46 protein-coding genes, 1 tRNA gene, 1 pseudogene and 1 riboswitch (1 of these 49 cut by a window edge) are annotated in these 52,596 nt (G+C 70.7%); of the genes and pseudogenes, 17 read left to right on the plus strand and 31 right to left on the minus strand.

Going from position 1 to position 52,596, the window contains the following annotated elements; all coding sequences use genetic code 11:
* Together ABZ027_RS16075 and ABZ027_RS16080 are read left to right on the plus strand one after the other, a co-directional pair.
* Positions 1-7: pseudogene (locus ABZ027_RS16075) on the plus strand (SDR family NAD(P)-dependent oxidoreductase); its annotated part reaches 496 nt to the left of the window's first position; the annotation flags it as partial.
* Between the two features lie 30 nt (positions 8-37).
* Entirely contained in the window at positions 38-349 is a 312-nt protein-coding gene (locus tag ABZ027_RS16080; RefSeq protein WP_356768782.1) for a hypothetical protein, read from the plus strand.
* Positions 350-386: 37 nt separating this feature from the next.
* On the opposite strand, the gene ABZ027_RS16085 is transcribed toward ABZ027_RS16080, so the two are convergent.
* Together ABZ027_RS16085 and ABZ027_RS16090 are read right to left on the minus strand one after the other, a co-directional pair.
* The gene (locus tag ABZ027_RS16085; protein ID WP_356768569.1) at positions 387-1,148 is read right to left on the minus strand and encodes an SDR family oxidoreductase; all 762 of its coding nucleotides are present in this window, start codon (positions 1,146-1,148) and stop codon (positions 387-389) included.
* Positions 1,149-1,312: 164 nt separating this feature from the next.
* Positions 1,313-1,666 (minus strand): helix-turn-helix domain-containing protein, encoded by a 354-nt coding sequence (locus ABZ027_RS16090; protein ID WP_356768764.1) that lies wholly within the window; start codon positions 1,664-1,666, stop codon positions 1,313-1,315.
* Between the two features lie 359 nt (positions 1,667-2,025).
* On the opposite strand from ABZ027_RS16090, the gene ABZ027_RS16095 reads away from it, so the two are divergent.
* From ABZ027_RS16095 to ABZ027_RS16105, 3 genes are all read left to right on the plus strand, one after another.
* Entirely contained in the window at positions 2,026-2,241 is a 216-nt protein-coding gene (locus ABZ027_RS16095) for a hypothetical protein (protein WP_356768571.1), read from the plus strand.
* A 100-nt stretch (positions 2,242-2,341) separates the two neighbouring features.
* Complete coding sequence (locus tag ABZ027_RS16100) at positions 2,342-3,607, plus strand: glycosyltransferase family 4 protein (protein ID WP_356768573.1); 1,266 nt, start codon at positions 2,342-2,344, stop codon at positions 3,605-3,607.
* Positions 3,604-4,458 (plus strand): hypothetical protein, encoded by an 855-nt coding sequence (locus ABZ027_RS16105; RefSeq protein ID WP_356768575.1) that lies wholly within the window; start codon positions 3,604-3,606, stop codon positions 4,456-4,458. Before ABZ027_RS16100 ends, ABZ027_RS16105 begins: the two co-directional genes overlap by 4 nt.
* Before the next feature lie 22 nt (positions 4,459-4,480).
* Here ABZ027_RS16105 and ABZ027_RS16110 read toward each other — a convergent pair whose 3' ends face one another.
* Complete coding sequence (locus ABZ027_RS16110) at positions 4,481-6,382, minus strand: ABC transporter ATP-binding protein (RefSeq protein WP_356768766.1); 1,902 nt, start codon at positions 6,380-6,382, stop codon at positions 4,481-4,483.
* A 288-nt stretch (positions 6,383-6,670) separates the two neighbouring features.
* On the opposite strand from ABZ027_RS16110, the gene ABZ027_RS16115 reads away from it, so the two are divergent.
* Both ABZ027_RS16115 and ABZ027_RS16120 read left to right on the plus strand, forming a co-directional pair.
* Positions 6,671-7,597 (plus strand): lysylphosphatidylglycerol synthase transmembrane domain-containing protein, encoded by a 927-nt coding sequence (locus ABZ027_RS16115; RefSeq protein WP_356768768.1) that lies wholly within the window; start codon positions 6,671-6,673, stop codon positions 7,595-7,597.
* Between the two features lie 289 nt (positions 7,598-7,886).
* On the plus strand, positions 7,887-8,987 hold the full coding sequence (locus ABZ027_RS16120; RefSeq protein WP_356768577.1) for a mechanosensitive ion channel family protein: 1,101 nt from the start codon (positions 7,887-7,889) through the stop codon (positions 8,985-8,987).
* Between the two features lie 70 nt (positions 8,988-9,057).
* Here the strand turns inward: ABZ027_RS16120 and ABZ027_RS16125 are convergent, their stop codons facing one another.
* From ABZ027_RS16125 to ABZ027_RS16140, 4 genes are all read right to left on the minus strand, one after another.
* Positions 9,058-10,596 (minus strand): M1 family metallopeptidase, encoded by a 1,539-nt coding sequence (locus ABZ027_RS16125; protein ID WP_356768579.1) that lies wholly within the window; start codon positions 10,594-10,596, stop codon positions 9,058-9,060.
* Between the two features lie 257 nt (positions 10,597-10,853).
* Positions 10,854-11,351, minus strand: coding sequence for an SRPBCC family protein (locus ABZ027_RS16130; RefSeq protein ID WP_356768581.1), 498 nt, complete (start codon positions 11,349-11,351; stop codon positions 10,854-10,856).
* A 49-nt stretch (positions 11,352-11,400) separates the two neighbouring features.
* A complete protein-coding gene (locus tag ABZ027_RS16135) occupies positions 11,401-13,476 on the minus strand; it encodes an ATP-binding protein (protein ID WP_356768770.1) in 2,076 nt (691 codons plus the stop codon).
* Positions 13,477-13,903: 427 nt separating this feature from the next.
* Positions 13,904-14,404: a cupin domain-containing protein gene (locus ABZ027_RS16140; RefSeq protein ID WP_356768583.1), complete on the minus strand. Its 501-nt coding sequence runs from the start codon at positions 14,402-14,404 to the stop codon at positions 13,904-13,906.
* 249 nt (positions 14,405-14,653) lie between these two features.
* On the opposite strand from ABZ027_RS16140, the gene ABZ027_RS16145 reads away from it, so the two are divergent.
* Positions 14,654-15,619: a helix-turn-helix domain-containing protein gene (locus ABZ027_RS16145; protein WP_356768585.1), complete on the plus strand. Its 966-nt coding sequence runs from the start codon at positions 14,654-14,656 to the stop codon at positions 15,617-15,619.
* 112 nt (positions 15,620-15,731) lie between these two features.
* On the opposite strand, the gene ABZ027_RS16150 is transcribed toward ABZ027_RS16145, so the two are convergent.
* Positions 15,732-16,235: a MarR family transcriptional regulator gene (locus tag ABZ027_RS16150; protein WP_356768587.1), complete on the minus strand. Its 504-nt coding sequence runs from the start codon at positions 16,233-16,235 to the stop codon at positions 15,732-15,734.
* A 283-nt stretch (positions 16,236-16,518) separates the two neighbouring features.
* Here ABZ027_RS16150 and ABZ027_RS16155 point away from each other — a divergent pair, with 283 nt between their 5' ends.
* The 5 genes from ABZ027_RS16155 (at position 16,519) to ABZ027_RS16175 (ending at position 21,737) form a co-directional block, all read left to right on the plus strand.
* Positions 16,519-16,704, plus strand: coding sequence for a hypothetical protein (locus ABZ027_RS16155; protein ID WP_356768589.1), 186 nt, complete (start codon positions 16,519-16,521; stop codon positions 16,702-16,704).
* Positions 16,701-17,276, plus strand: a complete 576-nt coding sequence (locus ABZ027_RS16160) for an NAD(P)H-dependent oxidoreductase (protein WP_356768591.1) — start codon at positions 16,701-16,703, stop codon at positions 17,274-17,276. The genes ABZ027_RS16155 and ABZ027_RS16160 overlap by 4 nt, the downstream gene beginning before the upstream one ends.
* A gap of 97 nt (positions 17,277-17,373) precedes the next feature.
* Positions 17,374-18,318 (plus strand): NADP-dependent oxidoreductase, encoded by a 945-nt coding sequence (locus ABZ027_RS16165; RefSeq protein ID WP_356768593.1) that lies wholly within the window; start codon positions 17,374-17,376, stop codon positions 18,316-18,318.
* Positions 18,319-18,499: 181 nt separating this feature from the next.
* Positions 18,500-20,719 (plus strand): NADP-dependent isocitrate dehydrogenase, encoded by a 2,220-nt coding sequence (locus ABZ027_RS16170; protein ID WP_356768595.1) that lies wholly within the window; start codon positions 18,500-18,502, stop codon positions 20,717-20,719.
* A gap of 220 nt (positions 20,720-20,939) precedes the next feature.
* Positions 20,940-21,737, plus strand: coding sequence for an N-formylglutamate amidohydrolase (locus ABZ027_RS16175; RefSeq protein WP_356768597.1), 798 nt, complete (start codon positions 20,940-20,942; stop codon positions 21,735-21,737).
* Between the two features lie 7 nt (positions 21,738-21,744).
* Here ABZ027_RS16175 and ABZ027_RS16180 read toward each other — a convergent pair whose 3' ends face one another.
* The 11 genes from ABZ027_RS16180 to ABZ027_RS16230 form a co-directional block, all read right to left on the minus strand.
* Complete coding sequence (locus ABZ027_RS16180) at positions 21,745-23,118, minus strand: NtaA/DmoA family FMN-dependent monooxygenase (protein ID WP_356768599.1); 1,374 nt, start codon at positions 23,116-23,118, stop codon at positions 21,745-21,747.
* 23 nt (positions 23,119-23,141) lie between these two features.
* On the minus strand, positions 23,142-24,344 hold the full coding sequence (locus ABZ027_RS16185; RefSeq protein WP_356768601.1) for an LLM class flavin-dependent oxidoreductase: 1,203 nt from the start codon (positions 24,342-24,344) through the stop codon (positions 23,142-23,144).
* 115 nt (positions 24,345-24,459) lie between these two features.
* Positions 24,460-24,555, minus strand: a complete 96-nt coding sequence (locus tag ABZ027_RS16190; protein ID WP_356768603.1) for a putative leader peptide — start codon at positions 24,553-24,555, stop codon at positions 24,460-24,462.
* A gap of 46 nt (positions 24,556-24,601) precedes the next feature.
* Entirely contained in the window at positions 24,602-25,363 is a 762-nt protein-coding gene (locus ABZ027_RS16195; RefSeq protein WP_356768605.1) for a GNAT family N-acetyltransferase, read from the minus strand.
* A gap of 57 nt (positions 25,364-25,420) precedes the next feature.
* Positions 25,421-26,443, minus strand: coding sequence for an ABC transporter substrate-binding protein (locus tag ABZ027_RS16200; protein WP_356768607.1), 1,023 nt, complete (start codon positions 26,441-26,443; stop codon positions 25,421-25,423).
* A 107-nt stretch (positions 26,444-26,550) separates the two neighbouring features.
* Positions 26,551-27,336 carry an amino acid ABC transporter ATP-binding protein gene (locus tag ABZ027_RS16205; RefSeq protein WP_356768609.1) on the minus strand — a complete coding sequence of 262 codons (786 nt, stop codon included), beginning with the start codon at positions 27,334-27,336 and terminating at the stop codon, positions 26,551-26,553.
* A complete protein-coding gene (locus ABZ027_RS16210) occupies positions 27,333-28,316 on the minus strand; it encodes an amino acid ABC transporter permease (protein ID WP_356768611.1) in 984 nt (327 codons plus the stop codon). Before ABZ027_RS16210 ends, ABZ027_RS16205 begins: the two co-directional genes overlap by 4 nt.
* A gap of 356 nt (positions 28,317-28,672) precedes the next feature.
* A riboswitch (SAM riboswitch) is annotated at positions 28,673-28,780 on the minus strand.
* Between the two features lie 67 nt (positions 28,781-28,847).
* Positions 28,848-29,717, minus strand: a complete 870-nt coding sequence (locus ABZ027_RS16215; protein ID WP_356768613.1) for a glutathione S-transferase C-terminal domain-containing protein — start codon at positions 29,715-29,717, stop codon at positions 28,848-28,850.
* Positions 29,718-29,851: 134 nt separating this feature from the next.
* On the minus strand, positions 29,852-29,974 hold the full coding sequence (locus tag ABZ027_RS16220; protein WP_356768615.1) for a putative leader peptide: 123 nt from the start codon (positions 29,972-29,974) through the stop codon (positions 29,852-29,854).
* A 100-nt stretch (positions 29,975-30,074) separates the two neighbouring features.
* Positions 30,075-30,986, minus strand: a complete 912-nt coding sequence (locus ABZ027_RS16225; RefSeq protein WP_356768617.1) for a YceI family protein — start codon at positions 30,984-30,986, stop codon at positions 30,075-30,077.
* Positions 30,987-31,067: 81 nt separating this feature from the next.
* Positions 31,068-32,825 carry an FAD-dependent monooxygenase gene (locus ABZ027_RS16230; RefSeq protein WP_356768619.1) on the minus strand — a complete coding sequence of 586 codons (1,758 nt, stop codon included), beginning with the start codon at positions 32,823-32,825 and terminating at the stop codon, positions 31,068-31,070.
* A gap of 222 nt (positions 32,826-33,047) precedes the next feature.
* On the opposite strand from ABZ027_RS16230, the gene ABZ027_RS16235 reads away from it, so the two are divergent.
* Positions 33,048-34,745, plus strand: coding sequence for a helix-turn-helix domain-containing protein (locus ABZ027_RS16235; RefSeq protein ID WP_356768772.1), 1,698 nt, complete (start codon positions 33,048-33,050; stop codon positions 34,743-34,745).
* Between the two features lie 34 nt (positions 34,746-34,779).
* Here ABZ027_RS16235 and ABZ027_RS16240 read toward each other — a convergent pair whose 3' ends face one another.
* Positions 34,780-36,603, minus strand: a complete 1,824-nt coding sequence (locus tag ABZ027_RS16240; RefSeq protein WP_356768621.1) for an ABC transporter ATP-binding protein — start codon at positions 36,601-36,603, stop codon at positions 34,780-34,782.
* 257 nt (positions 36,604-36,860) lie between these two features.
* Between ABZ027_RS16240 and icmF the strand changes: the two genes are divergently transcribed.
* Both icmF and ABZ027_RS16250 read left to right on the plus strand, forming a co-directional pair.
* Positions 36,861-40,085 carry a fused isobutyryl-CoA mutase/GTPase IcmF gene (gene icmF, locus ABZ027_RS16245; RefSeq protein ID WP_356768622.1) on the plus strand — a complete coding sequence of 1,075 codons (3,225 nt, stop codon included), beginning with the start codon at positions 36,861-36,863 and terminating at the stop codon, positions 40,083-40,085.
* Between the two features lie 20 nt (positions 40,086-40,105).
* The gene (locus ABZ027_RS16250) at positions 40,106-40,966 is read left to right on the plus strand and encodes a 3-hydroxybutyryl-CoA dehydrogenase (RefSeq protein ID WP_356768624.1); all 861 of its coding nucleotides are present in this window, start codon (positions 40,106-40,108) and stop codon (positions 40,964-40,966) included.
* Positions 40,967-41,242: 276 nt separating this feature from the next.
* Here ABZ027_RS16250 and ABZ027_RS16255 read toward each other — a convergent pair whose 3' ends face one another.
* The 4 genes from ABZ027_RS16255 to ABZ027_RS16270 form a co-directional block, all read right to left on the minus strand.
* On the minus strand, positions 41,243-42,019 hold the full coding sequence (locus ABZ027_RS16255; protein ID WP_356768774.1) for a CPBP family intramembrane glutamic endopeptidase: 777 nt from the start codon (positions 42,017-42,019) through the stop codon (positions 41,243-41,245).
* A gap of 110 nt (positions 42,020-42,129) precedes the next feature.
* Positions 42,130-42,780 (minus strand): hypothetical protein, encoded by a 651-nt coding sequence (locus ABZ027_RS16260; RefSeq protein WP_356768626.1) that lies wholly within the window; start codon positions 42,778-42,780, stop codon positions 42,130-42,132.
* A 622-nt stretch (positions 42,781-43,402) separates the two neighbouring features.
* Positions 43,403-43,476, minus strand: a tRNA-Pro gene (locus ABZ027_RS16265).
* 59 nt (positions 43,477-43,535) lie between these two features.
* On the minus strand, positions 43,536-44,987 hold the full coding sequence (locus tag ABZ027_RS16270) for an MFS transporter (RefSeq protein WP_356768628.1): 1,452 nt from the start codon (positions 44,985-44,987) through the stop codon (positions 43,536-43,538).
* Positions 44,988-45,307: 320 nt separating this feature from the next.
* Here ABZ027_RS16270 and ABZ027_RS16275 point away from each other — a divergent pair, with 320 nt between their 5' ends.
* Positions 45,308-45,886 carry a helix-turn-helix domain-containing protein gene (locus tag ABZ027_RS16275; protein ID WP_356768630.1) on the plus strand — a complete coding sequence of 193 codons (579 nt, stop codon included), beginning with the start codon at positions 45,308-45,310 and terminating at the stop codon, positions 45,884-45,886.
* 62 nt (positions 45,887-45,948) lie between these two features.
* Here the strand turns inward: ABZ027_RS16275 and ABZ027_RS16280 are convergent, their stop codons facing one another.
* The 7 genes from ABZ027_RS16280 to ABZ027_RS16310 form a co-directional block, all read right to left on the minus strand.
* Complete coding sequence (locus ABZ027_RS16280; protein ID WP_356768632.1) at positions 45,949-47,277, minus strand: aromatic acid/H+ symport family MFS transporter; 1,329 nt, start codon at positions 47,275-47,277, stop codon at positions 45,949-45,951.
* 122 nt (positions 47,278-47,399) lie between these two features.
* Positions 47,400-48,350: a catechol 2,3-dioxygenase gene (locus tag ABZ027_RS16285; protein ID WP_356768634.1), complete on the minus strand. Its 951-nt coding sequence runs from the start codon at positions 48,348-48,350 to the stop codon at positions 47,400-47,402.
* Positions 48,347-49,423, minus strand: coding sequence for a 4-oxalomesaconate tautomerase (locus ABZ027_RS16290; protein WP_356768776.1), 1,077 nt, complete (start codon positions 49,421-49,423; stop codon positions 48,347-48,349). The genes ABZ027_RS16285 and ABZ027_RS16290 overlap by 4 nt, the downstream gene beginning before the upstream one ends.
* Before the next feature lie 32 nt (positions 49,424-49,455).
* Positions 49,456-50,160 carry a 4-carboxy-4-hydroxy-2-oxoadipate aldolase/oxaloacetate decarboxylase gene (locus ABZ027_RS16295; protein ID WP_356768636.1) on the minus strand — a complete coding sequence of 235 codons (705 nt, stop codon included), beginning with the start codon at positions 50,158-50,160 and terminating at the stop codon, positions 49,456-49,458.
* Positions 50,161-50,260: 100 nt separating this feature from the next.
* Positions 50,261-51,013, minus strand: a complete 753-nt coding sequence (locus ABZ027_RS16300) for a PIG-L deacetylase family protein (RefSeq protein ID WP_356768638.1) — start codon at positions 51,011-51,013, stop codon at positions 50,261-50,263.
* 169 nt (positions 51,014-51,182) lie between these two features.
* A complete protein-coding gene (locus ABZ027_RS16305) occupies positions 51,183-51,833 on the minus strand; it encodes a GntR family transcriptional regulator (RefSeq protein ID WP_356768640.1) in 651 nt (216 codons plus the stop codon).
* A gap of 133 nt (positions 51,834-51,966) precedes the next feature.
* Positions 51,967-52,596, minus strand: a 630-nt coding sequence (locus ABZ027_RS16310) for a substrate-binding domain-containing protein (protein WP_356768642.1), incomplete at its 5' end; no start/stop codon positions are given.

Genomic DNA, 52,596 nt, shown 5'->3' on the forward strand with positions numbered 1-52,596 from the left:
GGCCGAGGTGTCCCCGCTGGGCATCAACGTGACGATCGTGGAGCCGGGAGCCTTCCGCACCTACTGGTCCGGCCCCTCCATGCGCCAGTCGGCCACGCAGATCGACGACTACGCGGACACCGCCGGCGCCCGCCGCAAGAGCACCCTGGACACCTACGGGCACCAGCCCGGCGACCCCGAACGCGCCGCCGCGGCCATCATCGAAGCGGTGCGGTCCGAGAATCCCCCGCTGCGACTGCTCCTGGGCAGGGTCGCCCTGGACGTCGCCATGTCCCGGCTCGACACCCTCAGGACCCACTTCAGCGCATGGCGCGAGGTCACTCTCAGCGCCGACTACCCGACGGCCTGACGTCGGGCTTCTCCTCCGATCGCCGGCCGCCGGGCCGCTACGGGCGCTGCCGCGCGGGCCGGATGACCAGCTCGTTGACGTCGACGTCGGCGGGCTGGCTGATCGCATAGGAGATCGCGCGGGCGATGGCATCGGGCGGGATGGCGGCCGCACGGTAGGCCTTCATCGCCGCCGCGGCTCCGGGGTCGGTGATGGTGTCGGCGAGTTCGGACTCGACGACGCCGGGCGAGACGGTGGTCACCCGGATGAACGGCTCCGCCTCCTGCCGCAGCCCTTCGGTGATCGCCCAGGCCGCGTACTTCGTGGCGCAGTACACGGCGGCCGTGGGAACCACGGAGTAGGCGCCGACGGACGCGATGGTGACGAAGTGTCCGCTCTGTTGGCGCTGGAAGTGCGGCATGGCCGCGGCGATGCCGTGCAGCAGTCCCTTGATGTTGACATCGACCATCCGGTCCCACTCGTCCACCAGCAGGGCGTCGAGCCGCGACAGCGGCATGACGCCGGCGTTGCCGACCATCACATCGATGTGCCCCCGCGCGGTGACGGTCTCGTCGACGAACCTGGCCATGTCGTCCCGGTCGGTGACATCGAGACGGCGTACGTCGATGCTGCCGCCGTCGGCTCGGAGGCTCTCCGCCAGGTCGGCCAGCCGATCCTCTCGACGCGCACCGGCGACGACATGGTGGCCCTCCGCGGCAAGCCGCCTGGTGATGCCTTCGCCTATGCCGCTGGTGGCACCCGTGACGAGTACGACCTTCCGGCCGCCCTGCTCGGTGATGTCCGAGGTTGTCCCAGTCATCGCATCCTCCTCGCTCGGTCGGGGCGAAAACCCCGGCACGGTTCGTTCACCCGTGAACTTGCCGTGCTTTCGACTGCTGGAGAAGGCTGGGATCTTCCTAGGAGCGCCGCACCCTCCACGCCGGCCGACGAAGGTGGATGCGGTGGTGCCGGCCGAGGTGGGGATCACCCCTTCGCCGCGTCGTACTCCTCACGCGCCCTCTGGATCGCCGCCATCCGTCGATCCGTCCACTGCGCGAGGCCGCGGACCTGTTCGGCCGCCTCCCGGCCGAGGTCCGTGAGGGAGTAGTCCACGTGGGGCGGGATCACCGGCTTGGCGTCGCGGTGGACCATGCCGTCGCGTTCCAGGGTCTGCAGGGTCTGGGTCAGCATTTTCTCGCTGACCCTGCCGATCACCCGGCGCAGTTCACCGAAGCGGCAGGAGCGGTCCAGCAGCGCGATCAGCACCAGGGTGCCCCAGCGGCTGGTGACGTGTTCCAGGGCCACGCGCTGCGGACACATCGTGTCGCCGCCGGCCATCCGCACACGGTCCACGAATGTCGCCTCACTTACGTCCACATCCGTACCCTACTTCAGGAGCGGCACTTCCGAAAAGATAGTGCCCCTCCGGTGGAGCTGCCCGCCTCCGCACAGACGCCCCGCCTCCTCCCTCGGAGTCGGCCGCGGACCCTGTTCGGTTCCCGCCTCCCCGGGTGAAAGCGAAGCAGTGGAAGCGACCGAAGGAGCACCGGCGCACACTCGCCGCCCGGCGCGCTTCGCGCGCACACCGGCACCGCGCGTCCGCCTCGCCGCCGCCGGGTATCCCCCGGACAGACCTCGCGACCGTCGGCCCCGGACGCCGGCGCGACGCGACCCCATGCCCACGGAGGTGGAGCACCATGACCGACACCGGCGCACTGCGACCCGTCGCCACGTTCTGCGGAGAGTGCGACTGCGGCTGTCCCCAGCTCTTCGTCGACCCGAACGCCCCGGCCGAGCAGCGGATCATCCTGACCGACGACTTCGGCCAGCGCGTGCAGATGAGCTTCGACCAGTTCTCCCACCTGGTCGACGACGCCAAGGCGGGCAAGTTGGACGGTATCGCGCTGCCCTGACACGACGGGCCGGCGACTGTGACGCAGTCGTCGGGTCCGTGGGCGCTACGAAGTGGTAACGACACGCAACCGTGCGCCAGTTCGTATGGTCCAGTCCCCTATGAAGATCTCTTTCCTGCTCCACAACGCCTACGGAATCGGAGGCACGATCACCACCACCTTCAACCTGGCCCAGGCACTCGCCGAGCGCCACGACGTGGAGATCGTCTCCGTGCTGCGGCACCGCGAGCACCCGAGCTTCACCCTGGACCCGAGGGTCTCGCTGCGGCCGCTGGTGGACCTCAGGCAGGAGAAGGAGCACCCGTCACATCTGCGACCGGCGAAGGTTTTCCCCCGCTCCGAGTACCGGCACGGGCAGTACAGCGAGTTGACCGACCAGCGGATCGGGGAGTGTCTCGCCTCGATGGACGCCGACGTGGTGATAGGGACCCGGCCGGGGCTCAACGTGCATCTCGCGCTCCAGGCCCCGCGCCACGTCGCCCGCGTCGGGCAGGAACACCTCACCCTGGACAACCATTCGCCCCGGCTGCGGGGCGCGTTACGCAGCGCCTACCGTCGGCTGGACACGCTCACCACGGTGACCGAGGCGGACGCCGCCGCCTACCGCCGCAAGATGAGACTGCCCGGGGTACGGGTGGAGGCCCTCGCGAACAGCGTGCCGGATCCCGGGCTGTCGGCCGCGGACGGCACCGCGAAGGTCGTCGTCGCGGCCGGCCGGCTGGTCCCGGTGAAGCGGTACGACCTACTCATCGAGGCCTTCGCCATGGTCGTCGCGGAACGCCCGGACTGGCAGCTGCGCATCTACGGCAAGGGTGAGCAGCACGACCGGCTGCGGGAGCTCATCACCAGGCTCGGGCTGTACAACAACGTCTTCCTGATGGGTGCGGTGGCGCCCATGGAGGCCGAGTGGGTCAAGGGCTCGATCGGAGCGGCCGCCTCCAACTTCGAGCCGTTCGGGATGACGATCGTCGAAGCCATGCGCTGCGGTCTGCCGGTGGTGAGCACCGACTGCCCCTACGGACCCGGTGAGATCATCAAGGACGGCGTCGACGGCCGGCTGGTGCCGGTCGGGGACCGTGACGCGATGGGCGCGGCCCTGCTGGAACTCGTCCGTGACGACGAGCGACGCCGCCGCATGGGCCGTGCGGCACTGGAGAACGCACAACGGTTCGCTCCCGGCCCGGTGGTCGAGCAGGCCGAGCGTCTGTTGGCCGAGGCGGTCGCCGCGAGACGGGCCGGACGACCGGTCGCCCAGGAACGCACTCCCGTGCGCCGGGTCCTGGTCAGCAAGGGATTCGCCGCCCGCGACACCGCGATCACCGCCGCGGGCAGCGCGCTGCGCGTCGTACGAAGGGGGCAGCGATGAGCAGGGGCGCAGGAGAGACGGAAGGGACAGCGGTGGGCACGGAACCCGAGGCGCGGCCACGCGTCGGCTGTGCGGTCGACGCTGACGGCAGGATCACGTTCGACGTGCCGGCGCGGCCGGCGGAGGCCGGCCAGGTACTGCTGCGGCTGCGTCCGAAGAAGGGACAGCCGGAGAAGATCCTCCACGTCCTCGACCTGGAGCCGGCCGGCGACGGCCGCCGACGTGCCGTCCTGGACACCTGGCCCGTCCTCGCGGAAGGCCGGTGGGACGTCTACCTCCTCCAGGACCCCGACTCCCGGCGGCTGCGGCTGCTCCCGGGACCGCGCGACTTGCGGGTCCTCGTCGACGGTCACCTCCGTGACCGGCAGTCACCTCTCGCCGTCCGGATCCCGTACGTGACCAAGGACGGCCATCTGGCGATACGCGCCTGGCGACGCACGGCCCACGCGGAGGCCGCCGATATCGAGGTCACGGGCCGGTCGATGACCGTCGACGCCCGCCTGCACGGCGCCTCGCTCGGGGAGGGTGCCGTGGTGCGCCTGCGTCGGCGGGGCGGCGACGGTGCCGTGCGCACCCTGGAACCACGGGCCGGGGACGACGACCGGAGCTTCTCCTTCACCGTCGACTACGAGGAGTTGGCCACCGGGACGGACGGCGGGAGCGGCATCTGGGACGCCTTCGTGCTGCCCGCGCCGGAAGCGTCGCCCATCCGGATGGCCAGACTCCTCGACGATGTGGCCGACCGCAAGGAGGTCTTCGTCTACCCGACGGTGGCAGTCGCAGGGGCCCTCGTGCACCCCTACTACACCGTCGACAACGACCTCTCCGTGAAGGTCACGAAGGCCGGCTGAGGCCTGGGCGGCGTGCCCGTGACTACGCCGCCGCCCCGTCCTTGGACGCGATCTGCGTCACGTCGCCCGGCTTCTGCGCGAACTGCGTGTGGTACAGCTGCGCGTACCGTCCGTCCAGGGTCAGCAGGTCCTCGTGGGTACCGCGTTCCACGATCCGTCCGGCCTCGACCACCAGGATGAGGTCCGCGCTGCGGATCGTGGACAGCCGGTGGGCGATCACGACGGCCGTCCTGCCCTCCAGCGCCTCGGTGAGTGCCTCCTGCACGGCCGCCTCTGAGGTGTTGTCCAGGTGGGCGGTGGCCTCGTCGAGGATGACGACGCGCTGGCGGGCCAGCAGCAGCCGGGCGATGGTCATCCGCTGGCGTTCGCCGCCGGAGAGCCGGTAACCGCGTTCGCCGACCACGGTGTCGAGGCCGTCGGGCAGGGAGTGTACGAGGTCGTCCAGGCGGGCGCGGCGCAGGGCGTCCCACAGCTCCTCCTCGGTCGCCGTGGGGCGGGCGAGCAGCAGGTTGGCGCCCACGGTGTCGTGGAAGAGATGCCCGTCCTGGGTGACCATGCCGAGGGTCTCCCGAAGGGACCGCGCGCTCAGATCACGGACGTCGACCTCACCGACCCGGACAGCGCCCTCGTCGACGTCGTACAGCCGCGGCAGCAACTGGGCGACGGTCGACTTGCCGGCGCCGGACGAGCCGACGAGGGCGACGGTCTGTCCGGGTTCGGCGCGGAAGGAGATGCCGTGCAGGACCTCGTCGCCGCCCCGGGTGTCGAGGGCGGCCACCTCCTCCAGGGAGGCGAGGGAGACCTTGTCGGCTGACGGGTAGCCGAAGCGGACCTGGTCGAACTCGACGGCCACCGGACCGTCGGGGACCTCGCGGGCGTCCGGTTTGTCCTCGATCAGCGGCTTCAGGTCGAGCACCTCGAAGACCCTCTCGAAGCTGACGAGGGCACTCATCACCTCGACGCGGGCGCCGGCCAGCGCGGTGAGCGGGGCGTACAGGCGGGTCAGGAGCAGGGCGAGGGCCACCACGGCGCCCGGGTCGAGGGTGCCGCGCAGGGCGAACCAGCCGCCGAGGCCGTAGACGAGGGCCAGCGCCAGGGCCGACACCAGGGTGAGGGCGGTGATGAACACGGACTGGGCCATGGCCGTCCGTACGCCGATGTCCCGGACCTGGCGGGCGCGGACCGCGAACTCCTCGGACTCCTGTTCCGGACGGCCGAAGAGCTTGACCAGGGTGGCGCCGGGTGCGGAGAAACGCTCGGTCATGCGGGTGCCCATCGCCGCGTTCAGCGCCGCGGCCTCCCGCTGCATCCGGGCCATCCGGCTGCCCATCCGCCGGGCCGGGATCACGAACACCGGCAGCAGCACCAGCGCCAGCAGGGTGATCTGCCAGGAGAGCGTGAGCATGACGGCGAGGGTGAGGACCAGCGTGACCAGGTTGCTGACCACTCCGGACAGGGTGTTGCTGAAGGCGCGTTGGGCGCCGATGACGTCATTGTTGAGACGGGAGACGAGCGCACCCGTACGAGTGCGTGTGAAGAACGCGACCGGCATGCGCTGCACATGATCGAACACAGCGGTGCGCAGATCGAGGATGAGTCCCTCTCCGAGCGACGCCGACAGGCGTCTGCCGAGGATGCCGAGCGCCGCCTCCGCGACCGCGATCAGCGCGATGAGCAGGGCCAGGCGGACGACGGTGCCCTCGTCGTCGCCCGAGACGATCGCGTTCACGACCTTCCCGGCGAGGACCGGGGTGGCGACGGCGAGCAGCGCGGTCACCACCCCGAGCGCGACGAACCGCGCGATGCGGGGGCGGTGCGGGCGGGCGAACGCGCCGATGCGGCGCAGTGTCGCGCGGGCCAGGGGTCGTCGTTCCTGCTCGGCGTTCATGACACTGTGCAGTTGTGTCCAGGCCGTGGTCTCCATGCTCATAGGAAGGACCGTAGAGCCTCAAGCTTGCTTGAGGTCAAGGGAACCCCGCTGTCCGTCCCTGCGAAGGATCCGATGACCGTACGTAAGCCCATGTCCCCGCTTCCGCAACCCGCAGTTGGCGCAGGGTGGGAAACCTCTCCGACTGTGACAGCGGTACACCTCCCCGACATCCCCGACCGCCCCGACTTCTTGCCTGTCTGCGACGTCACCGACGTCTCCGAACTCGCTGACCTCTCCGAGCGCTCCGGCATCCCCGAGGGACGACTCCCCCGTCGCGTCCCGATCCGCCGGCTGCGCCAGATCCTGTGTCTGCTTCCGCTCCTGCTCGTCACCGTCGTCGCGGTCCAGCACCGGTCGGTGCTCGCCGAGGGCTTCGGTCATCTGCGGCACGCCCAGTGGCCGTGGCTGGTGGCGGCGATCGGGGCGACGTGTCTGACCTGGGTCGCAGCCGCCGTGACCCGGCAGGGTGCCGTCGTCGAGGCGTTGCCGAAGCGGCGGCTGCTGGCCACCCAGTTCGCCGCGGGCGCGGCCAACCATCTGCTGCCGACCGGGCTGGGCGCGAGCGCCGTCAACCTGCGGTTCATGACGGTGTGCGGGCTTCCGCTCGCCCGCTCGTCCGCCGCGCTGGCGCTGTACATGCTGGCTGAGGCGGTCGGCCGGCTGACCCTTCTGGCCGCGCTGCTCGTCGCCTTCCCCGACGCGCTGCGGCTGGGCCCCCTCCTCCCTGACGGGGCGGTCGGCCCGCTGCTGCTGGTGGTCGGCGCGGCCCTGCTGGTCGCCGCGGTTGTGCTGGCCTGTGTACGACGACTGCGTACGGCCGCGTGCTCCTTCCTGCGCACGGCTTTCGGCGAGGCGCGCTCGGTGCACACCCGGCCCGCGCGGGCGCTGGCCCTGTGGGGCGGCTCGCTCGCGTTCCCCGCGTTGCAGGCGTCCGTGCTGACAGCGGTGGGGCAGGCGCTGGGGCTGCCGGTGCCGCCCGCGCACATGGCGGTGGCCTACCTGGCGGCGACGGTGGCGGTCGCGCTGGTGCCCACACCGGGCGGCATCGGCTCGGTGGAGGCGGCCCTGGTCGTGGCGCTGGTGGCGGCGGGCGGCCCGGCCGCGGTCGCCACGGCCGTGGTCCTGGCCTTCCGGATCATCACCGTCTGGCTCCCGCTGGTGCCGGGGGCGTTGACGCTGGGCGCCCTGGTACGGCTGAAGGTGATCTGACCGGAGTCCGCGGCGGACCGACGCGGTCGGGGCCGGGGTCGGGGTCGGGCAGGTCCGGGCCCGGCGACGGGCGTGCGAGGGAAAATCGTCTGAAATCACTCCGTCCGGCCACCGTCCGGGTACGAACTCCTGTGCCGGATACGGCAGGATGAGCGGTCGCGCGGGCCACGGGGGGCCAGTTGGCCCGCACGATCGCACATCGGAATCGAGCAGGTGGCAACGTGACGCAACTTCACATCCGGCCGTCGGTGAAGGTCTTCGCCGCAGTCCTCCGTACCGGAGGTGACCGGTGAAGCGAGCCCTCACCGTGGACGACCTGGTCATCGCGGGAATCGCCGTGGCCGCGGGTCTGCTGGCGGCGTTCCTGCTGCGGATGCTGCTGCGCTGGCTCGGCAAGCACGCCGACCGCACCCGCTGGGGCGGCGACGACGTCATCGTGGACGCGCTGCGCACGGTGGTGCCGTGGGCGGCGGTCGCGGGCGGTGCGGCGTCCGCGGCGGCGGCCCTGCCGCTGATCTCCGCGGTCCAGCACACCGTCAACCAGATCCTGACCGTGCTGCTGATCTTCGTCGTCACGGTGGCGTCGGCCCGGGTCGTCGCCGGATTGGTGCGGACGGTGACGCAGTCCCGCTCCGGGGTCGCCGGGTCGGCCACGATCTTCGTGAACATCACCCGGGTGCTGGTGCTGGCGATCGGCTTCCTGGTGGTGCTGCAGACGCTGGGCATCTCCATCGCGCCGATGCTCACCGCCCTGGGGGTCGGCGGTCTGGCGGTCGCCCTGGCCCTCCAGGACACCCTGGCGAACCTCTTCGCCGGTATCCACATCCTCGCCTCCAAGACCGTCCAGCCCGGCGACTACATCAAGCTGAGCAGCGGCGAGGAGGGATACGTCGAGGACATCAACTGGCGTCAGACGACGGTCCGCGCGCTCTCCAACAACCTGGTCGTGATCCCCAACGGGGAGCTCGCGAAGACCAACATGACCAACTTCATGCGTCCCGAGCAGCAGTTGACCATCCTGGTCCAGGTGGGCGTCGCCTACGACAGTGACCTCGAGCAGGTCGAGCGGGTCACCTGCGAGGTCGTCACCGAGGTGATGACCGAGATCACCGGCGCCCTCCCCGATCACGAGCCGGTGGTCCGCTTCCACACCTTCGGCGACTCCAGGATCGGGTTCACGGTGATCCTGGGCGTCGGCGAGTTCAGCGACCAGTTCCGGATCAAGCACGAGTTCATCAAGCGGCTGCACCGGCGCTACCGCGAGGAGGGCATCCGGATTCCGGCGCCCGCACGGACGGTCGCTCTGCAACAGGGCACGGTGGTCATCCCGCAGCAGCGCGGCGTCACGGAGACCGAGCCGGGCGAAGTCGCCTCCACCCGGCTCGACTGAGCCGCTGCCCGGGCCGGGCCTCGCCCCGCCTGGGCCCTCACCCGCCTGGGCCGTCGCCCCGCCCGGGCCTTTACAGGGTGGCCGAGTTGTCGTGGTAGTGCCCGTTCGTCCGGGTGTTCGGCGCGACGAGCGACGCGGTCGCCGGAGTGACCGTCCAGTCCGGGTGGCCGGGCATCCGCGGGGTCTTCGTGCCGTACAGCCAGTCCCGCAGGAATCCGGACAGGTCCTGGCCGGAGACCTCGGAGGCGACGGTGATGTAGTTCTCCGTGGACGCCGCGGAGTTGCGGTACCGGTCCAGGAAGGCGCGCTCGACGGAGCCGAAGGCGGCCTCGCCGATCAACTGCCGCAGCGCGTACAGGACCAGGACGCCCCCGAGGTAGCGCTGGCTGTCGAAGAGGTTCGTCGCGTTGGGTGAGGCGACCGGACCGGAGGTTTTTCGCCACTGGTCACCACGCGCGTAGGTGTCCTTCATCCGGGCTTCCATGGTGGTCAGCCCGAGAGAGTCGGTCCAGCCGCGCTCGTAGCGGTAGAGCAGCCCGTAGAAGTCGGCGTGACCCTCGTTCAGCCAGAGGTCGGCCCAGGTGGCGGGGCTGACGCTGTTGCCGAAGTAGGAGTGGACCAGCTCGTGCATCATGTGCGAGCCGATCTTCGACTCGTCCTGGAGCAGGAAGTTCGGCTTGTAGAGGGTGAGGGTCTGGGTCTCCAGACCCGTGAAGTCGAAGGCGTTCGCGGCGTCGGAGTTGCAGGGCAGCAGCCCGTACGTCTCGAAGGGGAACGCGCCGAGCCGCTGCTCTATCCAGCTGATCTGCCCCGCGGTGAGGGAGAGCGCCGGTTCCAGGGAACTGGCGCGGGCGGTCGGCACAACGTCCCTGAGGGGCAGTCCGCCGGGGCCCTGACGGTCCTTGACGACGTAGTCGCCGACCGTGATCTGCACCAGTTCGGTGGCCATCGGCTCACGCGACCGGTAGGTGTACGCGGTCCTGCCGTCGGTGAGGGTCTCGGTGCGGACGAGGAAGCCGCTCGCGACCCCGCGCAGGCCGCTGGGCACGGTGACGCGGACGGTGAAGGCCGCCTTGTCCTGCGGGTGGTCGTTGCACGGGAAGACGGTGTGCGCCGAGTCCGGCTGGGGGCAGACCGCGAAACCGTCCGGTGTGGGGACCCAGGCGGTGTGCGCGAGGGACCTGCGCGGGTCGGCGGTGTACGCCACCACGACGGTGGCCGTGCACTTGTCTTGCAGGCTGCGCACGGGCGTGACCCGCAGTTTCTCTCCGACCTGCTCGAAGTCGGCCCCGTGGCCCGCGACGCGGACGGACGTGATGTCCAGGCCGAGGGCGTCCAGGGAGAAGCGGCTCAGGGCCTGCGTGGTGCGGATCTCCAGCGTCGCCGTGGCGGTGACGAGCTTGGTCGTCGCGTCGTACGCGAAGTCGAGGGTGTAGGCCGAGACGCGGTACCCGTCGTTGCCGAGGCTCGGGAAGACGGGGTCGCCGAGGGTCTCGGCGCCCGGGGAGGCGGCCGCCGGGGCGGCGTGGGCGGAAGACCCCACGGTCAGCGCCGTGGCGACGCCTATCAGGGCGGTGGCCGGTGCCGTCACTCTGGTGCGATATCTCATGGTCCGCTTTCGCTGGGACGGCCGGGTGGTCGGGTCCGGCCGTCGGTCAAAGGGCGATCACAGTGCATGACCACGAGTTCAGACGTCTCGGTTGCCTCAGAGGGCGATTTATCCGGCATCGCTGTGCTTTGTATAGATGTTCGTGCCGGACCTGGTGGGGGCGATGGGGTTCATGGGCCGCAAGAGAAGCACCGTCGGCCAGGCCCTCATCGAGACCTCGTCGAGCACGCAGCGACCCTCGGCATCGACATGGGCGCTTACTCCTCCATGACGCCATTGGGCGTTTCCTGCACCACGGTCACCATCCTGGTGAGTGCAGCGCGCATGTAGCGGATCCAGAGCTGCTTGAACGGCCCTGCGACGATCCAGCGGCGGCCTGGCAGCGGCCGGAAGTCGTACGTCCAGCGGATCGACGTGCCGGTGCCGTCGGGCAGGAACGACCACTCGCCGCGCACCCCGGAGACCAGCTTGGCCAACACGTTGGTGAAGCCACTCAGTTCATAGGCGAACCCGTGCCCCTCCGCGATCTCGGTGAGCCGCTCGTCGGCCTTGGAACCGTCGGTGAACCAGGTCTGGCGCGACGTCCCCGGTCGGTTCCAGGTGCCGGTCTGGTCGCGCACTTCCGCGACGCCGGGGAACGGTCCCCACGGCTTGAACACCTGGGCGAGGTCGATCGGCACGATGACCTGGTAGGTGTGGGCGGGGCTGGACGTTGTACGGGCGAAGACGGTGATCGGGACACTCGTTTTGGTCATGCCACGAGCATCGCGGCCGGCGCCTGCCCGAGGCAGACACCTGTGCTGTTCAACCGTGCCCAGCGCTGCCCACGGTGCACTCCTTCGGCACCTGGGGCGACGGGGTCGGTGTGGAGGTCGTGGCCGGTTGTCGCAGCAGTTGTTCGGTGAGGCGTTCCTTGGCCAGGGCGAGATGGCGCCGGTAGGTGCCGTAGGGCACTCCGAGCCGCCGGGCGGCAGCCCTGTGGGTACGCGCGGCCGTGATGTAGGTGGCGGTGAGAGCCTCGTGAGCCTTGACGCCCGCAGGATCGGTCTGCAGTGCGTCGAGCGCGGTGATGATGGCGCCGCGCAGGTCGGCGATCGGATCGGATGAGCCCGGCGGCACGAGATGGGAGTGCAGCAGGACGCTCGTCGCGAATTCGCGAGGGGCGTGCCAGGTACGCAGCGCCTCCAGAGCTCCTTCCTCGAACGCGACGCGCGACAGTTGGTCGACCGGGCCACTCGTGGCGGCGGTTGTGGGCCATGTCGCAACGGGCGTGACCGTGGTGCGAGCCCGGTGCTGCACCCACTGTTCCACTGTCTGCAGTCGCCAGTCCCGGCCGAAGACGTGCTGTCGCCGCTCGCCGAGGTCCACGGCCGCGACCTCCGGCATGCCGGCCTCGGCGAGGTAGCGTCCCCACCGGCCGGCGTCTTCGAAGACGGTGAAGGTCACGGCGCGTCCGTGGGCGCGCATCTCCTCGCCGATGGTGCGCCGGCTGATGAGCTCCATCAGGGGCGAGGGCCGCTGTCGCCCGCCGGGTTGCACCGCGAAGCGGCGGATGCCCAGGTGCTCGCCCGGTCTCAGGGGAGCGGCCGCCTCCACAAGGTCCCAGACTGCTGCGATCACCGGGTCCTCGGCACGGTCCTCGGGCAGGGGGGCGTCCAGTCGCAGGATGGCCATGAACGACACGGGTGCGGAGGAGCCCGCATAGCGGTGGACGCGGAAGGCCTCCGGCTGGCGGCGCACCCAGTGCGCGACAGCGGCCGCCGATGCCGGGCCTTCGGCTTCCTCGGCCATGCGCAGCACACCGGGCACGTCCTCGGGCCGCAGCGGGGTGTCTTCGATGTGCGGGTGCATTCGGTAGTTGTAGAGATTGTCCGGTCCGCCCTGGTGACGGAAGAGGAACATCCACTCCGCGACCCGTAAGGGCGCGTCGTCCTCGGTGGCGCCGCGTACGGCCCGCAGGCCCGCCAGCGAGATGTGGACGCGGATGTCGTCGTAGCGCTCGGGGTCCCGCCAGCGCAGGTCGGCCTCGAGGGTCGCTCGCACCGCGTCGTGCGGGTGCAGCCCCTCGGGGCCGGCCTCGATGTAGGGCAGCTGGCGCAGCCAGGAGAACACTGTGTCGGTGTCCTCGTCGCCCAGCACCGTGCGCAGCAGAGACTCGCGAGTGACGTAGGCCTGCGCGACGACCTCGAGGGCGCGCCGGTGGACGGCGCTGGGCAGGTCGCCCACCAGCCTCTCGACCAGGGTCGTCAGCACGTCGCCGGTCGGCTCCCACAGTGCGCCGAGTGCGGACGGGGGCAGGGAGGCGGCCAGCGAGAGAGCGAGCGGGCTGCCTCCCGCGAAGGCGACGAAGGCGCCCCGCTGCTCGGCGGGAACACCGCGGGCGGCGAGCAGAGCGTCGGACTGCGCGACGTCCAGCGGCCGCACGGCCAGCGCGGTGAACAGCTGCGCCCACCCAGGGTCCAGCGACCACTCGGCGTCGGGGGCGACCCTGCCGGCCACCACCACGATCGCATGGTCGGCGAGCCGCGGCAGGAAGCTCTCACGCAGCCACGCCTCAAGGGGCTGACACTGCTCGAAGGTGTCGATGAGCAGCACCGCACCGGGTTCGGCGCAGGCCAGGGCCGCGGCCTCCTCCAGCCGGCGCGGGTCGGCGTCGAGGAACCGTCCGTCCACGTGTACCACGCGGCGGCCGATGAGCTCGGCCTGCCGAGCGGCGTAGCGCACCAGCGAGGACTTGCCGATGCCTCCGGGACCGTGCAGGTACACCACGAGCGGAGCGTCCGGCGCCCCGGACAGCATCCGGTCGAGCACCGCCCGCTCCGGTTCCCTGCCCACCAGCGCACCGGCTCGTGCCGAGGCCAGCCGGTCCGCCAGTCCCACCGCTTGCAATCTGCGCTCCTCGGAAATAGCAGTAACAGTCAGCCTGTCAGCGGTCGCACCGCCGGACCGCCCACGCGATCACACCACTCAGCCCGGCCGCATCCGTGACCGGAGCAGGCCCGGGACCGGCCGGGCCCCCGGTCACGTCGGAGGCAGGCCGTCCCCGCGCGCCGCCCCTGTGGGCTAGGGCGTGTTGCGAAAGTCCCGCCTGCCTGGCGACGCCGGGCACGCTCCCCCACTGCCTTAAGGGCGTGGGAGGTGCCCCCACTCGCCGCACCGGGCGAAAGCCCGAGTACGTCCAGTACGAGGGCTTCCGCCCGGCACGCCGAGAGCACGCTCCCCCACTCTCGGCTGCGCTCGAGCGGGGGCCCCCATGACGCCGCCAGGCCCGCCCTCCGGGCGGACGACGGGACTTTCGCAACACGCCCTAGAGGAACTCGCTCCGGTAGGTCGAGGCCAGCTCGGCCGCCCGGCGGCGCCGCTCCATGAGCTCGTCCTCCGTCAGCTGCGGCGGCGGCGCGTCCTTGCCCGCGACGACATCGCCGATGCGCAGGAAGTACTCGTCCTGGCCTGCCGGGGTGCACATGCACAGCATGCGAGCCGGCGCACCCGAGATGTTGCGGAAGTTGTGCGGCGCGTTGGCCGGAACGTTGACCGTGGACCCGGCCCCCACGGTGTACTTCTCGCCGCGGAAGGTGAACTCGATCTCGCCCTCGAGGATCGTGAACATCTCCTCGAAGTCGTGCCGGTGCGGGGGCGGGCCGCCGCCGTCGGGCACACGCATGTCGATCAGGCAGTACCGGCCGTCGGTCTGCTCGCCGGTGACCAGCATGGCGTACGTGTTGCCCACCAGTGAGACGTATGTGGTGCCGGGGTCGTCCGGGTTGGCCACGGTCAGGGACCGGGACGGATCGTCATCGGGAATCATCGCGGTTGTCTCCTCGAAGGTCGGTCAGGTGGGGATCAGTGGTCGGCGGGACCACGACTTCGTCACCGGGGCAGTGGCCCCGCGGCGACGCCGGCCCGCACGGCGGCAGCCCGGTCGGCGGCACTCGCGGCCGGAAGATCGTCAACGGTCGGGGCGTAGCCAAGAGTAGGAACGGGTGTGCGAAGAAAGCGTGTACTTTTGCGACACGAGATGGGATCCCGGCGACAACTCCATCCGCGCGGAGGGCAGATGAGCGGCAGACCGAGCGCCAAGGTGGGCGCGTTCACCATCGACGTCGACTCCACCGGTATGGGGCGGGGAACGTGGAAGTTGTTCGTCGACACCTGGAACGCCCGCATGGGCGACCTGTATCCCCTGCCGGAGTTCAGCGCTTCCACGGTCGACGGCTTCGAGGGAATCATGCGCTCGGTGACCCTGCAGGAGACGGTCGTCAACGAACTCTGGGGCTCCTCATCCGTGCGCACCCAGGCGGTCGGTACGCATGAGCACGACCACATCAGGCTGTACGTCGGGCTGCGAGGTGTGACGACCCTGCGGGACCCGCACGACCAGGGCGGTGACGCCCACGTCTCGGCCGGCACCTATTTCATGCACCACGTCGTGACGGAGAACCACTTCCACACCACGCCCGAGATCGGCAGGCGTATCTTCATCTTCCCCGGTGACGCTCTGCGGTCACTGGTAGCCGGGAAACCACGCACCGGCCGGGCCACCTCGCCCGCGGCGCAGATCCTCATGGCACACACCACCATGGTCCAACGGACCGTGAGCGACCTCGGCCCGGCGGGCGTGCACGCGGCCCGCAACGCCCTGCTCGAACTGGCCAAGGGGCTGGTCCTGGACCACTTCGACGACCGCGAGCCCACCTTCACCCCGGCGCTGGCGCAAGCGGCCAAGGATCTGGCCGATGTCCGGCTCACCGACGCCGAGTTATCGCCGGCCGCGATCGCCGCGCACCTGCACGTCTCCGTCCGCACCCTGCAGCGGGCCTTCGCGAGTCTGGACGAGTCGTTCAGCGCCTACATCCGCCGCCGACGCCTGGAGGAAGCCGCCGCGGCACTCACCGCCTCCGGGTCGCGGCTCACCGTGTCCGAGGCCGCCGCGCGCTGGCACTTCACCGACAGCAGCCACTTCATCCGCGCTTTCAAGAAGCAGTACCGAGCGACACCGGCGCAGTTCGCACAACGGGCCTGACGACTCGGTCTGTCTCCGCCCGCGTTCCCGTTCACCGCGACTGCGGGCTGCCCGGCGTCCTGCCGTGTCCCGATCCGCTGCGGTCGCCGGGGCTCCGACGCCTGTCGAGTCCTTATGCTCCGCCTTTGCGGCGGCGAGACGCGGCCGAGCGGGGCGGCGTCGAGCGCATGTGCTCGCGCACCGGCGCCAGCAGGTCGGCGAGAGCCTTGACGTCATCGCGCGACAGCGGCTCGAACAGGAGGCCATTGACCACCTCGACGTGACCCGGCAGCACCTTCGCGAGCAGCACACGTCCGGCCTCGGTGAGGGTGACGGTGACGCTCCGCTCGTCGTCCAGTGAGGGAGCGCGGACGACCAGGCCTTCCTTCTCGAGCAGACCTACCTGGTACGTCAGGCCGCTGCGGCTGTAGACGACGCCGTCGGCCAGGTCGGTCATGCGGTGGCTGCCCGTCGGCGAGTCTCCGAGGCGGGCCAGCAGTTGGAACTGCACATAGCTGAGATCACCGGTCTCGCGCAGCTGCTGTTCGACCGCGTGCCTCAGCAGGCTGGTCACCTCGACGAGGTCGAAGTAGGCGCCGAGTTGCACGGGGTCGAGCGACGGCGATGAATCAGGCATGACGGCAGTCTACTGCTTCGAATTCGAAGAGAGTGGCTGCCGCCGTGCCGGCCGCCACGGGCGGAGCCGGAACTGAACTCCTCCGCGAACACCGGTGCCATCCCAGGTGAAGTGAGCCGGACGCGAGGGTCTCAAGGGCCCGATGTCGTGACCCCGCGAGCGCATGGCGTGGGCAGTGTTGGGCCCCACTGAGCACTCCAGAACATGGAGATCGGGCAATGCTGCGGCGCAGGGTTACGAGCAGGAGGACGGCGCCGCCGCCCACGGATCCCGAGGACCGGCCATGAGCATCCCCCACCTCGCGCAACGTGAGGACCAGCAGCAGCTCGAGTGGATCGGAGGGAGTGTCTTCAGCGTCCTGCTCGACGCCGAGGCGACCGGTGGGCATCTGACCGTCGGCTGCCTCGACGTCAGCACAAGCGAGGCGCCCGGCCGCAGGGAGAAGGCCATGAACGCGATGCCGGGATGAGCGCCGCCGCGTGGACTCCGGTGTCCTTGGCCGTCGTGAGCGCCGGTGTCGGCCATCCGCGTCCGACTCGCCGGCTCGCGGACTGGGTCGCGGAGGCGGTGTGCCGGTCGCTGGCGGCCGGCGGTGCGCGCGCCGAGGTGGAGGCGGTGGAGCTGCACCGGCTGGTGGCCGATCTCGCCCAGCACTCCGCCCAGGGCCGGGTCAGTCTCGACCTGCGGGAGGCGATCGCGGCGGTCGGGGCGGCCGACGGGCTGGTGGTGGCGACCCCGGTGCTCGCCGCGTCTCCGAGCGAGGTGTTCGACTCGTTCCTCGCCGCCCTCGGGCACGGAGTCCTCTCTCGCATGCCGGTGCTGCTGGCGCTCGACAGCAGTTCCGACCGGCAGCCACCCGACATCACACAGGTGATGCGCAGGCGCCTGACCGACATGCACGCCGACCCCGTGCCCACGCTCGTCGTCGCAGGCCCCGCCGACTGGCAGGCCACGGCCCACAGCGACGCGGCGCGGCTGCGCGCCTGCATCGACCGAGCCGCCGCGGAACTCGCCGCGGCGATGCGCGCGCACCGGCAGTAACCAGTACCACTTGCTTCGAATTCGAAGTAGAGGTACCGTCCTCAACAGTTACTTCGAATTCGAAGCAACTTGGATCACAATGAAGGTGAGAACAGTCATGAAGGCAGTGCGTTTCCACGAGTACGGCAACCCCGACGTCCTGGGCTACGAGGACGTGGAGCAGCCCGTCCCGGGGGCCGGTGAGGTCCGCATACGCGTCGCCGCCACGTCCTTCAACCCCGTCGACGCCAACATCCGCGCCGGCTTCATGCGCGGCCCCATCCCGGTGGACCTGCCCCACACTCCGGGCATCGACGTCGCCGGCACCGTCGACGCGCTGGGCGAGGGCGTGGACGGCATCGCGGTCGGCGACGACGTCATCGGCTTCCTGCCGATGGACGGGGCCGGAGCCGCCGCGGAGTACGTCCTCGCACCGGCCGAGGTCCTGACGCCCGCGCCCAAGAACGTCCCGCTGGCCGATTCCGCCGCGCTGCCACTGGTGGGCCTGACCGCGTACCAGGCGCTGTTCGAGCACGGCAAGCTGACGGCCGGGCAACGCGTGCTGATCAACGGCGCCGGCGGAGCGGTCGGCGGCTACGCCGTGCAGCTGGCCAAGAACGCCGGTGCCCACGTCATCGCCACGGCCGGCCCGCGCAGCAGCGAAGCGGTCCGATCAGCCGGTGCGGACGAGGTCATCGACCACACCACCACCGTGGTGACGGCGGCGCTGACCGAGCCGGTCGACGTGGTACTCAACCTCGCCCCGGTCGACCCCGCCGAGCTGGCCGCGCTGGTCACCCTGGTCCGTCCGGGCGGCGTCGTGGTGAACACAACGGTCTGGATGCCCGCCCCCAGCGACGAGGAGCGCGGCGTGCGCGGCGTCGACCTGTTCGTCCGCAGCGACACCGACCAGCTGGCGCAGCTGGTGGCGCTGATCGACGGCGGCGAGCTCCGCGTCGCCGTCGCCGAACGCGTGCCGCTGGCCGAGCTGCCGACGCTGCACACGCGGGCCGCCGAGGGCGCGGTGCACGGCAAGGTCATCGTCGTCCCGTCCATGGTCTGACGCCGCTCCTCCACCGAGAGGAAAGGGCCATGACATTAAAGAGGATGCACGGCGTCCCCGGAAGGCCGCGTCCAGTTCACAGGAGTGTGTCCGGAAGTACCCGAGGACCCCTGTCGATACCGGGTCGGCCACGAGATATCTTGATGTCGAGCAATGTTGCAGACGTGGAGCGGAGCACCCGGTGACTGACTCGACCATCATCTATACGCACACTGACGAGGCCCCGGCCCTGGCGACGTATTCCTTCCTGCCGGTGGTCCAGACGTACGCCTCGCAGGCGGGTGTCGCCGTGGAGACGCGGGACATCTCGCTGGCCGGGCGCATCATCGCGTTGTTCCCGGAGTACCTCACCGAGGACCAGCGGATCCCGGACGCGCTGGCGGAGCTCGGCGAGCTCGCCAAGACGCCCGAGGCGAACATCATCAAGCTGCCGAACATCTCGGCGTCGATCCCGCAGCTGAAGGCCGCGGTCGCCGAGCTCCAGGCGCAGGGCTACGCGCTGCCGAACTACCCGGACGACCCGAAGACCGACGAGGAGCGGGACATCCAGTCCCGCTACGACAAGGTCAAGGGCTCCGCGGTCAACCCGGTCCTGCGGGAGGGCAACTCCGACCGCCGTGCCCCCGCGTCGGTCAAGAACTACGCCAAGAGCCACCCGCACCGCATGGGCGCCTGGACCTCCGAGTCGAAGACGAACGTGGCGACGATGGGTGTCGACGACTTCCGCTCCACCGAGAAGTCGGTCGTGATCTCCGAGGCGGGCACGCTGCGGATCGAGCTGGTGGGCGACGACGGCTCCACCACCGTGCTGCGCGAGTCGGTACCGGTCACCGCGGGCGAGGTCGTCGACGCCTCGGTCATGCACGTCGCGCCGCTGCGTGAGTTCCTGACCGCGCAGATCGCCCGCGCCAAGGCGGAGGGTGTGCTGTTCTCCGTGCACCTCAAGGCCACGATGATGAAGGTCTCCGACCCGATCGTCTTCGGTCACGTGGTGCGCGCCTTCTTCCCGAAGACCTTCGCGAAGTACGGCGAGACGCTCGCCGCGGCCGGCCTCACCCCGAACGACGGTCTGGGCGGTATCCACAAGGGCCTGGAGTCTCTGCCCGAGGGCGCCGAGATCAAGGCCTCCTTCGACGCCGAGCTCGCCGAGGGCCCCGCGCTGGCGATGGTCGACTCCGACAAGGGCATCACCAACCTGCACGTGCCCTCCGACGTGATCGTCGACGCCTCGATGCCGGCCATGATCCGCACCTCCGGCCACATGTGGGGCCCGGACGGCCAGGAGGCCGACACCCTCGCGGTGCTGCCGGACTCCTCGTACGCCGGTGTCTACCAGGCCGTGATCGACGACTGCCGCGCCAACGGCGCCTACGACCCGTCGACGATGGGTTCGGTCCCGAACGTCGGCCTGATGGCGCAGAAGGCCGAGGAGTACGGCAGCCACGACAAGACCTTCGAGGTCGCCACCACCGGCACGGTCCGCCTCGTCGACCAGGCCGGCGACGTGGTGATCGAGCAGACGGTCTCCGCCGGTGACATCTTCCGCGCCTGCCAGACCAAGGACGCCCCGATCCGGGACTGGGTGAAGCTGGCCGTCACCCGTGCCCGCGCCACCGGCAGCCCCGCCGTGTTCTGGCTGGACGAGACGCGTGCGCACGACGCCAACCTGATCGCCAAGGTCAAGGCGTACCTGCCGGAGCACGACACCGAGGGCCTGGACATCCGGATCCTCAACCCGGTCGAGGCGACCAAGCTGTCGGTCGAGCGCATCCGCCGCGGCGAGGACACCATCTCCGTCACCGGCAACGTGCTGCGTGACTACCTGACCGACCTGTTCCCGATCCTGGAGCTGGGCACCAGCGCCAAGATGCTGTCGGTGGTCCCGCTGATGGCGGGCGGCGGTCTGTTCGAGACCGGCGCCGGCGGCAGCGCGCCGAAGCACGTCCAGCAGCTGGTCAAGGAGGACTACCTGCGCTGGGACTCGCTCGGTGAGTTCTTCGCTCTGGTCCCGTCCCTGGAGCAGTTCGCGACGGCCACCGGCAACACCCGCGCCAAGGTCCTCGCCGACACCCTCGACCGCGCCACGGCGACCTTCCTCAACGAGGACAAGTCCCCGACCCGTCGCGTCGGCGGCATCGACAACCGCGGCAGCCACTTCTTCCTGTCCCTGTACTGGGCGCAGGAGCTGGCGAAGCAGACCGACGACGCGGACCTGGCGAAGGCCTTCGCGCCGCTCGCCGAGACCCTCACGGCGAACGAGCAGAAGATCGTCGACGAGCTGAACGCCGTCCAGGGCAAGCCCGCCGACATCGGCGGCTACTACCAGCCCGACCCGGCCAAGGCAGCGAAGGTCATGCGCCCGTCGACCACGTGGAACGAGGCGCTGGCATCCCTGAGCTGACGCCGAGCCCACACGGGCACATCGCGTGACTCCGCCCCGACCGGCGACCAGCCGGCCGGGGCGGAGCCATGTACGCGGCACCGCGTGCACCGGGCGTGGGCACCGGCGAGGGCGGCGGTCCCACGCTCTCGTCACGCTCGCCACGGCCGCTGCCCGCCGGCCACGGTGTGGCACCGTGATCGTGCACCACACCGCCGACACCGTCCCCGGGAGCAGCCCCATGACCTCCGCCGCACCGTCCTTCGAGCTGCTGCCCGGCGCCGGTGAGTCACCGGTGATCCTTCATGTGCCGCACTCCTCGCGGGAGATACCGGCAGATGTGCGGGACGGCATCCTGCTCGGTGACGCGGAGCTGGAGCGGGAACTCGACCACATCGTCGACGCGCACACCGCCGAGCTCGCCGCCGCGGCGGCGAGGCTGTCCGGCGTCGTTCCCTGGCGGTTCGTCAACCGGCTGTCCCGGCTGGTCGTCGATCCGGAGCGGTTTCCGGACGAGCGGGAGGAGATGCTCGCCGTGGGGATGGGCGCCGTGTACACACGCACCACGCACCGCGCCCCGCTGCGGTCCGCGGACACCGACCCCGAGCCGTTGGTCGCGCGGTACTTCGAGCCGTACGCGCGGGCGATGACCGACGCCGTGGCCGGGCGGCTGGCGGCCGCCGGGCGGGCCGTCGTCATCGACGTGCACTCCTATCCGACCGAAGCGCTCCCCTACGAGTTGCACGGCGACGGGCCCCGGCCGCCCGTCTGTCTGGGCACCGACCCCTTCCACACCCCCGGCGGTCTGCTGGGCGCTGCCCGGGAGGCCTTCGCGGGGCTCGGCGAGATCGGGCTGGACAGCCCGTTCGGCGGGGCCTACGTTCCGCTCGCGTTCTACGGCAGGGATCCCCGGGTGAGCGCGCTGATGGTGGAGATCCGCCGGGACACGTACATGAGCGAGCCGGGCGGGCCCGCCGGGCCGGGTCTCGGCCGCCTCGCGCAGGCCCTGGCCGACCTCGTGGGGGCCGTGAGCGGCTGAGGGGACGTCACGAGGCCGCCCGTTCGCCCCGTACGTCGTCCGGGTGGGCGAGGCCGAGTTGGTGGCGCAGGGTCGGGCCCTCGTACTCGGTGCGGAACACGCCCTGTTCCTGGAGCAGCGGGACGACCTGGTCGGCGAAGGTGTCGAGGCCGCCGGGTGTGATGTGCGGGACGAGGATGAAACCGTCGGCGGCGTCGGCCTGGACGTAGTCGTTGATGGTCTTCGCGACGGTGGCCGGGGAGCCGACGAAGTTCTGGCGGTTGCCGGTCTCGATGACCAGGTCGCGGATGGACCAGTTGTTGGCCGCCGCGCGTTCCCGCCACTCGCGGGCGGTGGCCAGCGGGTCCCGGTACATCCGCACCTGGGCGCGGCCCTTGGAGATGTGGTTGTCGCTGACGTCCGGGTCGATGTCGGGCAACGGCCCGTCCGGGTCGTACGCCGACAGGTCCCGGTTCCAGACGAACTCCAGGTGCTTGATGGCGGTGGCCCCGCTGACCTGCTGCCTCCGGACCTCCTTGGCGGTCTCCTCTGCCTCGCGGTCGGTGTCGCCGAGCACGAAGCTCGCGGCGGGCAGGATCTTGAGCTGGTCGTGGCGGCGGCCGTACTTGGCCAGGCGCTTCTTGACGTCCGTGTAGAAGTCCTGGCCCTCCTTCAGGGTGGCGTACCGGCTGAAGATCGCGTCGGCGTCGGAGGCGGCGAACTCGCGGCCCTCGTCGGAGTCTCCCGCCTGGAAGATCACCGGTCGGCCCTGGGGTGAGCGCGGGACGTTGAACTGCCCGTGGATGTCGAAGTGTTGACCGGTGTGGACGAAGGACCCGGCCTTCGCGTCGCTCAGGAAGGCGCCGCTCGCCCGGTCGGCGAGGATCTCGTCGCCGTGCCAGGAGTCGAAGAGTTCGTTCGCGGTGGCCAGGAACTCCTTCGCCCGTGAGTAGCGCTCGTTCTGCGGGAGGAAGCCGCCGCGGCGGAAGTTCTCGCCGGTGAACGCGTCCCAGGAGGTGACCACGTTCCAGGCGGCGCGCCCGCCGGAGAGGTGGTCGAGGCTGGCGAACTGGCGGGCCACCTCGTAGGGCTCGTTGAAGGTGGAGTTGATGGTGCCGGTGAGACCGAGGTGCTCGGTGACGGCGGCGAGCGCGGCGAGGACGGTGAAGGTGTCGGGGCGGCCGACGACGTCCAAGTCGTAGATCTGGCCGCCCTGTTCGCGCAGCCGGAGCCCTTCGGCGAGGAACAGGAAGTCGAACTTGGCGCGTTCGGCGGTGCGGGCGAAGTGGGCGAAGGAGCTGAACTCGATGTGGCTGCCGGCCTCGGGGTCGCTCCACACGGTGGTGTTGTTGACGCCCGGGAAGTGGGCGGCGAGATGGATCTTCTTCAGTGGCTTGCTCATGGGAACTGTGGGGTCCTTCCGGCTCAGGCGGCGGCGTAGCGGTTGGCGGGGCGGGCCAGGCCCAGCAGTCCGCGCAGGGTGTCGGCCTCGTAGGCGCGACGGAAGGCGTCACGGCGCTGGAGCTCGGGGACCAGCCCGCGGGTGATCGCCGGGAGGTCGTGTCCGACCACGGCGGGACGCAGCCGGAATCCGCTCAGCCCGGCTGCCTGCAACTCCTGTAGCAGGTCGGCGAGTTGGGCTGGGGTGCCGGTGAAGACGCGGGCGTCGCTGATGTACGGCTGTCCCGCGAGGGTGTCGAGCCGGTCCCGGCGTGCCGAGGCCTCGGCCGGATCGTCGTCGAGGAAGACCACCAGGTCGCCGAAGATGTGCAGGGTCTCGTCGGCGCGGCCGGCCCGCTCCTGCTCTGCGCGGATCTCCGCGACGATCGCGCGGGCCTGGTCGGTGTCGTGCGGGGTCACATGGCCGACGTCGGCGGCCCGGGCCACCAGACGGTAGGGCACGGTGTCGTGTGCGAGGGCGCTGACCAGCGGCTGGCCCTGGGGCGGGCGGGGCGTGATGGAGGGCCCCTTGACGCTGAAGTGCCTGCCCTCGAAGTCGATGTAGTGCAGCTTGTCCCGGTCGATGAAGCGGCCGGTGGCGACGTCCCGGATCTCCGCGTCGTCCTCCCAGCTGTCCCAGAGACGGCGTACGGCCTCGACGTGGTCGGCGGCCTCGTCGAAGAGGTCGGTCACCAGGTCGCGGGTGTCGGGGCTGTCGTAGGCCGTGATGCGCGGGAGGGTGCGGCGGCCGAAGTGGGCGGCCTCGTTCGGGCGGGCGGTGATCTGCACCCGTACGCCCGCCCGGCCGGTGCTGACGTAGTCGAGGGTGGCGATCGCCTTGGAGAGGTGGAAGGGCTCCGTGTGCGTGACCACCGCGGTGGGGACCAGGCCGATGTGCCGGGACAGCGGGGCGATGCGCGCCGCGATCAGTACGGCGTCCAGACGACCCCGTACCTGGTCGGTGCGCTCGTCCGGGTCGAGGAAGTGGGAGGACTGCGGGCCGAGGCCGTCCTCGATGGTCACGAAGTCGAGCAGGCCGCCTTCCGCCTCGGCGACCAGGTCGGCCCAGTACCCGGCGGTGAGCAGGTCACGGGGCCGGGCCACCGGTTCGCGCCAGGAGGCCGGGTGCCAGCCGGTGCCGTCCAGGGCGACGGCGAGGTGCAAGGAGGGAGCAGGAGATGGGGACACGGGTGGGTGCCTTCCTGGAGGTCCGTACGAGATCACCGGCCCGCACGAATGGGGGCACGGCGGCTGGGCGTCGAAGGTCGGACGGGGTTGTCCGACCGAAGGCCTGGGGGGAAGGTCAGGAGCGACAGAGCGCGCCGGCCACGCGCTGGAGGTCGATGTGCGGCCGGGAGTGGAGGTGGACGGAACGGAGAACGCGCGTCACGTCCGCCACCTCCTCCTTCTCGGCGCCGGTGGCGCCTCGCGGATCTCGTCGTCAGTCACAACGCGCCCGTCCCGCCCGGTGTTCCTGGGCTGCGGACCACGAGGACGGGTGATCGGCGGCGCAGCGTGAAGCCGATCGACTCGTAGAGCCGGATCGCGGAGGCGTTGTCGGCGGCGGCGTGCAGGAACGGGGTGTCCCCGCGTCCGCGGATGCCCACGGCGACCGCGCGTACCAGCCGGGTGGCCAGGCCCCGGCCGCGGTGTTCCGGGGCGGTGCACACCGCGCTGATCTCCGTCCAGCCGGGCAGCCGCAGCCGCTCCCCCGCCATGGCGATCAGTCGTCCCCGCTCCCTGATGCCGAGGTAGGTACCGAGTTCGATGGTGCGCTTCAGGAACGGGCCCGGTCGGGTGCGGGCGACCAGGTCGAGGATCTCGGGGACGTCCTCGGGCCCGAGTCGTACCGCCTCGGGTGCGGGTCGGGCTCGCAGCGCGGTGTCGACCAGTTGGACGCCCACCCCGCCGCCGACCACCTCCCAGCCGTCGGGAACCTGCTCCACCGGCTTGATCCGTACGACGGTCCCGGCGCCGACGAGTGTGTGCAGGTCGGCCCAGGCGGCCGGGTCCAGCGGATCCTCGAGGGCGGCGAAGGCGTAGACGTCGGTCGGGTACCGGGCGGCTCTGCCCACTCGCTCGGCCAGGTGGGCGTGCGGGCCGTCGAGCGCCGCCCACACGGCGTTGTCGAGGGGGGAGGTGTCGAGGACGGACGTGTCGAGCGCGGGAGGGACTCCGCCTCCGCGGACGTCGGTCTGTGGGGCCACGGAGACAAAGTCCCTTCTCGTGCGACTGGCAGGTGACACCGCTGATGTGACGGTTGATCAGGAGTTGTCGAGCGGCAGTCCGGGCGGGTTGACCTCGGACTTGGCGACGGCCTCGCCGGAGAGGTTCCAGGCCTTGAGCCACTTGGCGTACTGGCCGTGTTCGATCAGGTAGTTGATGGCGTCGGCGAGGGGCTTGGCGAGGCCGCTGTCCTTCTTCGCGGTGGCGGCGATCAAGCCCTGGAGCGTCTCACCGGCGCCGGAGAACTGACCCGCGATACGGGTCGCCTGGGGCGTGCCGGCGGTCTTCGCCGCGTGGTAGGCGAGGTTCGGGTTGGGCCCGAAGTAGGCGTCGATCTTGCCGCTGCTCAGCGCCAGGTAGAGGCTGTTGGTCTCCTGGAAGTACTTGACCGTGAGGGGCTTCTTGCCCTCCTTGGCCAGCTTCGCCTTCCACTCCAGCAGGAGCTTCTCCTGGTTGGTGCCGTTGCCGACGGAGACCGTCTTGCCGGCGAGGCTCTCGTAGTCGCCGTCGAACTTCCAGGGGTTGTCCTTCTTCACCTCGAAGGCGAGATCGTCCTTGCGGTAGGAGGCGAACTCGTACTTCTGCTTGCGCTCCTCGGTGTCGGTGACGTTGGAGAAGGCCACGTTGACCTTTCCGCTGTCGAGGCCGATGAACAAGTTCTCCCAGGTCGAGCGGCGCACCTCGGGCTCGAGCCCGAAGACGGCTGCCACCAGTCGGCCGAGGTCGGGTTCGGAGCCCGTGATCGTCTTCTGGTCGTCTCCCACGAAGCCGAGCGGCGGGCTGCCCGAGGGCAGCGTGCCGGAGCCGATCACCAGCTTGCCGCTCTTCTTGAGTGCGGCGGGCAGCTCGGCGCTGATGGACTTCACCTCTGAGACCTTCAGGGGGGTCTCCTTCGCGGAGCCGTTGGACAGCTGACCCACGGTGACCGTGCCGGCCGTGTCGGTCCTGGTGGCGGCGTCGCTGTCACCGCCGCAGGCGGCGAGCCCGGAGGCGAGGGCGGTGATGGCGGTCGCCGCGGTGATGCCGCGTATCAGGCCGTGTCGGGAGATCTGGGTGGCCATGGCTGTCCTTGTCGTTCAGAGGGTGGTGACGGTTGTGTGTGGGGGGCGTTGCGTTGCGGTGGTCCCGGGGCCCGGAAACCGACGGTGGTGTCCCCGCGCGGGCCGGGTCAGAGCACCTTGCTCACGAAGTCCCGGGTCCGCTCGTGCCGCGGGTTGTCCAATACCTCGGCGGGCGGGCCCTGTTCGACGATCCGGCCGCCGTCGATGAAGACGACCCGGTCGGCGATCTCACGGGCGAAGCCGATCTCGTGGGTGACGATCACCAGGGTGGTGCCGCCGCGCGCCAGGTCCTTGATGACGGCGAGGACCTCACCGACGAGTTCGGGGTCGAGCGCGGAGGTGGGTTCGTCGAAGAGGATGACTCCGGGACGCAGCGCGAGGGCCCGGGCGATGGCCACACGCTGCTGCTGTCCACCCGACAACTGCCGCGGGTAGGCGGCGGCCCGGTCGCCCAGGCCGACCCGGTCCAGCAGTTCACGGGCGAGTTTCTGCGCCTCGGCCTTGCCGAGCTTCCCGGTCGCCACCGGGGCGGCGGCCACGTTGTCCAGCGCGGTCAGGTGCGGGAAGAGGTTGAAGTTCTGGAAGACGAAGCCGATCCGGCTGCGCTGGGTCAGGATGGCCTGCTCGGTCAGCTCCTTCAGGCGGTCGCCCTGCCGGCGGACGCCGATCAGTTCGCCGTTGACGCTGACGTATCCGATCTCCGGCTTCTCCAGGTGGTTGATGACCCGCAGGAGGGTGGACTTGCCGGAACCGGACGGGCCGAGGATCACGGTGACCTCGCCGGGCCGCACCGTCAGGTCGATCCCGTCGAGCACCCGGTGGGCGCCGTACCACTTGTGCACGTCGTGCACCTCGACGGCGGCGGCCGCGCTGACAAGCGTCTCGGTGGTCATACGGCGGCCTCCCGGCGGATGCGGGCCCGCAGGTCGGTGAGAGCGGTCCGCAGTTTCTGCAGCGGCGTCGGCGGCAGGGTGCGCGTGGCGCCCCGGGCGTAATGCCGCTCGACGTAGAACTGGATGACGGACACCACGCTGGTGAGGATCAGGTACCAGACGGTGACGACCAGCAGCAGCGGCACGATGTCACCCGGGTAGGTGGCGCCCATGGTCTGCGCGCTGCCGAACAGGTCGAGCAGGGACACGTAGAAGACCAGCGAGGTGCTCTTGATGAGGCCGATCAGCTGGTTGACGTAGTTCGGGGTGATGGAACGCAGCGCCTGCGGAAAGACGATCTTCCGGAACTGGTAGCCCTTCGGCAGGCCGAGGGCGGAGGCCGCCTCGTGCTGGCCCTGGTCGACGGAGAGGATGCCGCCGCGGACCACCTCCGCCGCGTACGCCGCCTCGTTGAGGCTGAGCCCGATGACGGCGACGACCATGTCGGTGGCGAGCCGGGACTCGTCGAAGGTGAAGAAGGCCGGCCCGAAGGGGACGCCCACACTGAGCGTCTGGTACAGGGCGCTGAAGTTGTACAGGAACAGCAGCACGACGATCAGGGGGATCGAGCGAAGTGCCCAGACGTACGTCCAGCTGACCGCGCGGAGCACCGGACTGCGCGAGAGCCGGGCGAGAGCCAGCAGGATGCCGCCGATGAGGCCCAACACCGCGCTGTAGGCGGCCACTTCGAGGGTGACGAGGAGCCCGTCGAGGATGGTCGGCCGCAGGAACCAGTACCCGAAACGGTCCCACTGGTAGAACGGGTTGGACACCAGGCCATGGACGAACTGGGCCGCCAGCACCAGCACGACCGCGGTGGCGATCCAGCGGACCGGGTGGCGCAGTGGGATAACTCGCTGTGCAGCGCGGGGAGTTGACGGGGTGTCGGTGGGCGGCGGTGCCTCGGCGAGGGACACGGTGGCGCCTGGGGGTTCACTCATGGAGGGCTCCGGCAGAGTCGGTCCCCCCGGGCGCGGCGAACGCCACGTACGCCGACGGCCGCCTGGGCGGCGGGGAGACGGCACACGGGAACGCACTGGAACCGGGGGCTGGGCGGACAACGGCACACCGCACGGGCGGTGTTCGTCAGGAACGCGGGGGGCTGGGGAAGGAGGTCAGCCCCGACAGCGGGCACGGCCCGGTGCGGTACACAGTGCGCTGTTCACACGCAGCAGATCGACGGTCCGGTCGGCGACGAGGAGGGTCAGGTACGACAGCACGCAGCCCTGTGGGCGGCGGAGGGCCGTCCTGGGAGCTGCGTACATGGCGTCACCGTCACTCTTCCGGCCCCCGGGGGGCATCGCGCTTACCGAGACTTCGTCGGTCGGGTCGTCACCTGGGGCACCCCACCGCGTGCGAGGGTTGCCGGTCAGCAAGCCAGGGCTTGTCGCTGACACTCATGACCGTTCTGGGTCGCAAGTTAAGACAATCGCCAGAACACATGTCAATGCCGGTCCAGCAATTGGAACGGGTCACCCGCTCCGCGCCACGTGGGCCGCCCAGTCGAGGATCTGCACGGCCGCTCCGGCGTCCTCCAGGCCCCGGCAGTGGGCGTGGTGCAGGCGGGCGATGCCGTCGAGGTCGAGAAGGGGGCCGAAGGCCGGGTGCGCGGCCAGGCGGCGGGCGTAGGCCCACAGGGCGTGGTGTCCGGCGACGCGGTGCACCGCGGCGGCGTCGAGGTGGTTGCGGTGCACGGTGTCCAGCCGCACCAGAGTGACCCACAACTCGACGTCGGCGACGGTGAGATGGTCGCCGATCAGATGGTCCTGGAAGGCCAGCCGTCGCTCCAGCACGCCGAGCGCGGCCAGCAGTGTGTCGAGGGCCCTCGCCCGCTCGGACGCGTCCGCACCGGCCCGGCCCGCACGCTGCGCGGCCTCGTTGATGTCCCGGGCGCACATCCGCTCGACGGCCTCGATCTCGCTCTCCGTCCCGCACGGGTACAGCGCGGGCCGCCCGGCGCCGAAGTGCCGGGCCAGGTCGCGGGTGATGTCCGGGGCGTGGGTGGAGACGATCCGCCCGGACCAGTCGTCGCTGAGCACCGGCCCGACGGCCGGGCCGGAGTACCGGTGTGCGCTCGCCTCGTACAGCGGACGCAGCGCGGAGTGACCGCCGTCGGGGCTGTCGGGCACGGCGTCCAGATACGTCACCGGACAGGCGTCGGCGAGGCCGAGAAGAGCGTGCACGACGGCGATGCGCAGGCCGTCGGAGCAGACGGGTGACAGATGGAGGCGGTAGCGGCGGGGCACGGCGTAGTGGCCACTGCGCGCGTCCCGGCCGATCCGGCCGCGGAACGCGGTGGCGCGGGGGGCGGACGGAGCGGCGGCGAGCGGTGTGACGGACATGGATCTCCCCGGGGGTGATGCGCAGACGTACGCGCGGCGGAAGCGTTCGTCGGGCCGTGGCCGGCCGGTGTCCACCCGAGCGCGACGGCCCGTGGGGGCACCGGGGTGCGGCGGGCGCGCGGGGGTGGGGCGGCTCAGCCCAGGGTGCTGATCGCGCTGCAGACCCGCTGCAGATCGATGTGCCGGCGGGAAGTCAGAAGAGGGGACGGCCGAGACGTACGGCTCACCCGGCCGGAGACCGGCTCAAGACGCCCCATGCTTCCCTACCTGTTCACTAGGATTCCTCTCTCGAGTGTCGATCCGCATCAAGTAGGCGTCAAGGGGGCGTCCAGTGGGCGGGCACCGCCCGGCGGGCCGTTACTCCGGCGGTGTCGGCGTGTCGTGGGTGCGGTACATCGCCTGGACGTCCAGCTCCAGCTGGACCGTCGGACCGACCACCGCGATGCCGCGGGCCAGCATCGTCCTCCAGTTCAGCGTGTAGTCCTCGCGGTGCAGCTCCGCCTTGGCCAGGGCCGCGCAGCGCAGTTCCTCGCCGTAGCCGCCGTTGACCATCCCCAGGTACGTGGTGTCCAGCGCGACCGAGCGGCTCACGCCGTGCATGGTGAGGCCGCCCTGCAGCGTCCACTTGGTGCCGCCCCGGTAGGCGAAGCGGGTGCTGACGAAGTCGATGTACGGGAACCGGTCGACGTCGAGGAAGTCGGCGGAACGCAGGTGTGTGTCCCGGGTGTTGTTGCCCGTGGTGATGCTGGACGCGTCGATGCGCACCTGGACGCGGGACTGGGTCATGTCCTGGGCGATCTGGAGGCCGCCCTGGAAACGTTCGAAACGGCCGTGCACATGAGCCATGCCGACGTGTTTGGCGACGAAGCGGATCGCCGTGTGCGGCGGGTCGAAGAGCCAGGTCCCGGGAACCGGGAGTTCGAGTTGCCGGGCCGACTGGAGCCACACGCGCCGCGGGGAGGGGCCGGCGTCCGCGACGATGTCGAAGGTCTCCCGGTGCGGTTCCAACCCCTCGGCCACGATCAGCAGGCTGTAGCTGCCCGGGGGGAGGACCGCCATGAAGAAGCCGTACGGGTCCGTGGCACCGCGCGCCGCGACCCGGTGGGTACGGAGTTCCGTCACCGTCACCTCGGCGGCGCCCATGGGTTCGTTCAGCGGGTCCAGGACCTCGATGACGGCGGCGCCCGCGCCGGCCGGGACGGGAAGCGTCAGGCCCGCGGCGCCTCCGGGGGCACGGTTGAGGCGCCGCCGGAGCAGTCCGAGGGGCATGGTGTTCACCTTTCGGTTTTCGTGAGTCGGAGAGTCGGTGAGTTTGTGGAACGGCTCCAGGGCTGCTGCCCGTCGTTGCCGTCAGGCATGCCCGAGGATCTGGCGCACCGCCGCGTCCAGCAACCGCTCGGCGTCCTGAGGGGTGGTGGCCGCCGTGGCGTGCCGGAAGGCGACGTAGCCGTCCGGCCGTACGAGCAGCGCTCCCCCGTCGGTCACCTCACTCAGGCGCGCCCAATCGCCGTACGGGTCCTCGTACTCCTGGCCGGGCCCGATGACGACGGAGGCGATCTCCAGGTCCTGGGCACGGGCCGCCCGGAGCCAGTTGTCTCCGCCGATGCCTGTGATCAGGGTGAAGCGTCCCCCTCCGACGGTGTCGATCGTGGACAGGGTGCGCGTGCCCGAGGTGATCCAGGCGTGCGGGAGCCTGGCGCCGGGGCGGGAGGTGGGCTGGTGGTACAGCTCGGGATCGCGGTCGAAACCGGGGTCCGCCGTACCGTCGGGGACGACCGCCGTGGAGGCGTACCGCTGGTTGAGGTCGACGCCGTGCGCGTTGAACTCGTACACCTTGAACGCGATCGCCGCGCGCAGCTTCGCCCGCTGCTCCTGGGCCGCGGGGGTGTCGTCCTTGCGGGCGTCGATGTTGGCCCACAGCTGCTCGGGCGTCTGCGGGGCGAGCCCGTCGAGGGCCTCGAAGACGGGCGCGGTCTCGCCGATGGACTTGTTGGCGCGGGTGACGATCTGCCGGCCGATCGGCGCGCGTTCGGCGGTGTAGGTGTCCAGCAGCTCGGGGGACGCGGTGCCGTCGAGGACGAGCTTGAGCTTCCAGGCCAGGTTGTAGGAGTCCTGGATGGAGGTGTTGGAGCCGAGGCCGTTGGACGGCGGGTGGCGGTGGGTGGCGTCTCCGGCGCAGAAGACCCGGCCGTTGGAATAGGTCTCCGCGTACATCTCGTTGACGGTCCAGGCCGAGGAGGACTTGATGGTGACGGGGATCTCGTCGTCTCCGACCAGTTGGCGGACGATCGACTCGGCGTACTCGGTGGTGAGGTCGGGGGCGCCCGCGGTGACGTCGTACCCCCAGACGATCATCCACTCGTTCCAGGGCCGGACGCAGCGCACCAGGCCGGCGCCGATGCCGCCGACGGTGGCACCCGGGGCGAGCACCCAGTACAGGGTGGACGGGCGGTGGGCGGTGTACTTCGACAGGTCCGCGTCGAAGACGATGTTGATGCTGCCGGCCACCCCCATCTGGCCGCCCATCGGCAGCCCGGCGTCCTCGGCGATCTGCGAGCGGCCGCCGTCGGCTCCGATCAGGTACTTGGCGCGGATGGTGTACTGGTCGCCGCGCAGCCGGTCCTCGATGGTGACCGTCACCCCGGAGGCGTCCTGGACGAAGGACTTGTAGACCGTGCTGAAGCGCAGGTTCGTACCGCGCGCGACGGCCGCGTCGACGAGCACCGGCTCCATGAGGTGCTGGGGCATGTCGCACATCCGGGTGGGGCTGGCGAGTTCGTGTGCTGCCTGGACGAGCGGGTCGTTGCCCCAGGAGCGGACCCGGCCGAGTTCCTCGCCGGCGAGGCTGGTGCAGAAGGTCGTGTCGCCCATCAGGTGCTGGGGCGTGGCCTTGGCGACGACCTCCCGCTCCACGCCGAGGTCGCGCAGGACCTCCATGGTGCGCTGGTTGGTGATGTGCGCGCGGGGCGTGTCGGCGAGCCTCGCGTAGCGGGTGACGACGATGTTCGGTACGCCGTAGGTACTCAGGGCGAGCGCTGCCAAGGCGCCCGCGGGGCCGCTGCCGACGATGAGTACGTCGGTCTCGACATCGGGCTCGACGGTGTGCACGGGGAACGCTCCAGGGAATGAGAACAGGCGCCGACTGTTCAAGATCATGTGCGGAAACGCGAAAGTCCGGGTGTCTCAATAAGAGACACCCGGTGGGACATGCCACAGTTTGTTGCGCATTAAATCGCTACCGGTAGGGTGAGCGACGCCGTGACCATCGCAGAGCATCCCTCCGCCCGCCCCGCGCTCGCTACGCTGCGCGAGGCCCGTCGGCAGTTCCTGATGGGGCGTCGACTGCCGGACGGGGTGCCGGAGGACATCGCCGCCGCATGGCGGCGCGCCCGGTTCTTCGGCGTGCGGCACGATGTGCGGGATCCCGCACCGCGGCATTCCGTACGACCGGCTCAGTCCTCTCTGCTGGCGGCGGTCCGGCCCGTGCTCGAACGGATCGCCCCGGCTCTCGACACCGGGCGGGCGTCGCTCATCCTCACCGACGAGCGGCTGCGGGTGCTGTGGGCGACCGGGTTCGCGCCCATCGACCTGCGTCGCCTGGACCTCTCCGAGCAGGTGGTCGGCCACAACAGCGCGGCCCACGCCCTGCGCACCGGCCGCCGCGCCGAGGTGCACGGCCCCGAGCACTTCCTCGATCTGTGGCAGGACATCTGCGCGGTCAGCGTGCCCGTGCGGGCTCCGGGAAACGGACCGGCCCTGGGCACGGTGACGGTGTCCTCCAGGCTGTGCACCGAGTGCCGGCCGCATCCGGGGGCCCCGCTCGCCGAGGCCGCGGCGATCGCCGTGGAGGCGGAACTCCTCGCGGGGTCACAGGCGGCGGAGCGGGTGCTGCTGGACGCGTATCTGCGGGCCGCGGGGGAGCAGGGGCGCGCGGTCGTCGCCCTCGACGGACGCAGCCGTCTGGTCAGCGAGGCCGCGGGGCGACTGCTGTCACCCGAGGCGTTGGAGGAACTCGAGCGGCGGACCATCGACCTGCTGAGAAACCCGGACCACTGGGCGAGACCGGAGCCGGGGGAGCCACCGGCCGACCCGGCGTCTTCGGCCTCCCGCCGCTTCCCGGTCACGGACGGCACCGGGGGTTTCGCGACCGTCACCCCCGTGCCGCATCTCGGCTCGGTCGTCGGTGCGGTGGCCGTGCTGGAGGCGGCGGAGCAGACGGTGGTGGCGGCCGGCCCGGCTGTCGTGGGGCTCGTCGGCCGGTCGCTGCCCTGGCGGCACGCGGCCGGCCGGGCGATGGAGCTGGCCCGGTCCCCCGAACCTCTGCTGCTCGTCGGCGAGCGCGGCACCGGGAAGACCTCGCTCGCCCGGGAACTCGTCGCGAACCCGTCGCTGGTGGACGCGGCGGAATCCGAAATACGGTTGGAACTGGGCGAGTTGACGGAGGGCGGCCGCCCCCTTCTGATCCGTCATGTCGAGCGTCTCACCCCGCCCGACACGGCAGCCCTCAACTCGTTGCTGGAAGCACATCCGGGCGCGCCCCTCGTAGTCACCTACACCCCTGGCCCGCCTCCCGGCCCTTGCCTGCAACGGTTCCTGGACACCCTCGCCGCCCGCTCGGTCACCCTGCCCGCACTGCGCGAACGGACGGAGGACATCCGGGACCTGCTCGCGGCCCTGGCTCCCCCGCCCGCGCCCGGACGCCCCCCGCTGACCTGGACGCTGGACGCGCTGCGCGCCCTGGAACAGCATCCGTGGCCCGGCAACCTCACCGAACTCTCCCGCGTCGTACGGGCGTTGGCCGAGACACGCAGCACGACGGGCCCCGTACGGCGCGCCGAGCTGCCGGACTCCGTACGGGAGGGACCCGCGACCCGGCGCCTCAGCCCGATGGAACACGCCGAACGCGCCGCCATCCTGGAGGCCCTGCACCGCCACGGCGGCAACAAGGCTCGGACGGCGACAGCACTCGGTATCGCCCGCGCCACGCTGTATCGGAAGCTACGGGGTTATCGGAGCTATCAGGACTGAGCGGGCACGACCCAGTGCACCACCGGCCTCGTGTTCACCGGTCGGCCCGCGCGGGGACGTCGTCGAGGAAACCTCCCGACTGGTGCTGCCAGAGCTTCGCGTAGGCGCCGTCCGCGGCGAGCAGCTCCTGGTGGGTGCCCTGCTCGACGATCCGTCCGCGGTCGAGGACGACGAGTCGGTCCATCCCGGCGACGGTGCTCAACCTGTGCGCCACCACCAGCGCCGTCCGCCCCTCCATGAGCCGCCACAGCGCCTCCTGGACCAGGATCTCGCTCTCGGAGTCCAGGGCGCTGGTCGCCTCGTCGAGCAGCAGGATCGGCGCGTCACGCAGGATCGCCCGGGCGAGCGCGACGCGCTGGCGCTGCCCGCCGGACAGCTTGATACCCCGCTCCCCCACCATGGTGTCGAAGCCGTCCGGCAGCGCGTCGGCGAACTCCGTGACGTGTGCCGCCTCGGCCGCGCGGCGGATCTCCGCGTCGGTGGCGTCCGGTCGGGCGAACGCGATGTTCTCCCGCAGGGTGCGGTGGAACATCGCCGGGTCCTGCGGCACGTAGGCGATCAGGCTGCGCAGGTCCGCCTGGCGCAGCCTGCTGATGTCCTGGCCCCCGATCAGGATCCGGCCCCCGTCGATGTCCGTCATCCGGAGTAACAGCCGGCTGAGCGTGGTCTTGCCCCCGCCCGACCGGCCGACGAGACCGATCCTCGCCCCGCTGGGCACCGCCAGGTCGAGGCCCTCGAAGAGCGGTTCCGCTCCCGCGTGGGCGAACCTCACCTGGTCGAAGCGGACGTCGGCGGCGCGGGACCCGAGCGGCTCAGGCGACGCCGGATCGAGCACGGTCGGCGGGGTCAGCAGCAGCTCGGTGAACTGCGCGGCCTCCGTCATCGAGCTCTCCAGCCGACGGTAGATCTGGTTGAACTCGAACATGATCCGCGTCGCGTTGGAGTAGTACGTGAAGGCCACCACGACCGCCTCGACGCCGAGCCTGCCCCCGCCGAGCGCGACCGCGAGCAGCAGTCCCAGCACGTTGGTCAGTACGGACATCGGCGCGACCAGCGTGTCGATGCGCAGGTTGCCGTAGTCCCACGACCTCAGCGTGAGCCGCCGCGACGCGGCGACCCGGGACCGGTGCTCCGCGGCCTCGCGTTCCTCGGCGGCGAACGCCCGGACCGTGTCCATGTTCATCAGGCTGTCGGCGACATGGCCCGACACCCGGGCGATCGCCTCCTCGCGGCGGTCGACGAGCGCCTGGCGGCGGCGGATCAGGGGCACCACGCACACCGCGGTCAGCGCGATCATCACCAGCAACCCGGCGACGAGCAGCGGCTCGTAGCGCCACAGCACCACCGACCCGAACGCCAACGGCACGAAGCTGCCCACCACCTGGAACGTCAGGGTGTCGACGAAGTCCTCGAAGCGGGAGGCGAAGCTCAGGACCCGCTTGGTCAGCGACCCGGCGAAGTTGTCGTGGAAGAACGCGGCGTCCTTGGCGAACAGCTCGTCCATGCCGAGCACGTACAGGTGCTCGATGCCGCGGGCGTCAAGACGGTTCAGACAGTGCAGGCCGACGCGCCACAGCGTCTCCGCGAGCAGCAGGACACCGGCGAAGCCGAGGACGTAGGGCAGCGTGGTGCCGACGGCGATACCGGGGTCGTCGGCGATGTTGCCGACGAGCTTCGCGACGATCAGCGGTGCGATGTAGTTGAGGCCGATGTTGCCCAGCGCGCACGCCAGCATCGCGGGCACCGTCAGCCACCGGAGCCTGACCAGCTCCCGTCCGTAGTAACGAAGTGCGAGGAGCACCGAGCCCCTGGCCCTGGTCTTGCCCCAAGGGGCCTCGCGTGATTCCGACGATTCCATCCTCACTCCGTGATGTCGTACGGCACCCCGCCATATGCGTCGAAACCGCAGTGTCCTGCGACGGCGGTCACGCAGTCCACGCGTTTTTCTCAGCCAGACCGCCGAGAGGGTGAGCCCGTGCCGGTGAGATCACCCCTCGCCTCACCGCACTCCACCTCTGTGCTTCTGGTCACACGGTCATCGCCTTCTGTCATTTACTAGGACGTCCTAGTATTTCTTCAGCCAGAGCTCCCCCCGATCTGTCCGGGAAGGCCCCGATGAGCGACCTGCACCGCCCCGTGCATCCTGTCCGCCTGGTCACCGCGTCCGCCCTGTTCGACGGGCACGACGCGTCGATCAACATCATGCGACGGATCTTCCAGTCCCAGGGCGCCGAGGTGATCCACCTGGGACACAACCGGTCGGTGCGCGAGGTCGTGGACGCGGCGCTGGAGGAAGACGCCCACGGTGTGGCGGTCTCCTCCTACCAGGGCGGACATGTCGAGTACTTCGAGTACCTGGTCGAGTCACTGCGCGCGCAGGGAGCGGACCACGTCCGGGTGGTGGGCGGTGGCGGCGGCGTGATCGTGCCCGAGGAGATCACCCGGCTGCGCCGGAGCGGGGTCACGATCTTCTCTCCCGAGGACGGGCAGCGGCTGGGCCTCGCCGGGATGGTCAACTCGGTCGTGCGGGACTGTGACTTCGACCTGTGGGACGGCAAGCCCGCCGACCCGGCCGCCGTGCTGGCCGGCGACCGGTTCGCTGTCGCCCGCGCCATCACCGGCGCCGAACTCGGCAAGCTGCCGCCGAAGTTCCTGGAGGACCTCGGCGCCCCGGCCCGGCCGGTTCCGGTTCTCGGCATCACCGGCACCGGAGGGTCGGGGAAGTCGTCGCTGACCGACGAGTTGGTGCGCCGCTTCCGGGTGGACCAGCAGGACAAGCTGCGGATCGCGGTGATCGCGGTCGACCCGACCCGGCGCCGTGGCGGCGGGGCGCTGCTCGGTGACCGGATCCGGATGAACTCCCTCGACGGGAGCCGGGTCTTCTTCCGGAGCCTGGCCACCCGCGGCAGCCGCGAGCTGCCCGAGCACCTGTCCGACGTGATCGACGTCGTGAAGGCCGCCGGGTTCGACCTGGTGATCGTGGAGACGCCGGGCATCGGCCAGGGCGACGCGGCGATCGTGCCGTTCGTCGACACCTCGCTGTACGTGATGACGCCGGAGTTCGGTGCCGCCTCGCAGCTGGAGAAGATCGACATGCTCGATTTCGCCGACGTGGTGGCGATCAACAAGTTCGAGCGGCGCGGCGCCAAGGACGCGATGCGCGACGTCGGCCGTCAACTGGTCCGCAACCGCGAGGCGTTCGGCATGCGGCCCGAGGACATGCCGGTGTACGGCACGTCGGCGGCGACCTTCAACGACGACGGCGTCACCGCCCTGCACCAGCACCTGAAGACGGTGCTCGCCGAGAAGGGGCTGCCCTTGTCTCAGGGCGCGCTGGCGCCGGTCGAAGTGCGCCATTCGTCGGGCATCCGACAGGTGGTGCCGGCGGACCGGGTGCGCTACCTCGCCGAGATCACCGACACCGTCCGCGCCTACCACACCGAGACCGGCCGTCTGGCCGAGGCGGCCCGGCGGGTGCAGCGCCTGGAGACGGTCAGGGGTGAGCTCGTCGACGCCGGATCCGACGCCGGGAACGTGCAGTCGCTGCTCGACGACGCCCGCAGGCAGCTCCCGCACGACATCGTCGAACAGATCGAGACATGGCCCTCCGTCGTCGCCGCGTACTCCGGTGACGAGCAGGTCGTGAAGGTCCGCGACAAGGAGATCCGCACCAAGCTGACCCGCGAGTCCCTCTCCGGCAACAAGATCCCCCGCGTCGCGCTGCCCCGCTTCACCGACCACGGGGAGCTGGTGGGGTTCTGGCGCCGGGAGAACCTGCCCGGCTACTTCCCCTTCACCGCGGGGGTGTTCCCCTTCAAGCGCGACGGTGAGGATCCGGCGCGGATGTTCGCCGGCGAGGGCGACCCGTTCCGCACCAACCGACGCTTCAAGCTGCTCTCCGAGGGGCAGCCGGCCACCCGCCTGTCCACCGCCTTCGACTCCGTCACCCTCTACGGCCGCGACCCGGACGAACGCCCCGACATCTACGGCAAGGTCGGCACCTCCGGCGTCTCGGTGGCCACGCTCGACGACATGAAGACGCTCTACGACGGCTTCGACCTGGTCGCGCCGACGACCTCGGTCTCCATGACGATCAACGGGCCCGCGCCGACCATCCTGGCGTTCTTCCTCAACACCGTCGTCGACCAGCAGAGCGACCGCTTCCGGGCCGTGGAGGGACGTGACCCCTCACCCGAGGAGGCGGCCGAACTGCGCGCGCACGCGCTGGCGAACGTGCGGGGCACCGTGCAGGCCGACATCCTCAAGGAGGACCAGGGCCAGAACACCTGCCTGTTCTCCACCGAGTTCTCCCTGCGGATGATGGCGGACATCCAGGAGTGGTTCATCGAGAACAAGGTCCGCAACTTCTACTCGGTGTCCATCTCCGGCTACCACATCGCCGAAGCCGGCGCGAACCCCATCAGCCAGCTCGCCTTCACCCTGGCCAACGGCTTCACCTACGTGGAGGCGTACCTGGCCCGTGGCATGCACATCGACGACTTCGCGCCCAACCTGTCGTTCTTCTTCTCCAACGGCATGGATCCCGAGTACTCCGTCCTCGGCCGCGTCGCCCGCCGTATCTGGGCCGTCGCGATGAAGGAGAAGTACGACGCGGGCGAGCGTTCCCAGAAGCTGAAGTACCACGTCCAGACCTCCGGACGCTCCCTGCACGCGCAGGAGATGGACTTCAACGACATCCGCACCACTCTCCAGGCGCTCATCGCCATCTACGACAACTGCAACAGCCTGCACACCAACGCCTACGACGAGGCGGTCACCACCCCCACCGAGGACTCCGTCCGACGGGCCCTGGCCATCCAGCTGATCATCAACCGGGAGTGGGGCCTCGCGATGAACGAGAACCCCCTCCAGGGGTCGTTCATCATCGACGAGCTCACCGACCTGGTCGAAGAGGCGGTCCTGCAGGAGTTCGAGCGGATCAGTGAACGCGGCGGCGTGCTCGGCGCGATGGAGACCGGCTACCAGAGGGGCCGCATCCAGGACGAGTCGATGCTCTACGAGCAGCGCAAGCACGACGGCACCCTGCCCCTCATCGGCGTCAACACCTTCCGCAACCCGCACGCCGACACCGCCGAACCGGGCGCCATCGAACTCGCCCGCGCCACCGAGGACGAGAAGCAGTCCCAGCTGGATCGCGTGCGCACCTACCAGGCCTCCCACCACGAGCCGGCCCACGCCGCCCTGGCCGCCCTCAGGAACGCGGCGATGGAAGGCGGCAACGTCTTCGCCGTCCTGATGGACGCCGCCCGGGTCTGCTCCCTGCAGCAGATCACCGACGCGTTCTTCGAGGTCGGCGGCCAGTACCGCCGTAACGTCTGACCCAACGAACAGGACAACAGATGGATCCCGTCACCCGTCTCGGCGTCGTCGGCTGCGGCCTCATGGGCTCCGGCATCGCCGAGGTCGCCGCCCGCAGCGGTATCGACGTCCGCGTCGCCGAAGCCACCCCCGACGCGGTCGAGGCAGGCCGCCGCCGTATCACCGCCTCCCTCGACCGGGCGGTGGGACGCGGCAAACTCGGCGAGGAGCAACGCGAACAGGCCCTCGCCCGGCTGTCCTTCACCCACGATCTCGGTGACCTCGCCGACCGTCAGTTCGTCATCGAGGCCGTCGCCGAGAACCGCGACATCAAGACCGACATCCTGCAGAAGCTGGACAAGACGCTGGAGGACCCGGCGGCGGTCCTGGCCACCAACACGTCGTCGATCCCCATCGTCGACCTCGCCGTGGTGACCGGACGGCCGGGCCAGGTCATCGGCATGCACTTCTTCAACCCCGTGCCGGTGCAGCAGTTGGTCGAGCTGATCCCCGCCCTCACCACCGTCCCGGACACGATCGAGCGCACCCGCGCCCTGGCCGCGGCGCTCGGCAAGCAGCCCATCCAGGCACCCGACCGCTCCGGCTTCGTGGTCAACGCCCTCCTCGTGCCCTACCTGCTCAGCGCGGTCCGCATGGTGGAGTCCGGCGCCGCGCGTCCCGACGACATCGACCAGGGCATGGAACTCGGCTGCGCCCACCCCATGGGCCCGCTCCGCCTGCTCGACCTCATCGGCCTGGACACCGCCCAGGCAGTCGCCGAGTCCATGTACGAGGAGTTCAAGGAGCCGCTCTACGCGCCCCCCGCGCTGTTGCGCCGCATGGTCGCCGCCGGCCACCTCGGGCGCAAGAGCGGTCGCGGGTTCTACGCGTACGAGTCCTAGGGCGTGTTGCGAAAGTCCCGTCGTCCGCCCGGAGGGCGGGCCTGGCGGCGTCATGGGGGTCCCCCCGCTCGAGCGCAGCCGAGAGTGGGGGAGCGTGCTCTCGGCGTGCCGGGCGGATGCCCTCGTACTGGATGTACTCGGGCTTTCGCCCGGTGCGGCGAGTGGGGGCACCTCCCACGCCGTTAAGGCAGTGGGGGAGCGTGCATGGCGTCGCCAGGCAGGCGGGACTTTCGCAACACGCCCTAAGCGCCGGCCGGCTGACGTCGGCGGGCCCGGTCACCGCGGCACGCTCCCGTCGGAGTCCTTGGCGGGAGCATGCTCGGCCATCGGGCCCCCCACCGTGCCGTACCGGCGCAGCAACCACACTCCGTACCCGGCGTGGAGAACGTAGACGCACACCTGCCACCAGTCGGGAGCCGCGCCCGGGGAACGGATCTGGAAGAAGTCGTCGAGCGCGTGCACGAGGACCATCGGCCACACCGACCCGATCGTCCAGCGCAGAGCGGCGCAGGTGAAGCCGAACAACGCGGCCGACAGCATCTGCCACAGGGCGTCGCCCAGCGGGGCCCCGAAGAACAGATGGTTCTGCAGGTGCCCGGCCCCGAACAGGACGCCCACCCCGACCGCGGCGCGCAACGGGCCGAGCGGGGTGAGGGCCTGTTGCACCAGGCCACGGCTGTACACCTCCTCGTTGATCCCGACCCACAGCAGTGAGACGAGGGAGCTGACCAGGACGGTCTGGTTGCCGGTGAGGCCTGCGAGGGCGTACGCGGCGGCGACCAGGAGCATGGGCGCCGCCAGCCACCAGCGTCGCGGCCTGCCGAGCGAGGCGACCCCGGCCACGCGCAGCCACCCCCAGCGCCACAGCACGAACCAGGCGCCCGCGGCGCAGACCGCGTTGACCAGTGCGGCCCCGAGATCCGGGAACCAGGACGGGGCCAAGGGCGGCAGGACCACCTTGGCGCACAGCACCAGCACCACGTGCCAGGCGAGCGTCAACTCCAGCGCGCCGACAAGGGGATGACGGGACACGTGCTGCTTCCAGCGCTCCATCACGGGCTGAGCGTACCGACGGACATCGGCCGCGTACCCCGGCGTTTCAGGACACCGCTGAGCCGGCTCGCCGACCGGGAACCGTCCCAGGAGGGCGGCCGCACGAGGACTCAGTCGCCGTTCCTGGAGCTCTCCCTCCGCAGGAACCTCTGGCGAGCCCACAGGCTCAGCAGTGCCGTTCCGCCGACCAACAGCGGCACCGGGTCCCGGGCAGGGGGAGCAAGCACATATCCCAGTGCCGTGGCCGTGCAGACGGTCAGCGGAATGAACGCCGCCGCACCCTCCATCCCCCATCGCAGCCGCGGTTGCGCGGTGCCCAGCACGCTCGCCCCACCGGACACCCACGGGCTGACAGCGACCACCAGCAGCCCCGCGGTGACGCAGAGGTCGACCAGCTGACAGGCCATCACGTCGGGGCCGTGCGGGCCGCCCGCCCACAGTCGCCCGGTGTCCCCGATCAGCATGAGGGACACCCCGGCGAACCCGAACCACAGGGTGACTCGCTGGTCGCTCCGTACGAGACGGTGCAGGGCGAGCAGAAAACTGAGGAACGCGACCTCCGCTGCCCACAGAACACCGACCATGCCCGTCCCCAGCCGCCAACCGTCGACGGCCCCCCGCAGCAGCACCCATCCCGTCATGAACACCGCCCCGGCCGTGACGACCCCGTCGAGCACACGCCGCAGCAACACCTGCCGACCTGTACCGGCGTCGGCCGCGACCACCAGACCGGCCACCCCCAGGCCGACCGTCAGGGTCACGCCAATGACCAGCACAGAACCCAGCACCGATCGCCCGTCCCCTCCCGAAGCCGGAGGCTGAACGGACAGCACGGTGACCGCTCCCCGGTACACGCCTCCGGCTACCGCGGAGCCCCCTAACAGCAGCAGACGCGTCCGCACCCTTCCGCTCGTTCCCCGCGCGCGGAGCATCAGGGAGGCCGCCAACCCCCAGCAGCCGGCGGACGGACCGAAAGCCGCCATCCGCGCCGCCCCGCCACCGGCGGCCCACAACCCGCCGAACGTCAGCACTGTTCCCAGGAGACCTGCCACGCCCACCGCGCCCCGGGTCCGCGCCCAGGTCCGGTGGAAGCGTTCCGCCCGGCGCCTGAGCACGTCCGGCGACTTCCCCAACCCCGACATCAGGTGCGCCTTTCCACCGGCCCGCCGCCCGCCAGGGCCTCACCCAACAGGCCCCGGTTCCATGGGGGAAGCGTAAGATCCGGCACCCGGCACTGATCGAAACCGTCGGTTCATTCACTCGTACTGCGTAAGCCAGGCGCGGACCACCTGGGTGTGCCGCTGGGAAGCGGTCCCTCAGGAATGACCGAGGGGCCGTTTCAGATCTCCTCTGAAACGGCCCCTGATCTGCGACTTCGTAAAGTCGGGACGACAGGATTTGAACCTGCGACCCCTTGACCCCCAGTCAAGTGCGCTACCAAGCTGCGCCACGTCCCGGTGCGCTCGCACGGTCGCCCGTGTGAGCGCGCGGGTCAACCCTACCCCATGCGCGCACGTCAGCCGCGCGCGCCGGGAGCCGCGACCACCTGCTCCTCGGCGGTGGCGCCGCCCGCGGCGCGGGGGCGGCCCGTCGTACGGCCGTCGCGTCGGACCGGCACCAGCAGCGCGGCCAGCGCCGCGGCCAGGCAGAGCACGGCGAGCAGGGTGAAGCCGTGGGTGTAGCCGGAGGCGTACGGCAGGCCCGAGGGCTGGAGGCGGCCGGTGACCAGGACGCTGGTGACCGCGGCGCCGATGGAGCCGCCGATGGTGCGGATGTTGGCGTTCATGCCGGTGGCCGCGCCGGTCTGGTCGGCGGGGACGCTGCCCACGATCAGGTTGGCCATGGAGGCGAAGGCGAGGCCGACACCGAGGCCGAACACTCCCGCGACGAGGGCGATCTGCCATTGCTCGTCGTGCCAGAGGGCGAGGATGCCGCAGGCGAGCGCGCCGAGCGCGGCGCCGGTGGTCAGAAGGGCCTTGGCGCCGAGGACCGGTTCCAGGCGGCCGCTGAGCACGCCGGAGAGGAACATCGCGACCAGCATCGGCAGCATCAGCAGTCCGGCGGCGGTGACGCTCGCGCCGAAGCCGTACCCGGCGGACGACGGCGTCTGCACGAATCCGGGCAGGAAGGACCAGATCGCGTACATGCCGGCGCCGAAGAGGAGTGCGGCGGTGTTGGTGGTCCACACGGTCGGCAGCCGCATGACCCGCAGATCGATCAGCGGGGTGCTGGAGCGGGCCTCGGCGGCGAGCCACAGCGCGAACAGGACTACGGCGGCGGCGAACAGACCGAGAACCCGCGCCGAGCCCCAACCCCACACGGCCGCTTGACTGAGCGGCAGCAGCAGGGCGACCAGCCACGCCGACAGCAGCGCGGCGCCGAGCCAGTTGACCTGCCCCTGCGCCCTGCGGGGCGACTCGGGCACATACCGTACGGCGATGAGCGTGGCGGCGGCCACGATGGCGACCGGGATCCAGAACAGCCACCGGTAGTCCAGCGCGCTGACGATGGGTCCGGCGGCCACCATGCCGACGCCGCCGCCCGCCGCGATCACGGCGGACAGGTTGCTGATGCTGCCGCTCACCTCGGAGGGGGCGAACTCGTCCCGGATGATGCCGAAGGACAGCGGGAACAGGGCGCCGCCGACGCCCTGGACGACCCGGGCGACGATCAGGAGGCCGATGCTCGGCGCGAGCGCGGCGAGCAGACAGCCGACGGCGACGGTCACCAGGACGGCGACGAGGGTGCGTTTCTTGCCGATCAGGTCGCCGACCCGGCCGAGGATCGGGGTGAAGATCGAGGCGGACAGCAGATAGGCGGTCATCACCCAGGTCGCGGTGGACTGCGAGGTGTGCAGCGCGTGCTGGACGGTCGGCAGAGCCGGCGCGATCAGCGACTGCAGCATGGAGAACACACCGGCGCCGGTCGCGAGGACGGCGAAGGTGAGACGGGTGGATTTGCGGGGCATGGAAAGTGCCTCTCCGAACACGGGTTGCGGCCGACGCCTCGACCCACGGTCGCGCCGGCCCGGTGCACGCCGGGGCGGCACGGGCACGAAACGACGGCCGTGGTGAGCGGTCGCGGAAAGGTGAGGGACTCACGGGCTGCGTCTTCGCGGGGCCCGTGGTGAGTACGGTGCGGGATCGCGGGGGTGTCGTCCCGTCGCCGATGCGTGCGGCCGCACGCATCCACGGCGAGCGCACCCCGCACTGGTAAAGTGGAGGTACCCCTCCACTGTAGCGGAGGCATACCTCCGCTTCAACCTCGTCCGCCGCCCGGGAGGCAGCCGTGACCGCCCAGCCGTTCCCCGTCAGCGAGATCGTCGCGTCCCGGCGACCGCACCGGAAGGACGCCGCCCGCAACTACGACGCCCTGCTGGCCGCCGCCCGCGAGGCGTTCGCGGAGCACGGCGCGGAAGCCTCCCTGGAGGACATCGCCCGGCGCGCGGGCGTCGGCATCGGCACGCTGTACCGGAACTTCCCCACCCGCCGCCAGCTCTTCGAGAGTGTCTACGCGGACGACGTCAACGCCCTGTGCAGGGCCGCCGAGGAGGTCGCCGACCGGGGGCCCTGGGAGGCTCTGACCGCCTGGCTGGACAGGTTCGCGGGGTACATGGTCACCAAGCGCGCCGTCCGCGAGGCGCTCAACGACGAGTCGGAGATCTTCGCCGCGTGCCGCGAGTCGATGTACGCTGCCGGCGGCCCGCTGCTCGAACGGGCCCAGAAGGCGGGCGAGGCGCGCACCGACATGGACTTCACCGACCTGCTGCGGATGGTCGCGGGCATCACCGGGACGACCTTCGACGACGACGCCCAGCGCGATCGGGTGCTCTCCGTGGCCCTCGACGGTGTGCGCACCAGGCACTGAGATCCGTTTCAACACGCGGCCCGGCGCCCCGCCCGGCACGCCGGTGAGCAGCTCGCTCGTACTCAGTGCGCGCCGGCCAGCCCCTGCTCGGCGCCGTTCTCGGGCGCCTTCTCGACACCGCGTACGGCGGCGATGCCGATGAAGACCATGGACGACATTCCGGCGAGCGCGAAGGCGGTGAAGCCCCAGTCGCCGTTGCCCGCGGCGAGCAACTGGCCGCCGAGCCAGGGTCCGAAGACCGCGCCGAAGCGGCCCATGCCGGAGGTCCAACCGACCGCGGTGGCCCGGTTGTCCGCCCGGGAGCGGATCGACACCGTCGCATAGATCATCGTCTGGGCGCTGTTGAGGAACACACCCGTCAGGAAGACGACGACCATCGTCACACTCATCGGCATGTGCACGCTGAGCAGGAACACGCCGGCGGCGGTCAGGGCGAACCAGATCGCCGAGATGCGTGGGGCTCCGAAGATGTCCGCGGCCCGGCCGGCGATCAGCATGCCCACGATGCCGCCGAGGTTGAAGACGACCACGAAGGTCAGCGCCGAGCCGAGCTCGTAGCCCTCGGCCCGCATCAGGGTGGGCAGCCAGGTGGCGACGCCGTACACCAGGAGAAGGCCGCCGAAGGAGGCGAGCCAGTACAGCAGGGTCTGGATCCACTCGCCGCCGCGGAACAGGTCGGCCAGGTTGGTCCAGCGGTCGGCCGCGTCCCGTTCGTCGGACTTCGCGGCCGGAAGCTCGACGTCGTAGCGGTCGGCCAGCGCGCGGGCCTCGTCGGTACGGCCGCCCGCGACCAGGAAGCTCAGTGACTCGGGCAGGAACCTCGCGAGAACGGGGGCGAACAGCAGCGGCAGCACGCAGACCCAGAACGCGGCGCGCCAGCCGACCGGCTCGACGAGCCACTTGGCCACATAGGCGGAGAGGATGCCGCCCGCGTGGTGCGCGGTCATCAGCAGGCCGATGACGAGGGCGCCGCGGCCGCGCGGGGCGTAGTCGCAGACCATGCTGATCGCGGTGGGCAGCAGGCCACCGAGGCCGACGCCGGCCAGGGTCCGGCCGAGGCCGAAGACGGCCACGCTGTCCGCCGTCGCGCACACGCCGGAGGCCAGCGAGAAGAGAGTCACGGAGGCGACCATCAGCTTCTTGCGGCCGACCCGGTCGGCGATCGTGCCGGCGGTCAGGGCGCCGACCAGCATGCCGAAGGTGGCGTAGCTGCCGAGGTCGCCCGCGGTGTCCGGAGTGAGGCCGAAGGTCTTCGTCTCCAGCAGGTGCGGCAGCACCGAGCCGTAGATGAACATGTCGAGGCCGTCGAAGAGCACGGCCAGCCAGCACAGACCGACGACCAGAAGGGCCAGTCTGCTGCCGCGGGCGGAGAGCGCGGGGGCGGAAGACATCCTTGTATTCCTCTCGTGCGAGCGGGGTGCCCCGACGTTAGGGACGCCTGCCGATAGACGTCAACGTTTTTGTCAACAATCTCATCGACAATTGAGCTCCGCCGGGGTGAAAGGAGTCGGTGTCACGCGACCGGTGGCGTCCCGTGCGTGTGGAAGGACTCGATGGTCTTCAGGCCCCAGGCCTGCCCCTTCTTCCGCTCCTGCTCGGTCCAGGTGATCAGCGGCCAGTCGGGGGCCAGGACAAGTCGGGTGAGCGGGTTGCACAACTCGATACGGTTGCCGCCGGGCTCGTAGACGTACAGGAAGAACGTCTGCTGGATGGCGTGCTTGTGCGGGCCCGTCTCGATGAACACGCCGCTGTCGATGGCGAGGTCGGCCGCGCGCAGGATGTCCTCGCGGGTGTCGGTCGCGAAGGCGATGTGGTGCAGCCTCCCGGCGCTGCCGGTCCAGTCCGAGGTGTAGACGACGTCGTACGACTTGTTGGTGTACGTCAGCCAGCGCGCCGCGACCGTGCCCGAGTCCAGCAGGATCTGCTCGGTGGGCCGGGCGCCCAGCACGTCCTGCTGGAACTCGGAGTTGGCGAGCACGTCGGCGGCGAGGAAGTTGACGTGGTCCAGGCGCCGTACGCCCACGCCCCGGTTGGGCTTGGCCTGCGGCTGGTTCTTGAGCGCGGGCCTGAGCTCGTCGGGGGCCCGGTAGTGCTCGCTCTCCCAGTACAGGGCGTGCTCGTGGCCGTCCGGGTCGGTGGTGACGTACAGCATGCCGAGGCCCGGCTCGTCCTCGACCCGGTGGCCGGTGCCGCCCGCCTCCTCGACCGCCTTGATACGGCGTTCGAGGGCCGCCTCGCTGGAGGTGCGCAGGGCGAGCCGGCCGAGGCCGGGCTGCTCGCGGGCGGTGAGTACCAGGCTGTGGTGCTCGTAGTCGTCAAAGGTCCGCAGGTAGACCGTGTCCCCGTGCTGACCGTTGACGGTGAGCCCGAGGAAGTCGGTGAAGAAGGAGACGCTGGCGTCCAGGTCCGGGGTGAACAGCTGGGCGTGCCCGATATGGGCGATGTCGCCGAGCGGCGGGGTCATCCTTGGCCTCCTGGGGTTCGCGGGGGGATCGGTGCCGTCTCGGCGGACCGGGGGAAGACGACACCGTCGAAGATCTTGCGGGCCGTGCGGACGACGGCGGTACGGCGGGCGGTGGGCAGGCCGGCGGGGGTGGTCCCGAGGCTGCTCTCGATGTCCAGGAATCCGGTGGGGTGTTCGATGCGCACGCGGTCGCTGTCGGCGTCGAGTGCCGCGAGGTCCGCGCCCACGCTGCCGTCGACGCGCAGGCCGGCCGCGACACTCGCCGCGCCCAGCACCCCGATCGCCGGGTGACAGCGCACCGGAACGAAGGTGCGGGTGGTGATCGCGCCTCCCTCGCGGGGCGGGGCGAGGAGGGTGAGCTTGGGCACGGTGGCGTTCGAGACGTCACCGAGACCCATCACACGGGCCGCCTCCAGACGGATCGTGCGTAGCCGGTCGGCCAGCTTCCGGTCCCCCTCCAGTTCGGCGGGCGGTTCGTAGCCGGTGACCTCGAGCGAGGCGGCCTCGACGAGGACCGTCGGCATGCCGTTGTCCACGCAGGTGACCGGCGTGCCGTCGATCTCGTCCCGGATGTTGCCGGTGGGCAGCAGGTTCCGGGCGCCGGGCGGGAACTCGATGACGACCGGCGCGGCCGTCCCGGGCACGCCCGAGATCTCGGCGTCCCCGGTGTAGCGCACCCGGCCGCCGGGGGTCGGGAAGGTCGCGGTGGCCCGGTCACCGGTGTTGACCATGCGGATACGGACGGCGGTCCGCTCCTCCCCCGCCGGCACGATCCCGCGCTCGACGGCGAACGGGCCGACGCCGGCGAGGATGTTCCCGCAGTTCTGACGGTCACTCACTTCGGGTTCTCCGACACCGACCTGGAGGAACAGATAGTCGACGTCGGTGTCCGGGTCGGTCGACGGCGCGACCACGGCCACCTTGCTGGTGAGCGGGTGCGCGCCGCCCAGGCCGTCGATCTGCCGCTCGTCCGGGCTGCCCATGAGGCGCAGCAACAGCGCGTCACGCGAGGCCGGTTCGGCGGGGAGGTCGTCGGCGAGGAAGTAGGCGCCCTTGGAGGTGCCGCCCCGCATCAGCAGGCACGGCACCCCGTCGAAGCCGTGGGTCACGACCGCTCCCGCTCGTACTCCTCATGGGTCCGGTACCGCACGCCCAGACGCTGGAGCGTCTCGCGCAACCCGTAGCGGTCCAGGCCCAGTTGGCCGTCGAGGAAGGCGGCACGGGCCCCAGCCTCCTTGGCTTCCCGGGCCTCGGACGCGCTCACGGTGGCGCGGGCGCGTTCACGCGGGACGACCACCACGCCGTCGTCGTCGGCGAGAACCACGTCGCCGGGGCGGATGACCTGTCCGTCGATCGCGACCGGGACGTTGACCGAGCCCCCGGTGGCCTTGACGGTGCCCTGCGCGCAGACCGCCCGGGACCAGACGGGGAAGCCCATGTCCCGCAGTTCCTGCGTGTCGCGGACGCCGGCGTTGATGATCAGACCGCGCACCCCCCGCCGTTGGAGCGCGGTGGCGAACAGCTCGCCGAACATGCCGTCGGTGGACGGGGAGGTGGTGGTGACGACCAGGAAGTCGCCCTCGCCGCACTGCTCCACGGCCGCGTGGATCATGAGGTTGTCGCCGGGCCAGCTGAGCACGGTGACAGCGGTGCCGGCGACCCGTACGCCCTGCTGGACGGGACGGATCCCGGGCCCGAGCAGACCGGTGCGGCCCAGCGCCTCGCTGACGGTGGCCACGCCGAACCCGGCGAGCGCCTCGACGTCCTTCGCGTCCGTCTTCGGCGGGTCGGTGACGATCACTCCGCTCACGCTTTCCCCTTCCGCCGAGCTCCGCTGCGGCTCCGCCGCGGCACGGTGCCCGACTCGCTTCGCCGCACGGACCCCCGGCCCGCGCCGCGCCTCAGCACGCTCACGCCAACTCCTTCGCGATCTGCGGGTACGGGCGCATGTACGCCTCGGCCATCGTCTTGTGGGCCAGCCCCAGGTTGGGCCCGGCGTTGCGCTTGAGCTGGACGCCCCGGCGCACGGCGAGGTCGGTGTAGTAGTCCCACAGGTGCCGCTGGGCTCCGAGGCACTCCATCGCCTTGCGCTTGGTGTCCCACACCTCGGTGATGTCGAGCAGGACTTCGGGCTTGAACCCGCTCATCTCGGGCTGGTGCGGCTCGAAGTAGAAGACCGGCGGGGCGCCGATGATCTCGCCCTCCCCCGGGTAGCCGATGGCCTGCGCGAGGATCCGGGACTCCAGCGCCATACGGTTGGCGGCCGGGTGGTCGCCGTTGTACGGGTCCTCGACCGGGTGGGTCAGCACGATGTCGGGCTGGGTCTCCCGGTGGACGGCGACGAGCCGGTCGGTCAACTCGGCGGTGACCACCAGGGGATAGTCGCCGGCGTCGAAGAAGCGGACCTCGGCACCGAGGGTGGCGGCGGCGCGCTCGGCCTCGTCCCGGCGTATCGCCTTGATCTCGTCCAGTCGCCTGCCCTCGCGCCATGCCTTGGCCGACTCGCCCCGCTCACCGAAGGTCAGGCAGGCGATGGTGACCTTCTCCCCGCGGGAGGCGGCCAGCGCGATGGCTCCGCCGGCCCGCCACACGAAGTCCCCGGCGTGCGCGGTGATGACGAGTGTCGATCGTGGGGTGGCGGGCGCGGCGCCTGCGTGCGTCATGGCTCGTATCGCTCTCTGTTCGGACGGTTCACCTCGGGAGGTCCCAGCCGATGTCGAGCCCCGGGCCGTGCTCGGCCCTTCGGGCCGCGGCATGGTCGCGCGTTCGCCACCGGTGCGCCCCCTCGGCTCACTCGCCGGGGTGGACAGGTGTGCGCCCGCCTCGCGCGGCTCAGTCGCGCAGCGCCTCGATCACGCTGGTGAGGTGGGCACGGACGGCCGCCTCGGCCGCCTGCGGGTCCCTGGCGCTGATCGCCTCGATCATCGCCAGATGCTCGCCCAGGGACTGCTGCGGACGTCCCGGCCTCAGGGCCAACTGGAAGCGGTGGCGGACCAGTTGGGCGTTGAGTCGCTCCAGCAGCTCCAAGGCCGTCCGCTGACCGGAGAACTCCCGGATCCTGGTGTGCAGTTCGTGGTTGAGGTCGGAGTAGGTCACGGGTTCGCCGTCGGCCACGGCCTTGGCCATCGCCGTGCCCAGGTCCGTCAGTTCGGCCAGTTGGTCGTCGTCGGCCAGGGTGGCCGCCTTCGCCGCGCACAGCCCTTCGAGGACCATGCGGCACTCGGTGATGGCGACCGCTTCCTCCACGGTCACCACCCGCACCCGCGAGCCGCGGTTACGGATCCGCTCGACGAGACCCTGGGCCTCCAGATCGATCAGTGCCGCGCGGATGCTCGCCCGTGTCACACCGAACTGCTCGGCGAGTTCGTTCTCCACCAGCCGCTGTGCCGGTGCCATGTCGCCGTGCAGGATCGCTTGCCGCAGCTGTGTGAGGGCGTGCTGTCTGGCTTGCTCTCCGGTGCTCGGACGGGCTTCTTTCGGCATTGCGCCCTCCCTGAGTGAGTGCCTGTCGAACCTAAATCTAGCCAGACAACATTGTCAACAATTTTGTCGGCTGTATCGCTCGGGGTGCGGGCGGGTTCTCCAGCCGCGCTCGCCCGGGACCGGTATGGCGGGGTCAGGTCGCGGACGCGGGGTCCGGCGTGCCCGTCCGCGGTGGTGCCGTCGTTCCGCGGATCTCCAGGGTGGGCGTGGCCAGTTGGGTCCGGCCCGCTCCCCCGGCTCCGTCGAAGCGGTCCAGGAGGCAGCGGGCGGCGCGACGGCCGACCTCGTGCCCGGCGTTGTCGACCGTGGTGAGCCACAGGTGGCGCAGCCGGGAGATGCTCGTGTTGTCGTAGCCGGTGACGGACAGGTCCTCGGGGACGCGCAGACCCAGTTCCTCGGCGGCCGAGAGCACGCCGACGGCGGCGATGTCGTTGACGGCCACGACGGCGGTCGGCCGCTCGCGTCGGCTCAACAGCCGGACAGCCGTGCGGAAGCCGCCCTCCTCCGTCATGTCGCCGGCCTCGACGGGAGCCTGGTCGGCCGGGCCGTGGGCGCGCATCACCGCCTCAAAACTGCGTCTGCGCAGTTCACCGACGGCGCCGTAGCCCGCGAGGTGCGCGATGCGGCGGTGGCCGAGCGCGATGAGGTGCTCGGTGACCAGCCGGGCGCCCCGCTCGTCGTCGCCGGCGACGTGCAGGTACGTGATGGCGGTGTCGCCGTCGCCGGTCATCGCGTACATCGAGGCGGCCCCGGTGTAGCTGTA

It is taken from the genome of Streptomyces sp. NPDC006332 (assembly GCF_040612855.1).
Classification (GTDB): domain Bacteria; phylum Actinomycetota; class Actinomycetes; order Streptomycetales; family Streptomycetaceae; genus Streptomyces.

Excerpts from the sequence above, each read along its gene's own strand:
- ABZ027_RS16085 (WP_356768569.1), bottom strand. The coding sequence starts at position 1,148 with ATGACTGGGACAACCTCGGACATCACCGAGCAGGGCGGCCGGAAGGTC.
- ABZ027_RS16090 (WP_356768764.1), bottom strand. The coding sequence starts at position 1,666 with ATGGCCGGCGGCGACACGATGTGTCCGCAGCGCGTGGCCCTGGAACAC.
- ABZ027_RS16095 (WP_356768571.1), top strand. The coding sequence starts at position 2,026 with ATGACCGACACCGGCGCACTGCGACCCGTCGCCACGTTCTGCGGAGAG.
- ABZ027_RS16100 (WP_356768573.1), top strand. The coding sequence starts at position 2,342 with ATGAAGATCTCTTTCCTGCTCCACAACGCCTACGGAATCGGAGGCACG.
- ABZ027_RS16105 (WP_356768575.1), top strand. The coding sequence starts at position 3,604 with ATGAGCAGGGGCGCAGGAGAGACGGAAGGGACAGCGGTGGGCACGGAA.
- ABZ027_RS16110 (WP_356768766.1), bottom strand. The coding sequence starts at position 6,382 with ATGGAGACCACGGCCTGGACACAACTGCACAGTGTCATGAACGCCGAG.
- ABZ027_RS16125 (WP_356768579.1), bottom strand. The coding sequence starts at position 10,596 with ATGAGATATCGCACCAGAGTGACGGCACCGGCCACCGCCCTGATAGGC.
- ABZ027_RS16130 (WP_356768581.1), bottom strand. The coding sequence starts at position 11,351 with ATGACCAAAACGAGTGTCCCGATCACCGTCTTCGCCCGTACAACGTCC.
- ABZ027_RS16140 (WP_356768583.1), bottom strand. The coding sequence starts at position 14,404 with ATGATTCCCGATGACGATCCGTCCCGGTCCCTGACCGTGGCCAACCCG.
- ABZ027_RS16145 (WP_356768585.1), top strand. The coding sequence starts at position 14,654 with ATGAGCGGCAGACCGAGCGCCAAGGTGGGCGCGTTCACCATCGACGTC.
- ABZ027_RS16150 (WP_356768587.1), bottom strand. The coding sequence starts at position 16,235 with ATGCCTGATTCATCGCCGTCGCTCGACCCCGTGCAACTCGGCGCCTAC.
- ABZ027_RS16155 (WP_356768589.1), top strand. The coding sequence starts at position 16,519 with ATGAGCATCCCCCACCTCGCGCAACGTGAGGACCAGCAGCAGCTCGAG.
- ABZ027_RS16160 (WP_356768591.1), top strand. The coding sequence starts at position 16,701 with ATGAGCGCCGCCGCGTGGACTCCGGTGTCCTTGGCCGTCGTGAGCGCC.
- ABZ027_RS16165 (WP_356768593.1), top strand. The coding sequence starts at position 17,374 with ATGAAGGCAGTGCGTTTCCACGAGTACGGCAACCCCGACGTCCTGGGC.
- ABZ027_RS16175 (WP_356768597.1), top strand. The coding sequence starts at position 20,940 with ATGACCTCCGCCGCACCGTCCTTCGAGCTGCTGCCCGGCGCCGGTGAG.
- ABZ027_RS16180 (WP_356768599.1), bottom strand. The coding sequence starts at position 23,118 with ATGAGCAAGCCACTGAAGAAGATCCATCTCGCCGCCCACTTCCCGGGC.
- ABZ027_RS16200 (WP_356768607.1), bottom strand. The coding sequence starts at position 26,443 with ATGGCCACCCAGATCTCCCGACACGGCCTGATACGCGGCATCACCGCG.
- ABZ027_RS16205 (WP_356768609.1), bottom strand. The coding sequence starts at position 27,336 with ATGACCACCGAGACGCTTGTCAGCGCGGCCGCCGCCGTCGAGGTGCAC.
- ABZ027_RS16210 (WP_356768611.1), bottom strand. The coding sequence starts at position 28,316 with ATGAGTGAACCCCCAGGCGCCACCGTGTCCCTCGCCGAGGCACCGCCG.
- ABZ027_RS16215 (WP_356768613.1), bottom strand. The coding sequence starts at position 29,717 with ATGTCCGTCACACCGCTCGCCGCCGCTCCGTCCGCCCCCCGCGCCACC.
- ABZ027_RS16220 (WP_356768615.1), bottom strand. The coding sequence starts at position 29,974 with ATGGGGCGTCTTGAGCCGGTCTCCGGCCGGGTGAGCCGTACGTCTCGG.
- ABZ027_RS16225 (WP_356768617.1), bottom strand. The coding sequence starts at position 30,986 with ATGCCCCTCGGACTGCTCCGGCGGCGCCTCAACCGTGCCCCCGGAGGC.
- ABZ027_RS16235 (WP_356768772.1), top strand. The coding sequence starts at position 33,048 with ATGGGGCGTCGACTGCCGGACGGGGTGCCGGAGGACATCGCCGCCGCA.
- ABZ027_RS16240 (WP_356768621.1), bottom strand. The coding sequence starts at position 36,603 with ATGGAATCGTCGGAATCACGCGAGGCCCCTTGGGGCAAGACCAGGGCC.
- icmF (WP_356768622.1), top strand. The coding sequence starts at position 36,861 with ATGAGCGACCTGCACCGCCCCGTGCATCCTGTCCGCCTGGTCACCGCG.
- ABZ027_RS16250 (WP_356768624.1), top strand. The coding sequence starts at position 40,106 with ATGGATCCCGTCACCCGTCTCGGCGTCGTCGGCTGCGGCCTCATGGGC.
- ABZ027_RS16255 (WP_356768774.1), bottom strand. The coding sequence starts at position 42,019 with ATGGAGCGCTGGAAGCAGCACGTGTCCCGTCATCCCCTTGTCGGCGCG.
- ABZ027_RS16270 (WP_356768628.1), bottom strand. The coding sequence starts at position 44,987 with ATGCCCCGCAAATCCACCCGTCTCACCTTCGCCGTCCTCGCGACCGGC.
- ABZ027_RS16280 (WP_356768632.1), bottom strand. The coding sequence starts at position 47,277 with ATGTCTTCCGCCCCCGCGCTCTCCGCCCGCGGCAGCAGACTGGCCCTT.
- ABZ027_RS16285 (WP_356768634.1), bottom strand. The coding sequence starts at position 48,350 with ATGACCCCGCCGCTCGGCGACATCGCCCATATCGGGCACGCCCAGCTG.
- ABZ027_RS16290 (WP_356768776.1), bottom strand. The coding sequence starts at position 49,423 with ATGCGGGGCGGCACCTCCAAGGGCGCCTACTTCCTCGCCGACGACCTC.
- ABZ027_RS16300 (WP_356768638.1), bottom strand. The coding sequence starts at position 51,013 with ATGACGCACGCAGGCGCCGCGCCCGCCACCCCACGATCGACACTCGTC.
- ABZ027_RS16305 (WP_356768640.1), bottom strand. The coding sequence starts at position 51,833 with ATGCCGAAAGAAGCCCGTCCGAGCACCGGAGAGCAAGCCAGACAGCAC.